A 57450-nucleotide genomic window follows, 5' to 3' on the forward strand; every position below is an offset into this window, starting at 1 on the left:
CAGATTATTTGCCCCACAGCTCTTGACGTTTGTTGAAGTTGTCCGTATAGATCTTTTCCAGCTTGGCCAGGCCAGCCGCCTCGATCTCGGCCATCATCTGGTTATAGGATTCCACCACTTGGTCCTCGGACGGCGACAGGGCCATCTTCAGGAAATATTTATTGATGGTGTCGTTCACCTTCGTTTCCATAATGGCTTCCGGCGTTCCGCCAGCCGGACCCAGGTTGTCGTACGGTGCCGTATCAAACGACGTGTCGGCCAGATTCTTGATCGCCAGATCCGTGACCGGATCGGTCTGGTAACGGCCCATCAGGTCATACGGGGTTCCGTCCTCGCCGGGACCATTCTTGATCATCCAGGTCCACTTGCGAATGCCCGTCGTACGGGAAGCTTCGTCCCAATTCTTCTTGAAAGCGTCCAGCACTTCTTGCCTTGGCACATGCTTGCCGTCCTTCATGTCCCAATGCTCGCCCTCTACTCCCCACATCAGCAGATACTGGCCTTCCTCGCTGGCCAGAAAATCCAGCAGCTTCATCGTCCGGACCGGATCCTTGTTGGAGCGGCTGATCGCGACGCCGTCCCAACCAAGAGAGCTCTTCGGTCCGTAAGTGGCCTCTTCCGGCTTCACGCCCGGCGCCAGCACTTTATATTGGTAGAACTGACGCTCTTCCTCTGTAGCCTTATCGGCTGCTTCGGTTTTGAGCAGCGCATTCGCATTGCCTACATTCCAGAGCGCTTCCGCCGTGGCAAATACGTTGCCGTTGCCGAGCTTCTGCTCGAACTGCTTAGTCTTCATCGTCGCCCATTCCTTATCGAGCAGGCCTTTGCGGTACAGGGAGTTCAGGAATTTAACCATTTCGAGATAATGCGGATCGCGGACGTCCTTCTTCAGCTCTCCGTTCGTTTCATAATACGGCATCATGCCGTACATGCCCTTGAAGCTGCCGGTCACCGCTCCGACATTCTCGCCGTTGAGCGTCATCGGAATGCTTTCTTTGCCGTCGATGGTCGGATATTTCTCCTTGAACTTGACGAGCAGCTGCTCAAATTCCTCCGCGGTAAACGGCTCGCCGTTGTTCACTTTATCGCCGACGCCCAGCTCCTTCATGATGTCCATGCGCATCATGAATCCGAACACCGGGTACTGCTCCAAGCCGTACCAGTTGGAGAAATAATAATTGTTGCCGTCCTCGCTTCGGGTTTTGGCAAGCGTGTCGCCGTACATTTTTTTGATATTCGGTCCGTGCTCTTCGATCAGATCATTCAGCGGAATCACCGCGCCGGAGGTAATATACTTGTTCATGATATCGCTTCCACGACTCATCAAAATAACGTCCGGAAGATCGCCGCTGGCCAGCATCAGATTCAGCTTCTCGACCGGATTGCCCGTAGGCTGCTGGATCTCGACGGTGACGCCCGTCTTTTCCGTTATCACTTTAGCGACCGGATTCGTAAAGGCATCCCCCGTGTTTTGGTCAAACCAGGTTAACGTGATCGGCGCATTGCTGTCCGTCTCCGTGCCGCTGTCTCCGCCCGATGCCGCCTTCTGGTTGCCGCCGCAAGCCGAAAGCGTTGTCATAACGAGCGCTGCTGCCAGAATCAATTTTAGTTTCTTCATTCCCTGAACCCCTTTCTAAGGTCGTCATATTCATGTGCTCGAATATATCTATCATTGTAAAAATCGGGAGTTCATTGATCTATAACGCAATCTTACAATCCATGATGCAAAATGTCTTTCATTCAGGGTAACGCCTGCTGCGGGTCCCGTTCGTTTGCAGGATGCCTATCGGAGATTACAGGTATCCGAATGGTCACCGCGGTTCCGATGCCGAGCCGGCTGAAGATGCTGACGCCATATTCTTCCCCGTAGGTGAGTTTGATCCGGTCATCCACGTTTTTCACGCCGTAGCCCGACAGATTATCCGATTTGTTCAACGCATGATCGAGTTGTTCCGGCGTCATCCCGATGCCGTCGTCGATGACCCGGAGCAAGATGTCGTCCCCCTCCTGCCTCAGCTTCACGTTAATGTTGATTCCCGATTCGTCCCCAATGGCATGATTGATGCAGTTCTCGATGAAGGGCTGCAGAATCAGCTTGATCGTCGTGTTCCCGAACAGCTGCTCATCCAGGTCGTAATGCATATGAAGCTTGTCCCGGAACCGGATCTTCTGGATCGCGACATAATTCTTCACCAGGTTGATTTCCTGCTCCAGCAGAATGATGCGTTTCCCTTTATTCAGCGACACCCGGTAATACTTGGCCAAATAATTGACCATTTGATACACCTGCATAGCCCCTTCCTTAATCGCCAGGGAAGAGATGGATGACAAGGTGTTGTACAGAAAATGGGGGTTGATCTGGGCCTGGAGCGTATTCAGCTCCGACTCCTTCCTTGCAATCTCCTTCACGTACACGTCATGGATCAGGGATTGGATGGTTGATGCCATCTTATTGAACGCAAAGGACACCTGGCCGATCTCGTCATGCCCCATCGGCTTAATCGACAGCCGGAAATCCCCGCGCTCCACCTTCCGGATCTGCTGCAGCAGCACCTCGATCCGCTTGGTCATGACCTTGGTCGTAAAATAAAGCAGCAGGATGGCCATGCCAATCGCCAGTACGGAGAACCAGATGACATTCTTGGTCGCCTGATTCGCATTGGCCAGCAGCTCGTCGTAGGGCACGGTGATGACGGTGGACCAGCCGTTACTGAGCTTTTTATACGTAAAAAAACGCTCCTGCCCGTTAATCCTAATATCGAATGAACCCGCATCCTGGGTCATCCGCTCCTGAATCGGAAACACGTCGAACAGCTGGTTCGATTGGAGGTTCTGATCCCCCGTGCTGATCACGCCGCCAGACTCGTCGATAATATAGACGCTTTTGTTGTCGTTCTCCATTTTGATCAAAGAATAGAATTCGTTTGCGTTAATGTCCATAGTCAAAATCCCGTACGGATGCTGCAGGCTGAAATAGCTTAACGAACGGGCTATGGTGATATGTGCATCATTGGCCCTGAAATCCTCGGAATGAAAGTACACCGTACTGCCGGCGGCATCCAGCACCTGTTCCTCCATCGCCGAAGGCATCTCTTCCGTATATTTGACGTATTGGCCGTCGGAATAAAGCGTATGGTTCCCCGTATAAATCGTGATACCCAGAATGTTGGCATTCAGGGTCATCAGAGACGGCAGCGTCCGGTTGATATATTGGAAAGCATCCAAATAATAATACGCCTGCTCATAGTCGGTAGACAGATAATTGCGGAGCTGCGCATCCATGTAAAGGATGTTCGACAGCTGATTATAATACTCCAGCCGTTTCTCCACGTTGGTGTTAATCTGTGCCAGCGATCCGCCCAAGGCCGTATAGGTATGCTCCGTAATCGTGCTGCGCGTCGAAGAATACGAATAATAGATCAGCAGCGAGAACGGCAGGATGATGACGATCAGAAAGATGAAAAAGAACTTGTGCCGGAGCCGCCAGTTGGTGTATGCGCGTAAGTGCGCGAACGGGAAAGCCCCTGCCAGACGGCTCCACGGGCCGGACGGGCTAGATGTTTTTGCGGTATTCATTCGGCGTAACTCCTTGGCTTTTTAAGAATAAGGAAATGAAGTAGGATGTGCTCTCATAACCGACCCTTTGGGCGATGTCCTGCACTTTGAGCGAATCGTCGGCGAGCAGCTCCTTGGCTTTGTTCAGCCGGATTTTGGTTAGGTAATCATGGATCGTCATGCCGGTTTTCTCCTTAAAGATGGAACGCAGGTAGTTGGGAGACAGATATACCTGATCGGACAAGCTGTTGATCGTGATGGCCTGGTGATAGGTCTGGTCGATCGTCGTGCGCACCTGGTGCACCAGCCTGGCATTTTTGTCCATGAACCGGTGTTCCAGCGTCCGAATCGCATGCCCGGCGTAATCCATGATGATCGCTTCGATTTCAATCATGGTTCGGCACTGATAGATGGATTGGTAAAGCTCCGCCCGCTTGTGGCTCTCCGTGATCGGCTCGTGGATCCCCTCCAGCAGACGCTCCACCAGTCCGATGGCAAAATCGCACACTTCGGTTTTTCGGATCCGCAGCATCACCAGCCGGTTGAAATAATCCCGCAGCTTCTGCGCGGCCTGCTCGGATGCCAGCTGATGAATGTCCTCGAAATAGGCCGTCTCTTGGAAAGGAGGAATTTGCCGGCTCTCCAGCTGCCGCAACACGTCCTTGGCATAGATGACTCTCCCGTTCCCGACGTAAAACATCTCCTCCAGCATCAGCCGCGTCTCCCGGTATAAATCCTGAATGCGGGACAGCTCTTCCGGCTCCTCGTTCACGGCCGCGGTCATCGTAAAGCCCAGCGCATCCTGCATCTGCTTCAGCAAATCCTCCCACGTAAAGCGGCTCAGATGACTGGCAGCATCCATGAAGATGCCCAGCTCGCCTTCCCGGCAAATGACCAGATCCGCCTCCAGCTTCTTGTCCGCAAGCCACTCCTCCATATGTGTCTGCAGGCGCGCCATGCCATCTTCGAGAGACAGCCCCGGCTGTGCAGCGTGCGGAGCATCGAGGCCGAGCAGTGTAAGGGTATACGTTCTCGGCTCCGTATGGCGGGACAGCTTATGGTAGCTGGCAGCGAGGTTTCGGAATCGCTCCTCGTTCTGCTCGAACATCATCTCTCGTACGATATTGGATTTGGTCACGCGAATGGAGCGGTTCTTCATCCGCACTTCCTCGCAGCGCCGCTTGACTTTATCGATAACGCTTACAATTTCGCTCAGATCCAGCGGCTTCAATAAATAGCCGACGGCTCCCACGTTTAAGGCTGATTTCACATAATTGAATTCATCATGTCCAGTCAGGAAGACGAACTGAATCCAGTCGAATAACTCACTCACCCGCTTCGCCATATCGAGCCCGTTCATGACGGGCATCTGGACGTCCGTCAATACGATATCGGGCTGAATCACCTCGATCTTCTCAAGGGCATCCCTACCGTTCAGGGCTGTTCCGGCCACGTATATCCCCATCTCTTCCCAACGAATATAATCTCGGATCATCTCTAGCTCTAGCTCTTCGTCATCTACGAGAAAAATGCTATACATGCTCATACCCCCTGTGTCGGCTTTATCCCTTAATATTATAGCGATTTCGTTATTTTAACTATGGGAACAAGCAATGTAAGTTATTTTCAAGCATCTTTCGTTACATTGTCATATCGACACTCATTTTTTCGGAGTCTTATAATTTGAGTTAACTTGAGATGCGAGGTGCCCCATATGAAACCTGCTACAACCTTACAGACGCGGAGTGACTTGAACTTAAGTCCTCATCGAAAAAGCCGCTGGGCGATGCTGAAGCAGCAGAAGTATTTATTCCTGATGATGCTGCCCGGACTGATCTGGGCCATTGTGTTTGCGTATACGCCCATGGTTGGTCTATACATGTCCTTCGTCAATTACCAGCCGACGCTCGGCGGCTTCTGGTCGACCCTGTTTTCGAGCGAGTTCGTCGGCCTGGAGTGGTTCCGTTACTTCTTCAACAACGGCGACTTCTGGATTGTCATGCGAAATACGCTGGCCTCCACGCTGATCACGCTTCTCTTCTCTTTCCCGATGCCAATCCTGATCGCCATCGCGATTAATGAGATCAAAAATGTGAAATTCAAAAAGACGGTGCAAACCGCCTCCTATCTTCCCTATTTCATATCCTGGGTTATCGCGGCCAACATCATCGTGACCTTGCTCTCCTCGGATGGTGCCATTAACGGCATGTTGAAATTCCTCCATATTACCGATGAAAGCGTTTTATTCCTGCAGAACGGCAAGTACTTCTGGTGGATCGTCGCGCTCGGCAATACGTGGAAGGATATGGGCTACAGCTCGATCATGTATTTGGCGGCCATTTCGTCGATCAACCAGGAGCTCTATGAAGCGGCCAAGGTCGACGGCGCCAACCGTTTTAAGCAGATCCGTTACATCACTCTGCCTCACCTGAAGCCAACCATTGTCATTCTGCTGATTCTGGCGCTTGGCGGCATCCTGAACGCGGGCTTCGACCAGCACTTCCTGCTCGGCAATGACCTGACGCGGGATTACTCCGACGTCCTGTCCACCTATTCGTTCCGCTATGGTATCCAGAACGGCATGTTCTCCTATGCGGCAGCCGTCGGCATGTTCAGCTCCGTGGTGGCGTTCATCATCGTGGTCATCGTCAACTATACGGCGAAGAAGCTGAACGGGCAGTCCCTATTCTAAACCATAAGGAGGTACATCCATGTTAAGCAAAAAAACCGTGCCCGAGCGTATCTTCGATGCCTCTTTATACCTGTTCCTGACCGGCATCTTCCTCGTGACCTTCTATCCGTTCTGGAACATCCTGGTCATCTCCTTGAACGATGCGACCGATACGATGCGGGGCAATCTGTACTTCTGGCCGCGCGTGCCAACGATCGAGAGTTACCTGACCATCTTCCGGAATCCGGAAATCTGGAGCGCCATTAAGATTACCGTGCTGCGTACCATCGTCGGGACCGCAGTATCCATCTTCTTCATCACGCTGCTCGCCTATCCGCTCAGCAAGCGCAATCTCCTTGGATGGAAATACTTCTCCTTCTTCTTTGTGTTCACGATGTATTTCGGCGGCGGACTGATCCCGACGTATATGATCATCAAATCCCTGGGATTGATCGACTCCTTCTGGGTCTACATCTTCCCTGGCTTAATCGGCGTGTTCCTGATGATTCTGGTGCGCACCTTCATGGAGCAGATCCCCGGCGAAATTGAGGAATCCTCCAAAATCGACGGCGCGAACGACCTGCAGACGTTCTTCCGCATCATCATGCCGCTGTGCGTGCCGGTGCTTGCCACGATCGGCCTGTTCCTGGCTATCGGCCACTGGAACTCCTGGTATGACTCCTATGTGTATACCTACAAGCCGGAGCTCAAGACCCTGCAGGCCGTCCTGGTCAAAATCCTCAACCAGTTCCAAACCGCCGGCATGATGTCCGACGCCCAGCAGCTGGCGCAGGGCTCCAAACGGATCCCGGTCTCCAGCGAAAGCATCCGGATGGCGGTGACCATGGTCGCCACGCTGCCGATCATTATGGTATATCCGTTTGTGCAAAGGTATTTTGTGAAGGGGATTATGATGGGGGCTATAAAGAGTTAGAGTTTTGGTTGAAAAAAAGGAATTCCTTACCCGGGAGTGAAGTGCACCCCTTAGAATAGACATTGGAAAAACACTTGGTTATTCCGATGAAATTCTAGGGGTGTGTAATTATATGGTACAAAAGTTTAAGGCATATTCTATCGCACTGAAAAAAGAGGTGATTCGCCTTCACGTCGAAGAGAAATTGACGTATCGCCGAATCATGGAGCACTTGGAGATTCAGGACGCAGATCGTGTGAAAAAGTGGATGAGGAAATATAGGGAGCAAGGAGACGAGAAATTCACCAACCACTTTAAATTCATTGCTTGCCATTGTTACGGCGCTGGATATGCAGACTGCTGAGTTGGTAGGAGTGGTTGAGGAGCAATTAAACAAATAAACAAAACGGAGAGTCCTTAGAATAAGGCTCTCCGTTTTGTTTAACCGTATTTGTTATATAACGTTTGGGTATGCAATAGTATTCTACCTTCTAAGACTCAAAGGGATCTACAATTATTAGGGTCAACTTAAAGGATAAAAAAAGTTGATTCTACATACATGTCCATAACCTCTACAGGACAGAGAGCGATTGATAGTAAGATTATTCTGTTAGCTGATTTCCCCGTTTTTTGTGCCCCCACCTGCTAAATCACTCTTTCCTCTAGCAAGCAAATCTATATACATATTACTTAAACTTTCTTTCATTGAATTTATATTCCAATTGAATGTAAAAAACATATTGTATTGATCTGCTTGAGATTTCCACCAAGATAAATCAGATTCCCATGTGGTATTATTAATAATTTTCTTAAGTTGCATAGTTGATTCATTGAAAAATCGTATTGCAATATAATAATCTGATTTGTGAAAGAAGGATCCCCAATCATGTAGTAAATCATACTTTGGGGTCCCGTCTTCATTAGTCAATATATAATTATCCGGATGATAATCTTTACCCGTGAATAATTTCAATAATGTAGGAATAATATAATGAGCTGATTTATTTCTTAATTTACTTGCTATTTGTATCCACCAATCCATATCTTGAGTATCTGGAATAATTGAGTTAATGTTTGGAGCCTTCAATAGATCTGAGATTGATTGATATTTATTGAGTTGCGAATTCGATAACTTTCTTTGTAATCCATTATTATTCGGATCCAGAATTGCTAATCTAAGGGTATGTTCTAATAACGTACTGCAACAAATAATTGAAGCATAATAATTCCCAAATATTAGCGATGATGCTGAATTTAGATACAGCATGTTAATTGAAGGTTCAATCCATGGTAATGGTTCCGGCAGCTCTTTAAAAGTGAGACTAGCAATTTCAGCAGTAATATTAAAATAATCCTGATTGGTTCTTATCATAAAACCCAAATTTGACTCCACCTTTTCTTATGAAATACATCAATTTCAGTAGTATCCTTGTATTCACAACGTCGATTTCCTTCTTAGGGAGACTGATGTATCTGGTTGAAAAAAGGCTTGATAATATTCAACTTGAGCATAATTTTCCAGCTCTACATTTAATCCATTAACTATTTTTAATATTGTTTCAATATTTTCTTTTAATTTCTAATAACATAGTTTCCGAGGGATATATTCGTTTATCAGGAAAATCATTCAGCCTAGTGTTCCACTGGTAGGCGTAAAATTTCGGAGACTGTTTAATAAATTCCATGAAAATACGATCCATTTTGGGATTGCTAGAGTTTTGAATATGCATAACATACTTATCAAATATTTGTAATAGAGCAATTCCATGCTGTCTTGCATACTCTGTTGCTCCACTTTGAAAACCAGATGTAGAAATTAATATCCCTTTGTGTGCACCTAAGCTTCGTACCTTGTCAGCTAAAACCACAATTTTTTCACGTTCAACTGGTCGTGTGTAGCGCTTGCACTCAACAAGAACTTTAAAACCTACAGATAGTGCCAAAAATTCAGCGAGAATATCAATTTGGTACTCTCCATCATTGGTTTGAACTTTTTGATTATGAAGTATAGAGAAGTCTTTAAGTGCTTCGGCTTCAGCGTACGCATTCAATATTTCTAAACAATACTTTTCAAATTCTGTAGCAGAAATACTTGCGATAAACTCACGATATGGATTGATTGTTTCCACCCCACGTTTGATTGCCTCGAACCTAAAAATATGATTCTACTGTATCATATTTTTAGGAATTTCACATAACGTTCCAGTATTCACGTCCCACCCTTAATAGGGTGCGGATGTGTCCGTTGAAATGCTTACCTGCCAATTGCATTTTGTGAACCGAGGAGCCGTCAGGATCCGATGCGTAAATATGATGTTAGACGATATAATGCCTTCTTGAATTACTTATCGTCATTTTAAATTTCTAAAGCCATTAGGTTGATATCATTTAATCGAATATAAGGTTTATCTTTCTTATTAAATAATAATGTTCCTATGAAAATACAATAAATACCTTTATCCCATGGTATCTTTTTCAACTTTGAATTATTAGAAACACTGTCACTTAACAAAATAGAAAATTCACACCCGTTCCCATCCCATACACCACAATTCAAAAATTTTTTATTAGATGAGATTGACTTAACTTCACCCCAAAACATTTTTTTCTTTCCTCTGAGTGAATGATCTGCACTTCTGAAATTCACAATTAAATCAAAAGGATCTTTATATGTTTTGCCTTCAAAAATGATCGGGATATCGATATCATCTAGAAGATTATTAATCGCATATCTTAATAGTTTTTTCAATGTGATTTTGCAAGATTTGTTTCTTGAAGGATCGATTACATATGATCGGGAATTCTTTGGTTGTTCAACTTCAGTTGAAATTGAACCTTTATTACTTTTTTCATGCAGCTCACTATTTTGTACTAAACTTAGTATCAATTCATTATATGTGACATTAATTTTGTTAACTTCTTCTTTAGTAGAATTATCGATATTGCTAGTATTACTCATTCCCTGGCCACAACCACCTATATGTCTTGCAAAGAAACAAGCTTGCTTACCATCTCTAGTTTTTCTTCTATAAAATGCCTGAACCCCGCATTCTACACATTTTAAATTTCTCTTCGCAGTTTCTTTTTCTATACTTGAGAGACTTTCAAATTTTAAAATAGTTAATTTTTCTTTGTTAACTGAATTTATTACTAATTCCATCTTATATCACCTTGACCTTTTACAATACTTTCGTTTAAATCTGATACATCGATTCTTCGAGTAATAGGCATAGTAAACACCTTAATAAATCCTTGACTAGTCAGTCGGCTTCAGCTTATCTTCATTTTCCTTAATAAGCTCCTCAAACCATTCATCAAATGTATTATAATTATCTGTACAGCACATATATTTAAACTACTTCCATATATAAATGCGCACTATACATCACTTATTCAGCCTCCGCAGCCGCTACCTTCGCATTTACAGTCTCTTGGTTTTTGGGTAACAAATCAAACGATTCTCTAAACACATCAGCTACTATTAATCTCCACATAGGAGCTACTGATTCCCACTCATTAGTCCAATTTGTGCTAATGTGAGCAAATGCTTTATAAGGCTTTTCACTAGATGGAGGAGTATAGCCAAGTACATCCTCTATACAATTCGAAAGCATTATTCTCCTATTTTCATCACCCACAACTTCAAGAATCGGATCGTTAAATACCTCTGCCCGTTCCTTTCCTTCATCTTTATCATGAATAACGATTGGATTGATCCCCATAGCCCTTAAGTACTTTACAAGAGCTATTATCGTCGCTTTTCCCCTTGCCTTAACAATTTGCCAATTACATTCTATATCCTTCCTTACTACCTCGGGCATTCGACTTAGAGTTTCTCTAAGAACGATATCCTCGGTATCTCCCTCAACCACCAACACATGCTTAGAGAAGAATACTCTGGATATATGATCATCTAGCTTCAACAGCATTTTGACGTATGTTTTATCGTTACTGTGAAGCCTCAAGAATTCCTCACTGGCATTAAACGCATTACATCTCAATCTCTCAATTTTAATCTGACGATTATCGCTCGTGTACTCGTCATTTTCTCTAGATAGAGTATTCAAAATCTGTAAAGGCTTTTTGCTCAAATCAATCATATAAGGAGAATGAGTCGTGCAAACAATTTGATTGTTATGAGTTCCTGCCAACTCGTATATTGTATCCCTCATCTGCTTCGCTGCATTGGGATGCAAATATATTTCAGGTTCTTCGAAACCTATGATTAAAGGTCTATGCTCTTGTCCAGCGGTTTTTCTATTATTCCGCAAATTCCGATACCTTAGTAGGGCAAAAACAGCGGATCGAATCATTCCTGTGCCTTGTAAATTTACAGGTGTATTGATGTTACTGAACATGGAAATAGTAAACTGTGGTTTTATTACTTTATCCGCATCTGCAAGATTAGTAAGCGCTTTTAACCCAGTATTAGGGAAAACTTCTTTCATAACACCATTTAATTCCGTCATCATTTGCCCAAACTCACTCTGGGCATTAGTGGGATCAAGCTCCTCCGCAAGCTGATTCAAAAATAACTGGGCTTGTTTATAATTATTCGATGAGTCTCTTACATCATTAAAAAGCTCAATTAGAGTTGAGACTAACGCACCTGAATTACCTGAAAGTTCTTCTGCCTTATCCTGAGCAGGAATCAATAAGAACTTAGGAAGCTTAGTTAACACGTTTGCAGGAATGCCTCCTGGATTCTTAAACCACTCTTCAACCTCTTCGTCATACTCGTACAACTCTTCAATTTCTTCAATAATGGACTTAACTTTTGCAGTCAATTTCTTGTCGCGATCTATTTCCGAGATTTTTGTTTCTACAGAAGTTAAGTTAAGCCCTGCATCTATGTACTGGCCAACTGTACTGCAATTTTCAAACTGCGTTTTTACTTTTTTCACCTGCTGACGCAATTCGACAGCGCAATCTGTACCGGGAGTAAATGTCTTCCTATAGATCACTCTTAGCCCGGTTTTTCCATCGTCTTTGTTATACCGTAACACCCTTCCTTTAAATCCGATCCATTGTTTGGCTTCTTCCGGCACATCCCTAAACTCGGCAGTCAATACTATCTTGTCTGAACCACGTCTAGTCAGTTCTCCATCCATATAAGAAAAAAACTCTTCATCAGAAACTCTTTTCACATCATTCAAAAGTATGTTAAGCGCTGCAAGTACTGAACTTTTACCTACATTATTTTCTCCGATGAGAAAAGTTGCATCTGAAAATAATACATTTGTATCCGTATGTCTCCTGAATCCCTCGATCTCCAACTTGTACAACTGCATGGGTTGTTCCTCCTCTTCGCCTTTATACAGCTATATTTCGCCAAGAAATCCCAAAACCCTCCTTAAGTAATAGGAAAATGGAACTAAAATAGGATTTGCATAGCTTCGTGCTACACAATAGTTCCAGTAAGCACTACTTAATACAAAAATTAAATGCCCAAGCGCTAATAATGCCTGAGCTTCGTCTGGTTGGTAAATATGGAGGAAATCGACAATTTTTACCAACAACTCACAGCTATCCACATGTGTAGATACGGTGGAAAGGAACTCCAAAAAAATATCGCTCTCACCAACAACAAACCTTCATCCCAAACCGATTCGCTTCCCGTTTATTCACAATTCGCTCACCAGCTTCTTCAAAGCACAATTCTTCCCTTCACTCTTTACTGCAGCGCTCCATAACTCCCTAAACTCACCTAACCATCCATATATATGCTTTACAGTCGGATAATCCTTTTTATTTAATACTCCCTCCGCATATCCTTCAATTCTTCCTCCAGCTTCTGTATCTACCTTGAAAGTACTTACATTCTCTCCCAAAACACCTGTTTCATTATCATGTCCTCTTCATACGATTCATGCAGCTTGTCCAACGTCCGTTTTCTGTTTTTTCAAATCTCGCTCTTTGACCTTGATGATCGCCTGTGTATCATTGTTAACGGCTCCCCTTATTAAGCATTTTTGATGACACATCATCGAAAATGACAACTGAAAAATTTCGGAGGATAAACCAATGAAAGAATGCGAATATGTAATCAAGGAAAAGTAATCAGCCATCCAACAAAGCGTTGCGCCAACTTCATGAGCATGTGGTGGAGAAATTGAGCCAAACTGTCCAAGGCGAGGCTTAGATAGACACACCTCTCCCCAAAATGCACCATTCTAAGCAAAACAGTCAGAAAACTTAACAAAATAATAACAAGCCGGAGCACATGACCTATCCATGCTCCGGCTTGTTCTGTTTTAGGTTATGTTGAATGAATTCTCGCTCCGACTTCTTCAAATACCTTAGTGAATTCTCGAAGGAATACAGGTAGATGGAGCGAAGCATTCTCAGCTTTTCGACTGAGCCATCCGCGATCACTTGCTTAATGGCCGGAATCATTTGACTGTTCGTTACTCCGAATTTTCCCGGCTTTACAATATCTTCAATGGCAAGTGGTCGCTCTTCTTTGACTTCATATAGTTCTTGCTTCAACTCTTGTGCTTTTGCTTTCTGCTGTGACGAATCTTCTTGCTGATGTTTGCTATCTCCTTGTTCACGAACGACTTCCTGCCCTTCTTGGATAATCGGCTTTTCATTTGAATTCTCATTAGCTGCCTCAGTTGGAGTTGATTCTTCCATAACCGAGACTTGCTTTTCTTGTTGAGTTTGTTCTCGCCCTGTCTCTTCATGAACTTGAACTTCTTCTGCCTGATACTCAATACTTATCTGCTCATTTTCACTTTGAGGCTGTTCTGGCATCGATTGTTCACCTTCCAGTCTAACCTGATTACTTCCAAGGCTGTTTATGCCTGAAAACCTATACTTATTTGCCATCGCTTCACCTCCCATAAAACGGTATTTTTCTTGAGTCGATCTTATCAACATGCTTGACCCTCATACACTATTTCTTCCGCTAAAACATTTAACTATTTTGCTATATATCTTCATTTATAAGTCAAAATAAAGCCCATAATGAATTTCTACACTACAAGCTCATGAAACAACTTGATTAAAATGAAATTATGCTGAATGCATTACGACAGTTTTCCCCAATCCCTACCGATTGCCCGAGGTTTCTTCCTTATCCAGGTTAGAGTCTGCTCCTGCATAAACTGTTCTGTAGTTATCTCTATCCGAATGATTTGTTCTGGATTCAAACTCAGTAGATGTTGTAAAATTTGATCTTTGCCCGTTCACTAGACGCCAAATCCAGCGGCACACATCGTTTGTTCCGTTCCTGCTCACTTCTGGTTATAAAAATGCAACTCTCATATTAACCTTTTTCGCTGAATGGCATCTACAAATAACGGGGACAATATACCTTAAATCAATTCTTGCAGTTGTACAAGGAATCCAGCTGTTCCTTTTATTCTCCACAATTCGGACAATTCTTCATTTCATTCGTTCTCCTCTTCGATTGGTATATGTTGCTACTTCCAGTCAGATCATATCACAAAAAAATAGATATTTATATCTTTTTGTAGAGTATACTCCGTGGAATTCCAATCACAAACACAATGATAATGATTACAAAAAGAGGTATTGCCTTGAACTCAGAAGCAATTTTTGGACAAGTATTAAAGAACATTCGCAAGGAGCAGAAGGTAAGCCAAGAAGAACTGGCGTTCCGCAGTAATCTTGATCGAACATACATATCTATGCTGGAACGAGGAATTCACCAACCAACTTTAAATTCATTGCTTGCCATTGCTGCGGCGCTGGATATGAAGGCTGCTGAGTTGGTAGGGCTAGTTGAAGATGAGATGGAAAGCTATCAAAATTAATAAAAACAAGCTGATACCCCTTTATACAAGGAAATCAGCTTGTTTCAGTTCAGTGTGTGTATTCAACAAACTTGAAGTCCATCTAAATGGGTGTAAAGTTTCGCCTTGTCTTCTCTTTCATCGCAGCGCTTTACAACTCTCTAAAACTAACCAGCTAACTCATACTACCTAAACACTTTATTTCCAGTTCTATGGGCTGCAATATAACCATTACCCCTGCCTAAAGCCCTACCTCCATCTCCCTCCCCCCATATAACACCTTCACACTCCCACTCTCATTCCCCTTCACCCTTGCCTCAACCAACTTCCCATGCTCCCAGCTCATGTCCACCTCGATATTCCCTTTCGCCTTCAGCCCTTTCACACTGCCAGTAGGCCACATGGCCGGCAGTGCGGGTAAGAGATGAATCTCGCCTTCGTGGCTCTGCAGCAGCATTTCCGCAATGGCGGCGGTGCCGCCGAAGTTGCCGTCGATGACAAAGATGTTGGCCTCGGCTCCGGCTACGCCGGGTTTGGAGTAGGTGAGCATGTTGTCGAAGCACAGCTCCCCGATCAGGTGGGCAATATGCTGCACGGCTTGGTCCCCGTCATGCAATCGGGCGTAGAAGAGTCCGAACAGGGCCGCGGTAAATTCGATATCCTCCAGGTCGGCCCGGCTGTTCCGGTTCTCCAATGTCACTCGGGCTGCCGCAGCAAGTTCCGGCGTATGATGCGGGGTGATTTGGCTGCCGGGATACAGGGCATATAGATGCGACAGATGGCGATGCTCCGGCTGCGCCTCCTCATAGTCCTCCAGCCATTCCTGCAGCTGCCCCTTCTTGCCAATGATCAGCGGAGGCAGTTGATCCAGCGCCGTCTGCCACTTCTGCTGAAGCTCCTCATCTACGCCCAGCGTCTGTGCAGCCTTCACGCAGAACGCCAGCAGATCCCGGACCAGGACCTGATCCATGGTCGGGCCCATGGACAGCTGCTGATGCCCATCCTCCGGTTTGCTTGTATAAAAGCTGTTTTCCGGCGAATTCGACGGACCTGTCACCAGCCAGCCATACTGCGGATGCACGGTCATGTAATCCATGAAAAAGGCCGCGGCCTCCTTCAGGACAGGATAAGCCAACTCCTCCAGAAAAGCCTGATCGCGGTTGTACGCGTAGTGCTCTATCAAATGCGTCGCTATCCATAATCCGCCCGTCACGTTCAGCCCCCAGGAAGTCCCCCACCCTGGTGACGCAAATCCCCAGGCATTGGAGAATACATGGGCCACCCAGCCTTCGGCATCATAATAATGGCGCGCCGCCGAGCATCCGGCCACCGATAGCTGCTGGATATACCGCATGAGCGGTTCATGGCTTTCGCTCAGGTTCGCGGCCTCCGTCGGAAAATAATTCATCTGGGTGTTCACATCCAGGTGATAATCGCAGCTCCAGGCCATCTTGTTAGCTTCGCCGTCATTCCATATGCCTTGCAAATGCATGGGCAGGATGGAGTCTTGTCGTGATCCGCTAATCGTCAAGTACCGGCCGTATTGATAAAACAACGCAAACAACGCCTGGTCATCTCGCTTGCCCTGCTTAAACCTGCCGATCCGCTCGTCTGTAGGCAGACTGGCATGCTCGGAGCTTCCCAGATCCAATCGTACGCGGGCATACAGCGGCTGATAATCCGCCAGATGCTTGGCTTTCAGCTCGTCATATCCCAGCAGCACAGCCTGTTCTAGCTGCAACGCGCTTTTCTCCCGCCAGCTCTCGCCTTCTTGACGGTAATCCGTGTTCACCGCAAAATAAATCGCCGCCTCATCTGCCCCGGACACGATTATCGTGTCATCCATGCAGCTCACCTGCCCGCCTTCCGTTACGACGCGCAGCAGACCTTGGCAAGACACCCCACACTCCCCATTGCTATGTATGCCTTCCCACGCCTGTCCCTGGAAATCGATCGTATCCTTCCCAGTAACGACAGCATGAAAAGGACCATTCTCCCCTCGAATCGAAATGCGGAATGACACGCCTGACGAGCCATGGCTGCTGCGGATCCGCGCAACAATGACCTGATCGGCATGGGAAGCAAAGACCTCTCGCGCCATCTCCGCTCCATCGATCTCGCACAAAGAACGCGCCACCGCCTCCTGCAGATCCAGTTCCCGATGGAACAGCGGCTCAGCTGCTGCATCTTGTCTCCCGCCCTCGGATGGCTTCACGTGATGGTCAAACTCCAGCACGACTTGGCATAGTCCCAGATTGGTGCCAAAATTCAATTTTTCCGGCTCCAGGTGCTTCTTGGCCAGCCGATCGCCTTCACGATAATCGCCTTGGAAGAAATGCTGCCGCATCCGCTCCAAATCCGCTTTGCTGTTGCTTCGCCCTTGAGCCGGCTCCGGCTGGCCGGACCAATAGGTGGTTTCGGTGATATTCCATATTTCTCTGTCAGGCGTGGATACCACCACATTCCCCATTCGGCCATTCCCGATCGGCAGCCCTTGCGACCAGCCCTGGGCCGGTTTCGTGTACCAAAGCTTCATATCTGACATGTTGTTTTCTCCTCTTCATTTGATTTTCCAATATCGAACAAGCGCTATCCCTTACAGCAAAAGCAAGAAATCGCGATTCCCGGATGGAGCCGGGAACCGCGATGAACTTGCAGATGTACATGATGAATCGATGATTACTTGTTATGGATTAGGGACGATTTTATAAAGCTTGGATTCGGCCGCTTTTAGCGTCACATCCAGCGAAGAGCCAGACACCCTCTGAGATTGGCCGCTCCATACTTCCGTCACCGTATAGGACGCCGCCCCTTCCGAAGCGATACCGGCACGAACGAGATCCACGGTATGCTGTGCCGCATGTTGCGTATAGTTAAATACGGCTACATAGTGGGTTCCCTGATCGTCCAGCACGAATACGTCCGCTGCCTGCGTGCCCGTGTTGCCTTCTACCGGCTGGAACGCCTTGCCCTTCATCGCCAGCCCGTTCACTTCCGGGTTGGTCAGCAGCGTTTCCATGTACTGCCGTGCCGTCGCATCCGTTACGTCATCCGAATTCAGGAAGACCGTGCCGGAGATCGCGGCCGCATTGACGCGAGACTGCGCGCCTTCGATCGATCCGCCTTTGGTCAAGTGCATATAGTCCGGATCGGTATAATGGTAGATCGTTCCGTTCTGCCACCAGCCGTACGTGAGATTGTTCAGCTGATATTCCGTGCTGCCGATGCTGCCGTCGATATCGCAGGAGATGCGGCGGCTGTGCGCATATTGGCTAGGGAACAGCGGCGCGATGGAAGCGCTGATGAACATGGAGCCGTCCAGCACTTCATTCACGTAAGCCATCCCTTGGTTATAGGCCTGGATGCCGGTTTGAACGCTAGGGTCATCATGCTTGCCTTCCATTGCCCCATGGCTCAGAAAATCGATTTTGATATATTCGAAGCCCTTGCTCTTGAACTTATTCATGTAATAATCGATCCGCTGCTTCACGCCTGGATGCGTCGGATCCACGGCATAAGCGCCGTCCAGCGTTGGCAGCACGTTGCCCTCCAAATCGCGCAGCACGATATCGCCGTATTTATATTTGCCGTTGGTCCCTTCGACCTCCTGCTCCATATTGTTGCCCCAGTACACGAACGGCGAATAATAGATGCCGGCCTTCTGTCCATTGCTATGAATGAGCTGAACCAGATCCGTCAGCTGCTGATCCGTCATGTTATCCCAATAGGAATCAAGATTGATGTAGATATCGCCTTCATTGTTGAAGGAATGGTTCTGAATATGGTCTTTAAAATAATTCGAGACGGAAACCGCCTTGTCAAAGCTCAAATCGCTGGCATAAGCTCCCCAACTGTTCCAGCCGACCGGAACGCCTTCAGGAATGTCCTCGCCAAAGGCTAACGGAGGCTGGATCGCTGCATTCACCTGGCCAAATTCCTCCAGCCCGGTCCGGTAATCCTCGAAAAAGCCGACCATGATTTTCGGCGAAACAATCTGCTTGCCCGTTACCTTTCCATGCGGAATCGTGTCCCACGTGGAGGTGGATGACGTAAATCCGCCATATACGCGCAGTTTGTTCAATTTGTCATTCGAGCCGCTCCAATAGATACCGGTTTTCCACGTGTCATGCGTCACCGATCCGATAACGAGGCCGTTCCGGCTCGTATTGTCATAGATGGCCGTCAGCTCCGAACTGACATACAGACCGTTGTTGAGGCCGGTATTCATCGACTTCGCCTGGTATCTGGACCAAGCATCATTGTCGAACGGAACGACGAGGACCCTGTTATCGTCATAGCTGCCGATGTCGATGCCGCCCCTCGCTTCCATCGCGATAGGTGCGATATTCCCCGTAGATATGGCGGAATTGTGGGTAGCGACTGTTTCCGTAAGAAAATATGGCCCGTCTTCATAGACGTAATAGATTTGGCTGAGCGATGGCATTCCCCCATCCTCATTCACGACCGTCACCTTGATGCCCTTGCCGGTATCATCCTGGAATGGGACCACTTGATTCTTATAGAATTTATGATGTTTATAATCCTTGCTTGCAACCATCCGGTCGAGCTGGATCTCACTGTATAACCCCTTGGCAACCGCTTTGCCGTTCCAATTGTATTGGGACAATCCGGTCGAGGTATTGTACAGCAGCTCATACGTCGGATTGGACACCTTGAAGCCGTTGGCATACTCGGTTAGGGTGATGGAGCCATAGCTCGTGGCTTTCTTTTGCTTGCCTAAATCGCCAATGCTTCCATCAGGGCCTGATCCGTCATCGCCGGCTGAATCAAAGGTCAGCTCAATCTTGTCAAAATCGGGCGAGTATCCGCCTGCATCATCGAACAGAATCGTGTTGCTACCCTGATTCAAATAAATTTGAATCTGATAAGTGCCGATCGTGTTCCAATCCGCTGTTTTCGGAAAACTGAAGTTCTCCTTCTCCGCTCCGTTTACGGAGATCGAAGCCGCGCGGGAATCCCCGGAGATGTAGAACATGTTCATATTGTAGATACCGGCCTTATCGGCCTGAATCCCGTTGAACGTCAGCGTGGAGCCGCCGTACAGATTGCCGGCTTTTTGCCCGGCTGAACAGAAGCCGCAATCGACCGCTCCTGCATTGCCGGTAAACGTGTTCTGAGATGCCTCGGCCTCGTAGGAAAGGATGCCTCCGGCCGTTAGACTCGGCGGCTGCGGTTCTGCCGAAGCAAAGGAGCTGCCTAGCATAGCCCCCGCTAACAGCATCGATAAGAATAGCATGAATGGCTTTTGGAAGAATTTGAACGGATAAATACGCACTGAACCTCTCCTCCTTCTATTCATTGATTTCGGCTTAATTTCAGGATTTTCGATTCGGCTGGCGCCAGCTCGACCGTAAGTGTGCCGTGCGCTTGACCTGCCGTACCTTCCCACACATCCAGGACCGTGTAGGTAGCGTGCGCCTCTAGGCCGCAGCGTTCCAAGGAAACCGTCTTCTGTACGGACTCGGCCCCGTCAAAGTTAAATACGGCCATATACGTTGTTCCCGGTTCGCTTGGATGTGTCAGTGCAAACGTATCCGCAGCCTGTTTCCCGAGATTACCCTCTACAGGCACAAAGGTTCTGCCCAGTCTCGCAATCTCGGTGATCGCTTCATTTCCCAACCAGGTCTTGGCGCGCCATGCCGCTTCCTCATGCCGGAAGTCATCGCCCAGCAGCAGCACCGTTCCCGAGATCACGGAAGCGGTCAGACGGCTTCGCCCTTCATGGCGGGTCGTCGAATCCTGATTGAAGCTTTTATAGATCACGGCATGGTCCGGATCGTTAAAGCGGTACAGCGTATCGTTCATCCACCACCCGTGCGTCAGCGAGTTCAGCAAATATTCCGTATCCTTCATCGTTCCGAACACATCGCAGGAAATTCTGCGGCTGTGCGCATAGGAATAAGGGAACAGCGGGGCAATCGACAGGTTTATGAAGAACGGTCTGCCGATTCGCTCCGGGGAGAGCTTTTCCGTCAGATACGAGAGGCCGTAGTTGTATGCAGCGATCCCCGTCGTAATATCCGGGTTATGATGCTTGCCCTCCAGAGCCCCGTGCGCCATGAAGTCCAGTTTAATATACTCAAATCCCTCGGAAACGAATTTATCCATGAACCAATCGATTCGCGCCAGGTTTCCGGGATGCGTAGGATCAATCGCAAGTCCGCCGTCAACATCCGGCAAAATCTCGCCATCCTGGTCGCGAAGCAGGATATCGCCATAGGTATACTTCCCATCGGTGCCCTCCACGGGGTTCCCGAACCCAGCCGGACTTCCCCAGAACGCAAACGGCGTCCAGTATGTACCGGGTTTGTGCCCGTTCTCGCGGACCCTTTTCAAGGCATCCTCCATCTCGGCAGGCGTCAGGCGATCCCAGAACGCATCGAAATTCACGTACAGGGTATTCTCGTTATGAAAGCCCTGCGGCTGAACCTCCCGCTTCAGAAAATCGCTCGTCGCAACATAGAGGTCGTAATCCAGCGTGCTCATGGCGGCCGACCAGCTGTTCCAGCCGATCGGCACGCCGCCTTCCCAGCTCAGAGCAGGCGCTATCTTCGTATTCGCTTCCCCATACGCTTCGAGTCCTGCCCGGTAATCGTCGTAATCCCCTACCATAACCAGCGGAGATTCGACGCGCGTTCCTCTTACGTAGCCATGCGGCTGGGAATCTCGGGTCATGATGTCGGCCGCGCCAGCGTACAGTTCCAATTCATCCAGCTTGCCTGCGGTTTCCCCTTTCACGCGAATGCCGGTCTTCCACACGTCATGACTGATCGATCCCAAGATCAATCCATAACGGCTATCCGGCTGGAACAAGGCCGTCACTTCGTAGCTTTCCGTCTCCAGCGGGGCCGTCTCCGTCAGATAGCGCACCCATTTGTCATTGTCATAAGGTACGCGGAGCACATGCAGCGCTTCTCCCGGAACCGTCTCGCTCCCGCTGGATACGCTATCGGTTTTCACCACCGCGATGCGGTTTACCTTCATTTCCTCTGCGCCGACAATGACGACACGTGTGATGAAAGATGAAGCCCCTTCATAGACGTAAAAATGCTGTTCCAGGCCTGGGAGCAGATCGGATTCATGCTTAATCACGGCATGGATTCCGGTTCCAAACCGATCTTGGATCTTCTCGGGCTGCCCTATCATATAGTGGCGGTCGTAATGTCCCGTATGGTATTCCCGGCCCTGCCATCGAAAGCCGCTTCGTACTTCTTGCAGAGCGAATCCCTTGCTGCCTGCGTAGGCGTAACCGCCTTTTTCCAAATCCACCTTAATGGCCACCAGGCCATTCGCCAAGCGAATGTGACTTTCGGCATTCACCCCCACGTTCACCGCCGTATCGCTGCTTCCTAACATCTGTGGATTTCCTCCTTCTGCGTGCATCTGTGCTGCATTCAGGCCGTTCAACTTTTTAGAGCCTTTTACAGCTTGCTATCATTATAGAAGCGCGGGTAAAGCGCTTTCTATACAACGATCTTCCGATCCATATCGGGATGTAACTCATCTGGAGCGACTCATTTGTTAAAATGCAATATGATCACTCTCCGCCGATCGCTGGCGATGGACCCACTCGAAAAAAAAGGCTATCGCAGAGCGCCTAAGTTCTCCGGATAGCCTGTTTTACATATGGATGATGAAGTACCACTGTTCTCACGCTAGATCTAATCATTAGACGGTTGGTATGGTGCCGCCGTCGATCACATATTCGCTTCCCGTTATGGATGACGCCCGGTCCGATACAAGAAATGCCACCAGCTCTGCTACCTCTTCCGGAAGCCCGGGACGTCCTAAAGGGATCCCACCGAGCGAATCCATCAATTCCTGAAGCGCACTTTCTCGGCTTCCTGATACCGACGCAATCCGGTCGATCATGGCATCTGCAGCCTCCGTCTGAATGAATCCGGGCGATACGGCGTTAATTCGAATGCCCCGCGGGGAAAACTCGTTGGATAACCCTTTACTGTAATTGGCAAGGGCAGCCTTCGCCGCGGCATAAGCCAGCGTGGTTTCATAGAGCGGCAAGCGTCTCTGTATCGAAGTAATATGAATGATGGCACCTGATCCCTGCTCTACCATGTACGGCAGCAGCCCCCTGTCCAAACGAACCGCTGCGAGAAGATTCCAATTCAAGGCTTGAACCCAATCCTCGTCGGTTAAGGCAAGCGCCCCTCCAGGGGGTGTAGTCGAACCGCCTACGCAGTGCACCACGATGTCAATTCCATGCAGGTGCTCCTGTACACCTTGAACCACCTTGTCGACGCCTGTAGACGTCGCAATATCGGCTTGAACGAACAAGCCGGAGCCGACCCGAACGCTAGGTTCGGAACGGGCGGTAGTCAGTACAGCCGCCCCACCGTCTGAAAGCCGCTTTACGATGGCCTGACCCATTCCTCTGGTTCCTCCAGTAACCAGCACTCTTTTGCCTTCAAACTCATTCCATGGTCCTTCATGTCTTTGTTTCATAATTGCCCTCCAGTATTCGTACCCTTAAATTTTGAATATGGTATTTTTTCTTACTTGGATTCAGATATCTGCAATTTTGAAATCTGACCGCTTTGCACCGTGAAACAAAATTCAAAATAGTAAGGGCCTGCCGGATAATCACCATTTACTTCGGTTGAAACGATGTACTGGTCTAGGCGATGATGAATGTTGGTCGCCCGGACATTTACCCGTGCGCCGATGAATTCGTCGTCGCTCCATTTCTGTATGGCTGCCTTGCCCCTGAACTCCCTGCTGTCATCGACGACTATAGCATCCTTGCCGAAGCATGAAAGCATCCGGTTTGTATCATGATCATTGCTTGCGGATATAAATGTGCGAATTATACTCGGCAGCTGCTTCTCGCTTATCTCGATCATAAACGCTTCACTCCTTATGATGTGATATTCCTCAGGCTTGACGCCGCTTATCCTCCCCCGGTCCGGTTGAAGACAAGGATATCTTACCTTGACGGTTTCATAACGTCCAATTTATAATAATCATAAAATTTATAAATAAAATTCATATAAAGTAGGTGCTTGAAGATTGGAGCTTACCCAGCTGGAGTATTTTTTGACGGTTTCCCGTCTTCAACATATGACGAAGGCTTCGAAAGCGCTCAGCATCACGCAGCCGGCATTAAGCCACGCTATCTCCAAGTTGGAGAGCGAGCTGGGCGTCCCTCTTTTTGAACGAAATGGCCGTAATGTGAAGCTTAACCGCTATGGCAGCATGTTTGCCAGATGGGTGGAGCAGGCACTCCAGGACATTCAAAACGGGATGCAGGAAATCGAAGAATCGTCCAATCCCGATACGGGGATCATTTCGGTTTCTTACCTGAATATTTTAGGGGTCGATCTCGTCCCTGCTCTTGTCAGGACCTATCAGCTGGCTCATCCCAAGGTTCGTTTTGAATTAAACCAGGGAAACCTCGGCGATATTGACGAACATTTGGAAAAAGGGCATTCGGACCTCATGATTACATCTAGGGAATCTACTATGGACCAACATAACTGGCTGGTCATGAGAACCATGCCTTTATATATCGTGGTTTCAAGCCGCCACCGCTTGGCGAAACGTCCCTCCCTAAGTCTGATGGATCTGTCCGGAGAGCCGTTCGTCGGGCTAAAGCATAATTGCGGCCTTCGAGCCACGATTCAATCGCGATTTCAGCATACCGGCTTTATTTTGTCTTCGACGTACGATGCAGAAGATTTGGCCACCGTAGCGGGTTTTATTAAAGAGGGACTTGGCGTCTCCGTTCTGCCGAAAACGGCCGGCCTTATGCTGGAAGGTCTCTCGTGGATTCCCATTACCGATGAAGGCTGGTTTTGGGAGATTGGCTTAAAATGGCGCGAAGACCGCTACCTCTCGCCTGCGGCAAGACGATTCATTGAATATGTGAAGCATCATTATCAAGTCAGCGGGAAGTAACCGGTTGGTACACAATAAAAGGCTATCCAGGTCAAAACGACGCTTGGATAGCCTTTACTGAATCATCGAAAGATCACGCCAAACACCTTCGCCACGACCACGCACTCCATGACGAAGATCAGTAAACAACAAAAATAGAAAACGGACAGCTTCAGCTCCCCGAACTGATCCTTCCAATAACGTCTGCGGAACAAGGAGATAATATCCGGAGTAAACGAATACTTCACCGACTGTTTCAGATCATCCACGTCATCGAATATCCGTCTAAAGATCCATTTATAGATCGGAATATTCAGGATGAACAACACGACATAAACTAGAAGCTCCACGAGGCCGCGTCACCTCCTAGTTAAACATGCTTCCACCAGACCCCAGCGCACTCCGGCACCGTTGACCATTGGTTCGCTATGATCTTGTCCGTTAACTCTTCACCGAAAAAGAAGCCTGTGTGTAGCAATGCCTCCTCTACCGTATCAAAAACATAATCGGTCCGAATCCACTGATGGCTAAATCCGTATTGCTGCTCCAATTGAGCGTAATAACCGGTTAGGAAATCGGGAGGATTCGGGGGCTCCGTTCCGGTTCCCATCGTTTCCAGTATCAAAATCGTCCCTCCGGGTCTCAAAACTCGATGCAGCTCCGACATCACAAGTTCAAGATTCTCACGCCATTCCTCGTGGCTGGAATCGGCCAGATAACTAATGCTCCAGCCCGATACAATCAGATCTACACTCGATGAAGCAACCGGGAGATTGCGATGATCAGCAACCATTGTGGTCCAATTGTGAGAATCTAAAGCTTCAGAGCATTTATCGTCCAAAATATCGAGCATGGGTTGCGATATGTCGGTACAGATCAATGATCTAGCATCGGCGGCAAGCAGCATGGATAATCGGCCTGAGCCTGCCCCCAAATCAAGGACATCCAGTCCTTCGTACGGTTTGACCCTATGGATAAGTTCAGTTAAATCAGGCTGTCTGCTAACCATGGCCTCATAGGCTTGAGCCTGCTTGTCGTAAATTTCATCAATAGACACGATTGTTCCCCCTATCCAGCCCGCTTACGGAATTAATTCTCCGCGGATGGTCCTTGTCTTCTGTTCATGATGTGCTGTATCAGTTTGTACATGAAGCACAGCAGCAGCGAGAAGGCAATCATCATGAAATACGTGTTCCAATTGAAAAATTGATTGTTCATATGTATCGAAAGGAGTCCGCCGGACGTTATCGATTCGATGTGATCCCAGTCCGCTTGGCCCCACCTCAATTGAAAAGCCTCCGCTAGGATTTCTCTATAGATTTCGAGTCGATGAAGCTGATATGCATAACCCGCTAGGATATAGCCAGCCAGAGCTAAGATCACAAGGCTTAACCAGCTGAAAGGCATCTTCAGGTCTTTAAAAATACGAATCCATTGATAGACCAACATAAGAAAAAGAATGCCTAAAGGGATGAGCAGCAGGATGGCAGGATTGCCGTTTCCGGAGCTGCTGCCGGGCCGAGGCGTCATCATATTGCCGAATAGAACCACGCCTAGCACGGCAAGCGCAATGATGATTAAAGCGGCAAAACGTCTCATTTTCATATCGGCACACCTCGCTCAAGCTTCCTTGCAAAAGCCTATAATCTCTTCATGAACGAGCTCCGGCATCTCATGGTTAATGGCGTGACCCGCCCCGTTAACGATGCAGTAGCGCATCCCGTTCGTCTCCAATCTGGCAACCGCCTGCGGATAATGACTAAGCAAATCCCGCTCGCCAATGACGAACAAGGACTTGCTGCGAATAGCCTGAATGTCGGCAGGCGAATGGATCGTAATCGCATGCTTCATCATGGAGCGATTGTTGAAGTACTTCAGCAAGTAGAACCAGTGCTGCATAAGCTCCGGGTTGTTCTCAAATGCATCTGCATGGGTACCGCACAGCTTACGAAGCAATGAACGCACATTCCGTTCCGAAGGGAATAAGGCTTCCGGCAGAAAAGCCCGCATCATTTTGCTCATCACTTCAAACTGGCTTCCGGCAATGCTCCCGGCCAAACATACGATCTTGCTCACCCGATCCGGTCTGACGATGGCGTAATGGTAGGCCAGATAAGCTCCGTAGGATACGCCCGCGATATAGACAGCGTCCACATTCATTGCCTCAAGGACCTCGTCCAACCATGTTGCCTGATTGAATTCGCGTGCATACTTGTCGTTCGGCTCGCTCTTCCCGGACCCTCCGATATTATCCACCGCGATGATATGAAAGTTACGGGATAGCTCCTCCACGTTATATATCCACATCATGGCGATGTTATCGCCCGTTCCATGCAGTAGTAGCAGCGGAGGAAGATCCGAAGAACCTACTGTTATAACGTGAGTCATACCGTAGGAAGTAGAAATATTATGCTGCTCATACGGTACCGTCCACGCTGACAGCAGGCGGTCGTAGGATGCATAGACGAGCTTTTGTCCATGATTGCTTTTGAATCGCTTCAATACCTGCACCTCCAACTACATAAAATTTATCTTATGCACTTGCCTTCATGGTGTTCGGCATATATAGGGATCAATTGTTCCAGCTTATGTATGGTCCTGTATGGCTTCACGTCCAAAGAGTCGTCCCATCTCCCGTCTCTTGTATACCAGATGGCTTTGATACCGCATTGAGCGGCCCCGATTATATCGTTATGCGGATGGTCTCCGACGTACCATGTCTCTGATGGCATTACGTGAAGTTGGTTCAAAGCTCTCGTAAAGATTGCCGGATCCGGCTTTTTGACGCCAGCCTCTTCGGAGATCACGATAGAATCGAAGTATTCGCGAATCCCCAGCTGATGGATCTTGCCCTCTTGGACTTGAACGGTTCCATTGGTGATGATGCCAAGCTTAAGTCCCCAAGTCTTCAACTCGCGCAGGACGGAAACCAGCTGATCCATCGGCTGGATACAACTGGCGATTTCCCCTCTGAAAAATGACAAGTATTCATCCGCCTTCGGGGGATTCACCCACGGAAGCTGCTCGACCAGCATCTCATATACTTCGCGCTTATCCCGATAGCCATGATGATCCGCTTCCTTGAATCGCTTGGCTATCATCATTTGAGCAGCTTCATCGGAGTCGGGAAAGTACCTGGCAATCAATCGCTTGATGAACGTGTTAATCGCTGCCCTTCTGTCCGTTAATGTCTCATCCAGATCGAAGATAATCGCTTTTAATGTCATAGGCGCCTGCTTTCTATTAAAAGTTAACTCGCTCTCCATTTCCCTTGATGAAAATAGGCTCCGGATATTTTAAAGCCGTCGGCGGCCGCTGATCCTCTGGATAAAACGCCAGCTCCGCAAACTCGTCATTCTCCGGGTCCAGCTCACCGCTCACAACGCTGCACTCAAACACAATCGTGAGATACTCCACTTGGTGCCCATTGCTGTACGTATATCGGCGTTCTTTTCCACCATACACCCCAATGATTCGTTCAGGCTTGATATCAAGCCCCGTCTCTTCCTTCGCCTCGCGAATCATCGCCTCCGCCGGCGACTCACCCAGCTCGATGGCACCTGCTACAAGGCCCCATAATTCTTCGTGATGCTTCCTTCCGAACAAAATATCATCCTGATCATTTCGGATAATGCCTGCAACGGACGGCATGAATATCAGCTGATCTCCGATCTTCTCCCTCAAATCTTTATAGTAATCCGACATTCCCATGGCTTTACGCTCCTTTGGTTTGGTTCTTCATGCTGACATGGAAGGCTTGGAATCTATCTTCTTCTGTCCTGGATCTCCAGCTCATATGGGCTCACTCCTTATGTAACTTCACAGCTTCGCGGTTAGCTATGGATCTAATCTGTGCGATATGGTGCTGGTTGTGCCATACGAATCGCTGCAAGGCGATGTCCAGGGTGATGCTGCCGAGCACTTGGGTTCTCATGGTTCTTTTGAAATCCTCGGGATGCAGATCCTTAAGCAGGATAAGAAAACGAAAATGAAGTGTTTCCAGAAGCGAAAGCGAGTTCTCCACGGGTACCTCCGTGTAATCGCTAAGCTCAGCCCATAAATCTTCCCGGTACGAGCTAGCCAGCGGCTCATCCTCGGTCAATGCCCGTTTAAAACGCAAGTAAGCATTCATGTCGTTATCGGCGAGGTGGTGCACGATTTGCTGAATGCTCCAGCCACCTTCACGGTATGGCATGTGCAGCTGGGATAGCGGACACTTCATGATGATTTGCCGAAGCGTCGGTACGATTGAAGGAATCTGCTGCATAAACTTCTGTCTGTCCTCCAAAGTTGGCTCCACCAATGGCTCAAAGGAGCCCAGGGGATAACGGATGCTGACCACCACTTCCTTACCTCCTCCATACATCATCGTACCCTTCATATATGGAACAAATGATCTTTTGTTTCGCTGCAGCACAAGAAATATCATGTCCCCATCCTATTAACAGTCCCTATCTATGGGTTGGATCTAGGATTGTAGTCACAAATAGACCTTATAAACAATATACCTGACAGCACGGAAAGCAGCATGTGTATTTCCGGTTTCCCAAACATCTCTATAACGAACAGCCTTCCAAGTCCAAACCACTCAATCCAATAAATGCCAGGAATAAAGATGATAACTGTAAGTATAGCAGCGGGCAATAACAGCCAGCTTAATCGAACTTGCCCCTTAATTAAACTACCCAGTACTCTCCACTCTATTAAAACTCCGAACAGGAATCCGTATAAACTCATCTTTAATAACGAGAATTGCTGGGGAGACAAATCTGTATAGGCCCTTTGAATTTCATTATGAGTTTCTGTCATCAGGTAGAGCAGCATGACCATACCGATCACAACAAATCCGCCAAAAGCCATTTTTTTAGGTTGGATCATCCCTCTTTCGCTCCTTTATTCGAAAAAATAATACGAAATATCCGCTAAGAATTATGATTATGCGACGCCCCCGAAGTTAGAAGCAGCAAAGGGATGAAACAGCGCAAGCGGGTGCTGTACGCCTTTTTCGAGGCTCTCCACCATCCGCCTCATGACTTCGGCATCCCGGAATATCATGCTGTCATCCGCGAAGATATCAGGCAGCGTGACCCAGCGGCAATCCTTGATCTCGTCAGCACCCAATTCAAGCGAGCCTCCCGTCACGATTCCGGTGAAATGAAACATGACGACATGGTAATTCAAACTGCTGAGGAATTGATAAACCCCTGTAGTGCCCGTCAGTTGGACTTCATACCCTGTTTCTTCCTTCACTTCTCTAATAGCCGCCTCAAATATCGTTTCTCCAGGCTCGATGCGCCCTCCCGGAAAGTTCCACGTATCCCGAACCGAAGGTTTATTTTCTTGAATGATGAGCACTTGATCCCCTTGTACGAGGGTAATGCTGACCACAAGCACGATCCCGTTTTCCGTCATATCCACAATCCTTTGCACATGATCTACATAAACAGAACCCACCTTTGGCGTTAACCACGAGGAGGGTTCTTGGATGAAATATCTGGTAACTCCCCTTATTCTACCGTTAACGCACATAACACGCAATCGGGACGACGTTGTTGAACCCTCAACTCGAATGCCTCTCCTTCTCAAGCATATGGCCCACCGCTGCTAGAAGTCTTTTTTTAAAGATAGAGTCACGCGTCGGGTCAAGCCGATAGGGCAGAGAGTATATTATTGAATACTAAAACGTTCCTGAACATCACCATGATGATGATTCGATAAATTGGAGGTTGAGCGATGTCCGGGTATGTAAATGTTGATGTCCCGATCGAACTGCTGTTCACGGATCTGGTTACGGAGGAAAGAAAAAAGGATATTCCCAACTACACCGATAGCTGGTACGAACATCACAAGCTTTCCGCTGATATGCCGATCATGCGTTTTGATTCGCACAAGAGCCTGTACCGATATTTCATGAACGAACAAGCCAGCCCGTCCGCGTACCTGGATTGGTATAAGAAGATCTTTCTCACCAGGGGAATCGACCCTCCTTTACAGGATGAAGAGGTCCTCGCCTTTAGGAAAAATCAGTATCGCATGATGAAGGTGGATCTGTCGTCCAACAGCGCTTTTTTTCTCCAAGACCCGCCTCTGGTGAAATTTAATCGCGCTGGAGGTTATTTTAACCTGAAGGACGGACATCACAGGTCGACTTTTTTGTATTTGCAAGGTAAAAGGAGCATGAAAGTCAAAATGTCCAGCGAAGATTATATGGACTGGATGAATATCGAAGGGCTGTCAGAGGTTGCCGATTCTTTTCAGAGACATCAACGGAGCCTTATTTATACCCCCATACTGCACCCTTCCTATCTTCATTTGAAGAGCGAGCGCGATCAAACCTATCCGACAAGACTTGATGTCATTATGGATTTCTTGGGTACGCGTTCTCTTCTCGGCACGAAAGTGATCGATATCGGGTGCAATATCGGATATTACGCGCGGCATTTCGCCCGCGAAGGTGCGCACGTAACCGGATTGGAACCGCTGGCTGAGCATTACGATCTGGCTTTGCGGCTGAATCGGCTGGAAAGGGTGAACTTTGACCTGCTTCCGGACCGCTTCGAATCATCATCAAGACTTCAGCAGTATGAGATCGGCCTCCTGTTAACCGTGTTTTATCATCATATGGGAGACCAAGATATCCGTAACGCTTTTTTGCGGAAAATCAATCAATGCATTACCGATATGCTCTTCTGGGAATCAGGCGGCGAACCGGAAACGGAAAAATCGCTGCTGCTGCAAAATACGCATTTCACCCGGTATGTAAAGCTGGCGGCCACATCGGGTACAGGGAAAGTAAGGGAGCTCGGCGTATTCTTAAAAACCTGAAATGGGTGGTTACAAAAGAACTAAAACTCGGGAGCCCGTGCTTCTTGAGACGTTATTTACGTTAACGACGGTATTGAGGTCAAACGGGACTTCAGGACAATGGTGTCTTCTTGGCCTCATTCTTGTACCGAACCACCGCGGAGCCGGGAACAACCGGATAGGCGGTGCTAGGTTTACATATTACGAACAGCCTGATGGACCTCATATCGCCATCATCTCTTCATATCAATATTCTCTTCTATCCCGAGTAGCATCCTCCAGCCATGAGATAAGCCCCATTTTGCTAACGTAGATCTCATGCTGCACCACGATATAAGGAAACAATGTACCAACCTCGGATCCATATTGCTCTCTTAAGGCATTTTCGGATGAGATTATATTCTTCACCTGATACTCGGTAAGGTTCAAGAACTCGGCCGTTTCTTCAAGCGTCATTAACGGACGTTCCGATTGCACCATATTGGCTTCTTCCGTACTAGCCGAAATCGCTTTTGATCCCTCCGTCCTCATCCTTTTCCTCCACGAATATCCAAAACAACAGCAAAAACCTAAAAAAATGTAAATACGCAGCCCGTTAAAAATACGATATGATATGGGCAAATCAGGAAGGGAGGACAAGGAACCTGCTTAGCATCCACTAAGAACATATTTTTTTGCACATGACAAAGGAGGAGTTTTAATGAGAATCCCCAAAATCACCAGCCTATTCATGATGCTTACATTTCTGACGACGGCATCGCTATCCGCTTCCGGCGAAATGGGAAGCACCGCGGAAGCCTCGTCGGGTCCTTTAAAGGTTATGAGCTTCAACCTGCGGTATGCCGCCAATGACGGTCAGCCCTGGGAGAACCGCCGCCCAGTCACCAGGAACCTCATCCTGGAGCATCAGCCGGACGTCATTGGAACTCAGGAAGGACTTCACCGGCAAATCGTGGATCTGGAGAATGATCTGCCGGGATATGATCGAATCGGAGTCGGACGCGAAGGCGGGAGCTTAGGGGAATATATGGCGATTTTTTATAATACGGAACGGCTGAAGCCACTGGAGCAGTCTCACTTTTGGCTGTCCGATACGCCCCAGACGATCAGCTCGGCCAGCTGGGGCAACCAAATTCCGCGGATGGCAACCTGGGTTCGCTTTCAGGATCTTCGAAACGGCAAAACCTTTTATATGGTCAACACGCATCTGGATCATCAATCCGAGGTTTCCCGGCAGAAGAGTGCGGCACTTATCGTTGATAAGATGAAGTCATTTGACCCGGAAATCCCCGTTGTAATCACCGGCGATTTCAACACGCTTCCGGCGAGCGATACGTACTCGATTTTTACAAACAACGGGTTGTCGGATGCGCATGTCACGGCTAAGAAGCGAACCAACGATGATCTGGGAACCTTCCATAACTACAAGGACCCTACGGGCGGCGGCAGCGGAAACCGGATCGACTGGATTCTGCACGGCCAAGGGTGGAATGTCCTGCACAGCGAGATTATCAACTACAAGGAAGACGACCAATACCCTAGCGATCATTATCCCGTCATGATGGAGGGCACCCTGCAACAATCCAACAAAACCACCGGAGAAACGGTGCCCAAACAGCCCTTGACCACGGCTCTTCATATCACCGAAGTGGTCGCCAACTCGAACGAGCAAGGGAATTACAATTATGTGGAGATTTATAACCCCACGAACCGGGAAATCGACCTGGAAGGGTATCAAATCTACTACTATTACGACCCTGCCCTTCCGTTCGACAAATCCAAGTCCAACCGCTGGACCATTACGAAGGATCACTACAGTACCAACTCCCTTATCGGTCCGAATGAAACCAAGGTGATCTGGATCAAGAAGCAGCCTTGCTGTTATGACCTGGGCTTTGAGCAGTTCCTTGCCAACTATCAAGTCAACGGAGATGAGCTCTCACCTTCTCAACTGCTCGCCGTCTTTACGCCGGGCAACAATCAGGGGCTGAACGGAACCTCCACCAGCGGACGTTCCTTAGGCATTGCATCGCCATCCGGCACCCATCTCGTGGGCATCCAGTTTAATAACGGGCAGCTGGATGCCGGGGTTAACGAGTCGATCACCTATCAGGAGCCTGCACCGCTGATGAGCATTATGCAGAAAAAAGACACGTTTCAGCTCCCTTCTCCTGGTCACCCGTAAGCTTCTTCCCAAAAAACAGATAGATCTTCCACATGCCATGGCTCAGGTTCATGGTGCGTGGAAGATTTTTTTTAGGTACTCACTCTCAGAAATCTAGTTCTATGTAATTAATTCCATCCTTATATGTAATATAACATTACATAAGTATTGATAAACCTAACCATTCCCATATATAATACGGCTAAATTGATCATACGCATAGAAAATGGGGGAGATAATATGCCATCAATAAGAAAGAGACTTCGCTTTCATTCAATCACAGCAGCTTTATGTACGATTTCGTTGTTAACCGCTGTACCCGCGCAAGCCGCTGCCTTCGATTCGTTTCCCATCCTGCAATCCACCAGCAAAGACCATGTCAAAGCCGATTATTATGTCCCCAGCACGGTAGAGAACATCAGTTGGGGGCATCTTCCGAATCGGGACAGCAAATCCATCATGACCGTCACCTCCGGCAGCACCATCATGTTTGATACGCTATCCCATGAAGGCATCCTAGAAGACCAGGGAAGGGATCCGGAGAAGTATTTTGCTTCCTTCGGTATCCGGCCGGATCAAGTGCTGGATGACGCTAAAGCGGTTGCTGCCTCTGAGCTGCAGCATGATTTTGACAACGATGGACCGCATGTCGTAACGGGACCGATTGAAATCCAGGGAGCAGAACCCGGAGATGTGTTGAAGGTCGAGGTTCTTTCTCTCACCCCCCGGGTGCCCTATGGCGTCATATCCAACCGGCATTACAAGGGTGCCCTTCCCGGCGAATATCCCGAGAATGACGGGCGCAAGGAAGGGGCAAGCGCAGCAAATCCCGAGTTATACCAAAATATATCCAAGTTCACGCCGGTAGAAGAAATCAACGGCAAACTCTATGGCGTGCTTCCCGTTGAGCAGGGTGGCCATGTCCGCTTCCCGCTCAAGCCTTTTATGGGGCTAATGGGCGTCGCACCGGATACCAGTGAAAAAGTTAGCAGCGTCCCTCCGATCGAAACCGGAGGCAACATCGATATCAACGAGCTTGGCGTCGGATCTACGCTGTATCTTCCGATTCAGGTGAAAGGCGGACTCTTCTATACCGGCGATCCTCACTTTGCACAGGGAGATGGCGAGGTTGCCCTGACCGCAATGGAGGCCTCCCTTCGCGGCACCTTCCGGTTGACGGTGCTGAAGGCTGGCGATCCTTCCTTGCCGCGTGCAGAGCTCAAGCAGCCTTTTGCCGAAACGGAGGATTACTGGATTCCCGTCGGTCTCGACCCCGATCTGGATGAGGCCATGAAGGAAGCGGTGCGCGAAGCCCTTGGGTTCTTGAATGAGAAGCTGGGCATGGATCGCGCAACGGCTTACGCTTACATGAGCGCGGCTACGGATTACGAGGTCTCCCAGGTGGTGGACAAAACCAAAGGCATCCATGCGCTGATTCATAAGCGGCATTTTATCGACAATCTTAAGCTGTCGATCGCCATCAACGGCTCGGCACTAGGCTCCTCCATCATCGGGGATGAGTTCTATGTTCCCCTCCGTCCGCTCGCTGAAGGCTTGGGCTATGAAGTGGAGTGGGACCCTATACGGCATTCGGCCTTAGCAACCGCCCCGGGCAAAAACTTAACCGTCCCGATCGGACAGTCAATCTATGAAATGGATGGCAAGGCGGTGTACAACAGCGACGCGGCCATTATGAAGAATGGCATAACCATGATTCCCGTCAAGACGATCCCTGCTCTGTTCGGAGCCCATGTGAACTGGACCACCAGCGGGAATGTGCTGAAAGCCAGCGTAACGCCTTCCCTGGATTGATCTTGTACACAGTCTCTATATGATTCTACCGATACAAAGTCCCCCTTAGCTGGTAACGCCAACTAAGGGGGACTCGTTTATTAGATCGATGTGGTTTTATATTGAACCGTCAAACACTGCTTGGCGATATAAAAAATTTGACCCATATGCTCCGAATAATGCGTGGCGCACTGATGCAGGATGTCGAGATTGCTCCGTTCTTTTCCCCGGACCAGTTGAACCTGTTCAAAGTCCTCACTCGACATGGATTTTACCGTATCGATCAGGAACTGGAACCGATTCTTCACAATCTGGATCAGATCATCCCGGCTGACAAATACCTGGGTCAACTCCTGCTCCCGGTTTCGCGGGGCAACGTCTTGTTGCAATATCCCTTTCATGACCCGTTCTTGAATGTTGCCTTCGATGTGCCTGATCAACGTAGATATGCTCAGACTGGAATGATTGGGCCGCCAATTCACTTGCTCATCGTTTAACTGCACCAACGCTTTCAAGATACGGCTGCGGATGTTTTCAAATTTGTCCTCCAGCCACTTCCGGTTGAACTCATGATCCATATCGCACACTCCTTATTCGGTATGATAAAAGATCCTTATTTCACGCCTTCATCGCTTTCCAGATATATTTGTGCTCGCGGACTCCAAGCTGGCCGTCGATCTGGTTCTCCCGTATCCTGGCCTCGAGCTCACCCTTCATTTCCGGTAAAGTATAATCGGGATTGCCTGGCGTATCCGACAGGTTTAATGCAAATTCGTGGGCATTCGGGAAGTAAATAATCGCTTCATTATACTCCTCAATCTCGACATTCATGTAGCCATTCTCCGACAATCGCCTTCGAACGTGAGTCACATCGGTATGTATCCCGAAGACGGTGCCGCCTGAAGCTAATATCCTGGGATGTTCCAGGATTGAGGTAGGTCCTCTGCGGTCATAGATAAGGTCGAATTGCCCGTCTTGAAAAGGCATCTGTGTCTTCGTTGTGGCAAACACGAATTCCACATTCCGGGTTTCGCTGCTTTCGAGCAAGGATTGGGAGATTCGAATCATCTCCGCGGAATTGTCAAAGCCAATGATCTTCTCAGCATGTCTGGACATCCGAAGCGTAAACTCGCCATGCCCGCAGCCTGCGTCCAGCACGGATTGATACTGCGGCAGCATCTCCACCAGCCGCTCCTCAAACACATCTTCCGCCGACCTTCCGACTACGGTACACACCGCTCTTCCTCTATAGCCGCCATTCCTGCGCGCGATCATGTCATACCAGTCGATTCCCATGCGTTCCCCCCTCCGTGATAGACTGTACTGCATTCACAAGCCAAGATGGCACAACCCTGTCGTTACATGATCTTGTGCATGCCAACAGGTACCGAATCAACCGCTATTGCTAATGTCTTAAAATATTACCATTTTGTTCCGTAATGTCAACGGTTACATTTAAATTTCCCGTCGAAAATCATCCACTTTCATTCGATTTCCCCGGCATTCGTCTTCGCTTCCAATACGTTTCGGATCAAGAACAATGCAAACCGACTCTTTTTTTCAATAGGTAAGGAGGACTAAAAAAACATTGCTCTTGTCATAATTTGTCGTCTACAATGGAGGAATATTAATCCAATCTATCGATACATACAGGAGGATTTCATGTTTTTAAAAAGGTGGCGTCAATTATTATCTTTAACCCTTATTTTATCGTTTTGCATGACATCCGTGGCAAGTGCGGCGGAATCTGGTCAAGCCAAGTATGCATGGGCCAATGAGTCCATTGACTTTCTTCGATCCCATGGGGTTTTTGAGAACATGGAATATCGGACAAAAACGCTAGGCAGGATGGTGACCAAAGCCGATCTGACCCTTATGGTTCACCGGCTGTTTACCGATTTCCGGGTCGATGCTGATAAGAAGTTCAACATTCCCGGCGTCCCTAACGGGCACCCATCCTACCAGATTTTTAAGGATGTTTACGGCAGCATACCTTCAGCGCCGAACGGATTAATCGGAGCCGCAGACAGAATCAATTATGGCGATGAAACCTTCAAGTATATACCGGAGAAAGTGTTAACACGCTGGGACTTGTTGATTACGCTGAATACGCTGTTCGATGATATTGGTTATTCCTTGGAGTTATACGACGGTGAGGATATCGCGAGATTGCGGGCGATTAAAGACCTACCCAAAAGAAATTTCAATTCCTACAAGCAATATGATAAGTGGAAGTATGCCTATCAGCCATTAGCGCCCGAAATCGGGTTGATGCAAGACAAAAGATGGGGGCTTTCCTTAGCCTCCGATCTCGATCACGTCAAAGCCTATGCACTGCTCGGCTTTGCCGAGGCCGGCATCATGAAACCCGATACGAAAGGGTATTTTCGCCCGAATCAAAAGGTAACGTTAGCAGAAACCGCAGTTGTCCTGCATCGAATTTACGACTATTTTGATGGCGGCAGCTATGTTCGAGAACCATCGCCGGATGATCTCATTCCGAATGGCACAAGAAACTTTATCTATGCGGGTTCCCCGTCAGGACACGGACAAAGTCCGGTTTATGACTTCGCTTTGGTGAATTCCGATGCCCTGCCGGAGTTCTATCTGGCCTTGAAGGCTACGGAGACAATCGACTTGCAGATCAACGTGAACGGGGAGCCATCCTATTATACTTACGAGCAGTTGAGCAACCCTAAGCAGCCTGTTCGAATCCCTTTGAATGGCGCATACTACGCGGAATTCATCCCCATTATCCGAAGCAAGGGTCAAAAAGCAACCGGCGACAATAACAACATTGAAGTTATGTATTATTACGCTGATACGTTCCAGGACTTTACCCAAGCCACATGGTATGAACCCAATCTCCAATTAAAATGACACAAGGGAGTGCATAACTGTTGCATACAGTATGCACTCCCTTTTTTGTCATACAGTGCTTTTCACGCCTTTTTGAACACCACTAAGTTGATATCTCATAGCCCCAGCTTCGCTACGGATTCTCCCCCCGACCAGGGCATAACGCCGATTTCCTCAAAACCCGCTTTGATGTACAGCTGTCTGGCCCGTTCGTTCTTCGGATCAAAACTTAGCATAAGGACATCTGTCCGGTCATGCTTGTTACGGATTTGTTCAACGATGTATCGCAAAGCCTCTTTCCCGTAGCCCTCCCCTTGGAAATTCCCGTCGATCATGAAACGGTAAATCCAATAATTGCCGTCATCGGCGTCCAAGCCATATAACGCGAACCCGACCATCGTCTGATCATCATAAATGGCCATCGCTTCAAAATGTTCAAGAAATTGATACTGGGCAATCGAATACAGATTGGAGGCAATGAAGCCTTCTTGCTCCGGTTTCGCTTTCAGTTTAATGCATTCGGTCCAATTATCCTTATCTATGGGCTGCAGTCTAATCATTTCAAGCTCCTTCGAATCGTTGTTGATGTTCACACGGGTTTACGCCAAATATTTAACAAAATAATAGTGCTGATGTCCCCTTGGGGCATCTTCAATGCGAGTTATCTCTTGAAATCCATGTTTACGGTAGAATGCCGGCGCTTGAAAGCTGAAGGTATTGAGCTTGATGAAGGTGCACTGCTTTTCTCTTGCGATCGTCTCAATCTCTTGTAGTAATCTTGAGCCATATCCCCGCCCTCGATATCGATCATCGATCCACAGAATATCGACCTCAATCCAATTCCAGCAAAATACACTGTTGATGCCGCCTGCGATCTCTCCAAACTCATCTTTTATATGTAAGTTGATCTCCTCGTAATTCTGCTGCAAATCTTCTGCGATAAACCGAGCATTGAATTGTATCAGGTTCGTCCGTACCGCAAGCGCTTCTTCCGGGCTGCTTCGATTGATGTTGATCTGCGACAATGGGTCGCTCCCCCTTCTCTTAACCTCTTGATTGGATTGAACATTCAGCTTCATAACTTCCTCATCGCCGAACCAGTTCCCCGTTTCCACAAAACCTAGATTGCTGTACAAATTTTTCGCTATCAGGTTATCCTTATGCACGGTCAGGCGTATTTCCTCGCATGGCGGAAATTGGCTTTGGATCCATGTAATCATCTGGAGTAAAGCTGCTTTGCCATATCCCTTACCCTGTTCTCCCGCATCTATTAAAAAGCCGTTAATCCAATACATATCGGATGAATTCATCTCATAGGCATGCATGATAAATCCAACCATTCGGTTCCCGACGTATATCGCAAAGGGAAGGTATTCGACTTCATCACCGTCCGGTTTGATGTAGATCTTGGCGAGAGATACGGCTACCGCCGGTACAAACCCCTGCTGTTGGACCGAAACCTGCATTGCCAATGCTTCTTCCCAGTTCTTTCGGTTAACCGGCTTCAACTCCATGTCCATATCATGGCCCCCCCAAGCGAGCATACATTAACCCAAATAATACCATATAAAGGAACCTTAATTCCGGGATAAAACGACTTTAGCTAAACAATTCCAAAATCCTTCTAACTAATCAGCTATAATCCTCAATCACTGCGATCTTATCGTTTTTAAACGCGAATACGGACTTTCCCTTCATCTGAATCTTCTCTCCAGCCTTTATCCCGTTAGGCAAATCCTTAGCGAGGATACCCTCGTAGTCAAGCTCAATCTGAAGCTTGTCATCTTCAAACGAATAACCAACGATAGTCTGACAACGGTGGGAGAATAACGACTTGGACTGTTCGGCTATTCCCCAAAATTCCTCGATGCCTTTTGTCTCCACATCCACCGATCCGTTAGAGAAATTTCTGAATTCAATCTCCTCATGCAGAAGAGCAATCATCCCCTCGATATCAAACGAATTATAGGCTATTACATACTTCTCAACCATGTCCCTCATTTTCATAGGATTCATACGTTTTTCCCCTTCCATCCCTTGTTGGTCGTCAACCCTGTTTTTGAAAAACTCCGCCTTATGCTTTGCACATTTCTCATCAACTTGTCATTTAATATACGGACTCTACTATAGTATAAGAGGTGATTTGAATGGGTCGTGTCACTGCTGTTCCTCAACCGGATTTAGTATTAATCAGCTGGTCAAGAAATCCTCTTGTCGCGGGTTCCCCGCGTAGAATCGTGGCTGCACGCGTCATTGGCAATGCTTCACCTTGCCGGGCTGATTTGACGCCGAATGCCTTGCTTAGAACCGCCTTGGCCTGCTTGCAGGATCATGATGTAGGTTTCAAAATCGTATTTCGTCAAAGAACATCCAACATTAGCGGTTACCTGTTATTGCAGCGCAACTAATGAAACGATGGGAGGAGCAGCGTCTTGCTGCTTCTTTTTTATCTGCGAGTTTCAATATAAGTAACCACCCCTTCCCCTCACCCATATATTTACAGTATAAATCCGCCTGAGCATTCCATGATATCCCATGTATTACCAGAATAGATTGCCCAGGAAATATCACTTCAAGGACCCCTTCTAAATATGAAAAAAAGCTCGCAGGGAATTCCGTTCACCCTGCAAGCTTCCTCGTAAGAACCGCTATTTCCTTTTTCATATCTGAAATATATCTCTATCACCTTAGAATTCTCTCTATTTATTTCAATTGGGCAACGCTGACTGCGACCTTCTCCAGCTGCGCTTTGCTTAAGGAATGATCCGGGGAGCTGATTGTCACGAAACGGTCATTGATCTGAAATCCCAGCATGTCCGTGTCATCCGGTGTATACCATTTTGCTTTGGTTCCGTTGGACAACGTTACCGGTTTGCTGTCATATCCATGAGAGTAGTCTCTTGGGGATATATATACCGTCATGTGTTTGAATAACATGTTAACGCCATCTTCCGATGCACCCGTTTTTTGATAGACATCGCCTTTTACCATCTGACTTGGAGCATACGGCGTTTGGAAACCATCAAATTTGGCGAATGCGCTCTTGATCTCTTTCCGCTCGGCATCGCTATATTTCACGTTGGTCAGCTCGATCGTCTGACCGTTTCCTCCAATCAGCACCTGGTTATTCTTCGCATCGTATCGCACAGGAACTTCAAGCACATCCGCAATCGCGCGAACCGGCAGGTACGTTGTGTTCTTGTACGTAATCGGAGTCAATGTTTTGCCGGTGTTATAAACGGTACCATCCACTTGGATACCGATGCTGTGGTTCAGGTAAGCCGAGATTTTCTCCAGGTTGGCGCCAGCATAGACGCCAGCCGCTCCCGTTAACGTCATTCCCAGCACGGCAACCGCCGCGATAGATTTTTTCAACTGTTTCATTTCATCCATTCCCTTCGTAGTCTCATCAACCTTCCAAGTCGATGAGTCATAGTATGAATCGCGATAACTTTATTGAAAATCAATGACATGCGTCGCTATTAAAGCATCTTTATCGTCAATTGTAATTCCCAGTCTTTTTCCAGATGGACTCCAGGTCAGCGGGTAGACCGGATGGGCCGCAGGATGCACCGCTGAATAATAGGGCGCCATCCAGCTTACTTTCCCGGAAGCCGTATCAAACACATACACGCCGTTCATCCCGCTTTCGTTCTCCGAGTACACATCAAAGGCTAATCTGGCAGAATCCGGCGACCAGGACGGGTAAGAAATCAGATTGCCTTTACCGATAAGCGATCCTTGCAAGCTGCCTGCGGCGTCATAGATCAGTAAATTGCTGCCCGAGTTCCCTTCCGTGTTGGTTGCTGTGGAGACGGCAATGTACTCTCCATCCGGCGAGATGGTGAAGCTCCATACATTTTCAATGAGATGTACCGGCTTCGACTGCCCTGGTTCAACCACCTTAAGCACCTGATTCACGTCGATATAATAGATCCGGCCTTTACTCGCTCCGAATTGGTTGTAAACTTCAACGTCCTCATCCTCAATGGCGGTGGTGGTGTAAGTACCGTCCGTAGATATGAGACGAATCTCCCCCTTGCCGCTCATGGAGCCTGCCGCAAGTACATAGGTGTCCGCATCGAGCCAACCGCCAATCTCCATGTAGTTGTCCCCTTTTACCGGTATGCTCTTGCCGGTACTAAGATCCTTCATGAAATTGTCTGCCGTGTACTTATCCCTCCATTTCTGTATAAAGCTATATTTACCGTCCGGCGAGACCTCTTCCTTGACCAGATGTTGGTCTGGATGCGACGCTTCATGATTCGTGAGCTCACGACGCTCGCCTGTGCTTACGTTCACCTCTTCGGTGGCGTACGCATATTTCGGTTCTTCCGTAGCGGTTGCTTCCTTTACCATTTTGGTTGTAGTGACCCTGACCTTATCCTCCGAAATCCACGTCTCGATGTTGGACGAGGCAATCCGGTGCGTCTGATTCACGACCACTTCCCGTCCGGCCTGCCCGCTCGCTCCGTCAACGACCGTGAGCTTGCGTTCTCCCGGTGTCTTGCCTCCGGCATTCGATACAGGCGGCTGGCTGGTTTGACTGTTCCCCGGTTCCACGATCGTCAACCGATCCTGGGACTGGCAGGCCGCAAGGACTGCAACCACAGCAGCGATAGACATCAACTTGATCCCATGCTTCCCAAATCTATGTTTCATAACAGGTTTCCTCCTATGCTTCTCCCCCAAGGAGCTTCGGCAGCTGCAACTCATGTGACTTGTCATGCCGCCTCTTTCCCTGTTGAACTCAGTATAGAATGCGAATATCTCGATACGATATCGAGCTTGTAACGAACTTGTAAACAAAGATGTACATTTTAAAAAGAGCCCAGACCTATTCCAAGTCTGAGCTTTCTTCCACGGAATGAACCTCCTGGGATTGCGGCCGTTCCATCGGCAAGGTGACCACAAACGTAGAACCGTTGGGGCTGGATTCCGCAACTTCGACGGAACCGTGCTGCTTCTCCGCCAAATTGCGGACCAGGGATAACCCTAAGCCGGTACCGCCATGTACCCGGGAGCGGTCGCTGCTCACCGTATAAAACGGATCAAAGATGCGTTTCCGGGCATCATCCGGAATTCCGATTCCGGTATCGCTTACCTTAATGACCATACGATCATTGCCTTGTTGGTCTCGGTCCGCTTCATTCGATAGCGTAACGGTCCCACCGGGCCTGTTATATTTAATGGCGTTATCCAGCAGATTCAAAATCATATGCATCAGATTTTCCGGATCGGCCCATACCTTGCCTTCGGATAAAGAGGATTGCAGCGTTATGCCCGATTGCTCTGCTTTGGCCTCCAGCCGGGCTGCCGCTTCTTGCAGAATCGGCATGAGGTCTATGTGTTCTGCATGGGTTTCGAATTCATAAATATCCATGGACGATAACTGAAGCGCCTTCTCTACCAGGCGGTATAGACGTTGTGCTTCCTTGCTGATCTGTCCTCTGGCTTCCTCGAGCAGCGCGGGATCGTCGCGATACATCTCAAGCAGGTCTGCGTAGGCCAGTATGGAGGTCAGCGGCGTTTTCAACTCATGGCTGATATTTCCGATAAACTGCTTCTGCTGCTGCTCCAGCTCCCGCAGCCGATCAATGGCATCCAGCAGCTTCTGTTTCTCTTCCGTTAGCTGGTTCACCGACAAGGAAATTCGCCCGCTCATTTCATATATCCCTTGCGCCAGCTCGCCGAGCTCATCGTTTCGCTTCACCGTCGGCTCTCGAAGATAGACGCCTTCGCCGATCCTCTGCGCAGCCTGGTTCAGTCTGCTGATGACATGCACCTGCCGCCACACGTACAGAAAACCGATCAGGAAGCCGGCGGCCAGCACCGCAAGACCCGTCACGATAAACAGGTTCTGGATCCGGTCATAGAACGCGTGCTGCTCGGCCAGGGAAGCGTGGAATTGAATCGTTCCGATCGGCTGCTCCATATTCCGAAGCGGGGCAAGATATAACAGCTGGTCGCCCTCGGTAATATAGGCGGAACGCCCTTGTGCCGTGTAAGCAAGCGCATCCTGTACATCCATCTTCGGCTGGAACGGAAGGGAAGTCCCCGTGAATGTACCATCTATCTTATACAGGGTCACCGGCATGCCGCTCTGGGTTCCGAGATCGACGGCCAGCCGTTGGCCGACATTTTCCATGAAATCATCGGGCTGCGTTTGAGGATTCGTCAGCAATTCCTGATGAATCCTGAGATTGGCTGCTTCTGCTTCTTGGGCGAAGGTTTGCTCCAGGCGTACCCGCTGATCCTCCCGTATTCCGGCAAGAACCAACGTGCTTAGAACAACCACAACGGCGATCAGCAGCAAAGCGAGAAGCAGTGCGACCTTCCACTTCAAGCCGAAACGCACTTTTCCTTTGTTCATGATGGAATCTCCGTGCTTTTATATCCGATGCCATACACGGTCTGGATCACTTCATGCTGGTTTCCCAGCTTCTTGCGCAATCGCTGGACGTGAATATCTACCGTACGCGTGCCGCCGGCAAAATCCATGTCCCATACCTGTTCAAGCAAGGCCTCTCGCGAATATACCCGCTCCGGATTCCGGGCCAGGAGAGCCATAAGGTCAAACTCCTTCGGCGTCAGTTCAAGGGGCTTGCCTTCGGCATGAATGGTGCGATTTAACAGGTTAATGGTAAGTCCCGCTATCCGGATCACATGCTGTTCGGGGGCTTGCTTCCCGGCTGCCTCGGGAGTACGGCTTCTTCGGGACAATGCCTTTACCCTGGCGATGATCTCCCGCATGTCAAAGGGCTTTGTCATATAATCATCGGCACCAAGCTCCAGCCCGAGCACCTTGTCCACAATATCGTCCTTCACCGTCAACAGCAGAATGGCAGGGCGCTGCCGATCCTCGAGCTTGCGACAAACATCGTACCCGCTAAGCCTCGGCATCATGACATCGAGCACCATCACGTCGGGATCAAACGATTCCACGCGCTCCAGCGCTTCCTGCCCGTCCCCTGCGGTCTCTACCGTATATCCTTCCCTTCGCAGCGCGTAAGCGACTGCGCTTGAGATACTGATCTCATCATCTACAACAAGTACCTTGGTCATCGCAGATACGACTCCTTTACTGGCCGATTACACATTTGCTAATTCCATGATGGTAACGTATCCGGCATCATATTTCAACATACCGCCCCCTGCCGATTTCATTACAATTGTAACTATGAACGCTTTCGTCCGGTTGCCATAATAAAGCTAAGCACTCAAGCAGAGGAGGATTCGGATGACAATCGCTACCATGAACCATATCATTAAGCGCTATGGACATCAGCTTGTCCTGGACCATGTCCATTTAGAAATCAGGCAAGGCGAAATACTCGGTCTTCTCGGGCCGAATGGTGCAGGCAAAACCACATTGATCCATGCGTTATCCGGCTTAATTGGCATCGATTCCGGAAGCATCGAGCTGTTTGGTGAACGGCCAAGCGGCCCTATGCTGGAAGTCAAACGAAAAATTGGACTGGTTACGCAGGATATCACCGTTTTTGAGGATTTAACCGCTCACGAGAATCTCGCCTTTTTTGGCGGAATCTATGGGTTAAGAGGCACGGAATTGAAAAGACAAATCACGGAAACGCTTCAGTTCGTCGGACTAACGGATCAAGCCCATAAACGTCCTTCCAAATTTTCCGGAGGAATGAAGCGGAGACTGAATATCGCCTGCTCTATTATTCACAGACCCAGGCTCCTGATCATGGACGAACCTACGGTTGGAATCGACCCCCAATCCAGAAATCACATCCTGGAATCGGTCCGCGAGCTGCAAAAAAGGGGGACGACCATTCTCTATACTACCCATTACATGGAAGAAGTGCAGTCCCTCGCATCCCGCGTCGTGATTATGGATCAAGGCCACGTCATCGCGCAGGGGACGATCGATGAGTTGGTAAAGAACATCCACCATGAAGAGAAGATCAAGCTGGAAGTCGTGGAGCTGACGAAAGATCTGATCGATAACATCAAACAGCTGGATGGAGTCAAGCACGTGGTTTTGAATGGAACGCAAATTCAGATCATATCACGGGCAGGAGCAGGAAATCTGGATCGCATCCTGTCGTTGGCCAAAAGCGCGGGCGGCGTCCTATCCATCCATGCGGAGAAACCTACGCTTGAAGACGTATTCCTTACGCTTACCGGCAAGCAACTACGTGACACGGAGGGAACTTAACATGCTTGTGTTCAGAATGACGTACTTCTCCTTGCTGCGCCTGATACGCGAACCCATCGGGCAGCTGCTTCTGCTGGGTCTGCCACTGGTCGTCATTACCGTGCTGGGTGTCGTTATTGGACCCTATGAAGGCATGAAGGGGGTTCCTCCGCTGGACTTGATGGCCGTTACGACCATTATGGGCGTTCAGTTTTTTGGCGGCACGTATTTGATGAGTTATTTGGATATCGATTTACTTAAAACCCGGAAATGGAGAATCTATTCGCTCCCTATTAACGTAGCGGTTTATTCAAGCTCTCTCATTCTTGCCTGCACGCTCTTCAGCACTTTGCAAGGGTTGGTCTTGGTGCTATTCACAACCTGGGTGTTCGGGATCGCGTGGGGATCGCTCGGCTGGGTCTTGCTGGTATTTATTATTTATTCCTTCTTTGCGCAGTCCGTACATCTGCTGCTGACATTATCCATCCATAACATAAAATTGGCCGAAAGGGTATCTGAAGTCCTCGGAATCGGCTTCATCATCTTAACCGGATTAATGTTTCCTCTCCCGGATCATCGTTTCTTTGAGTTCATGTCGTCTTATGGGAATCCGGTATCCCTCGGAAAGATGGCCGTCCTGGAGATGCTTGTCGATGGCGGGCAAGGTAAAGCGTACCTAAGCATACTATTGCTGTTAGCCTTAACCATGATATGCATGATGATCAGCGCATGGCTTGGGAGGAGGAAGCTCGCTTGACGATATTTAACTTCGCGCTCATCCGGAGCGTACGCAGCTTGCCCAATCTTATCTTGCTGTTGGGCCTTCCCGCAGCCGTCGTTGTCCTCCCTGTGGGCGGTTGGCACGGCTTACCGCTGGGGTATCACTTCTATGGAATCCTGCTGTTATTCACAGCCTCCAAACTCGTTCATATGATCATGGAGGATCGAAAGAATAAAATTATGACCCGGATCGGCGTTGCACCTGTGACCCACTTCAAGTATTTATCGCAGAATCTGCTTGCTTTTGCTCTGCTGCTCGTAGGACAAAGCGCCGTTGTCACGTGCAGCGCCTGGTTGCTGCATACCGATGTTTTTGGCAGTCTGATTCAACTCTTCAGCATGTTCAGCGTGTTCTCGGTCACCGCGATTAGCTTCTCTCTCGCTTGGTGCTCCATGTTCCGCCAGCCTGAATCTTCTACAGCCGTTATGCTGGGAATCATCTTGATCATGGCGGTGCTCGGAGGAACCTTATTTCCCATTCAGGCTATGCCTGCATCCCTGCAGAAAATCGCTATGTTATCCCCTACCTATTGGTTTCATGAGGGAATCATGCTTGCTAAGAACGGAGGCTTGTTTGCGGAGCAACTCACACCGCTCGGGATCCTGCTGTTGTTTGCGATCGCTTTTATGCTGATTGGCAGCCGAAGGAAACTGGCTTGAAAAATATGTTACGATATGGGGAAAAGAGAACGTATGCCATGGGAGGTTTTCATGAAAAGCTATACCGATTCGTGGTCCCCAAGCATAGCGGTCGTGATTTGGAGAATGTCTGCCCTGCTGCTTCTGGCCGCTCTTTGGTTTATGGGAGATGCCGGGACCGAAGGGTTCATCCTAATCTTCGCTTTAGCGATCCTGGCATTAGCCCGGTGGCGGTTTTCCCTTCCTTCATGGACAACACTGGTCGACCAGATTCTATGCATGTCCATCATACCATTCTGGCCGGAGGCCGGCTTCGGACTGGCTCTACCGCTATTTGAAACCATGCTTGCCGGTAAACCGCTGTTTTCCCTGCCCATTCTGGCAGCACTTGTCATCGGGTATGTCGATCCGGACCTCCGGCTTCTTTTCATGCTCGCTCAAGCTGCATTTGCGGGATGGATCGTTTTATGTTGGTCCAAGCAAATCCATCAGTATCGATTGGAGGCTGATCAGGAGCGTCGCGATCGCTACGAACTGGAATTATTGAAGGGTGAGCTGCTCATGGCCAATGTGCAAACGGCTCAGCTTGCAGAGCTGAGAGAGCGTCATCGAATCTCCCAGAAGCTGCACGATGAGGTCGGCCATGAATTAACAGCCGCGATGTTAGCCTTTCAAGCTTTTGAAACATTATGGAGGGAGAATGACCCGCAAGCGGAAGACATGTTTGCTCAAGCCCAGATGCGTTTGTCGAGCAGCGCCCTGGAGCTGCGGGAAACGGTCCATAATATGCAGCCTGTTCAAGCGACCGGCATTCGGAGCCTGGAGGAGATCTGCCGCAATTTCAAAGCGATGCCTGTACAGCTGCAAATTTATGGAGATACATCCCGTATAGCTGCCCATCTGTGGGTCATCCTGAATGCTTGTCTCAAGGAAGCCTTAACCAATGCGGTACGTCATTCCAAAGCCAAACACGTTGAAGTATCGTTGGACGTCAGTGAACATATCGTGCGGTTAAGCGTTCAAAATGACGGCGTTTTGGATTCCTCCTCGCTGCCTGGAACCGGACTCCGCAACCTAAGGCAAAGAGCCCAGGCGGCAGGCGGGAGCATCTCCACCAATACATCCAGCGGATTTCAATTGGTCTGCGTATTACCTATGGGAAAGGAGGGCATTCGATGAACATTCTCATTGTGGACGATGATCCATTGGTATGTCAGAGTCTCCGGCTGCTTCTATCCAGAGAAGCGGATATGGAAGTAACGGCGACTGCGAATGACGGCGTTGCAGCCATTCAATGCTGCGAAGAGGTCCTGCCGGACATCGTCCTCATGGATATTCGGATGCCTGGCATGGACGGAATCCAAGCGGCAAGGCACATCAAGCAAAAATGGCCCCAAGTGCAGATTATGATGCTGACCACGTTCCAAGATGAGCATAGTATCCGCCTGGCGCTGCTAGCCGGAGCCGAAGGGTATATGCTGAAATCGACGCAGGTCTCCAGTATGGCACAACAGCTGCGTGCATTGGCTTCCGGCAGTTCCGTTGTGGATGCCAATGTGCTGAAGACCTTGATGCTGCCCGAAAAAGAGAATCGTGCCGACCTTACCCCGCGGGAAAACGATATTCTCGGGCTGGTTGCCTTAGGCTGCTCGAATCGGGAAATTGCCGAGCAATTGTTTATCAGCGAAGGCACCGTGCGCAATACCCTCTCGATCATTCTGGATAAGCTGGAGCTCCGGGACAGAACCCAATTGGCGATCTATTATTGGAGGCAGTCGTTGTGATGCCTTACCCGGTCCATTTTCATAGGGCTCCTTACGTACGTTTATTCTCGGCTAACCGTGCCAAAAGAAATCTTCATATTCGGCGCGTAAGTCAACCACGAATCGCTATCAAACTTCTGGAACAGCTTGAGTTCAGCGGCATATTGGGCTTGTGCTTCCTCCACTGTTAGACCTCTCTGTACCAGCTGCTCCATTGTCATTGAAGGTTCATCGGGCTCTTGGCCGATCCCCTCTTCTCTTAGGGATTGATATAGCCGTTCTTTGCTGGCTGCATCCATACTCTGATTCAAAAAATTCACTTTATCGCTTACTCGGCATTCTACATTCCGTAATCCCATCTGACTTAGAAGAATAGGCAGCTTCATGCCGATGTTACCGTCTTTGCCGCTGCGGCTGGCGTCCACCTCATACAGCTTCTGCAATACGCCTAGACGGACCACTTCGGAATGCAACAATCCATCATCGAAGCCAAAATTCGCCGCATTGGCGATCCAATGGGGCTCAAAACAAATGACCCGGCCGCCGTTCCGCACACTGTCGATCATTTTCTGAAGGATATCTCGGGGATGCTTCATATGTAATAGAAACGCGTGACAGAGCGCAATGTCATACTGACGATGCACCTGGATTTCTTCGATATCTCCTTGAATCAATTCAACGGAATATGGCAGCTTGTCAAAGATTTCCCTTGCTTCCTTGATCAAATCTTCACCTTTGTCTATACCTGTGTAGGTAGACCCATCGGGTAAAAGCGGGAGAAGCTTTAATGCTAGATACCCATAACCACAACCGTAATCCACCATGTTAATGGGCGTATTCATTTTCCAGACGTTCTTAACCAAAAACTCCAGGTAGTCGTCATTGTAATATAACCATCTGGTATTCCTCAGGTATTCGATTTTGGAATCCCAGTAATATTCGGACATCCTCTTTACGTCCTCTCTGCGTCAGGATTCTAACTCTGTTCCAGCCTTGCCTTACGGATCACTTCACGAATGAAATCAGCCTTGCCGTTCGTATAGGCTACGCGGTCGTGCTTATATTGATTTTCGAGTGCTTTTTTCAAAGCATAATATCGATCCTTTATTTCCGGATGTTTCTTTAAATACTCTCTAAATAAAATCTGGTCATTCCACTGTTGGCCCTGGTACCTGTAAATATGCAGATGATGCGTCCCTGCCCGCCATTGCCCTCTTCGAAAGAACAGCCGCTCCGGAAACTCCGGTTTAACAACATATTCGTAGCCGATCCCAGCCAGATTCTCAATGTAATACTCATCGACTTCCTCTAGACTAAGAACGCCAGCCATCATATCGATGGTCGGTTTGGACCCTAAACCCAAAACGGACGTGCTCCCGATATGTTCAATGTGAACGTCGAGGCCTTTCAGTGCCGACTCAATTTTCGTTTTTTCCCGGTTGTACTCCTCTTTCCAGTCCGGGTTGTATGGTGTGACAATCACTTCTTCCATGGGACATTTCCTTTCGCTAACAGAATTATAAAATAAATACTTGTTATATTATTTGACCTCAATCTGACATTTTTAAATGCTCTGTACCTGCTTTTATCACAGTAAAATCATTCATTTTAACGCCGCCTTTTCTTCGACTATGCCTCTGATCTAGCATTCCTCATCCGAATCATGGAAAAATTCACCGATGAAGCTGGAATTCGTTCTTTTAACGGCATCAGAGAGGGGGTGATTCTTAATTCAATGCCTTCCTGCAGGATCGACGCGACCAGATCATCCATTCGTTCTATACGGACCGGGACAACGGTTTTCGTAGCAATGTAATATCCCGCATTCGCATCAAAAAGCTCAAAATCAGTCGGATCAAAACTATACCGGTAGACGCATCCTGTTCTCACCCGCTCATACCACGCCGCTTCGATCGCAATCATCCTACGCGCGTACGACATGCCAAAGAAAGTTTCCATATCCGCTTTAGTTGTACTCTCCGCAGCTTCCACGCAAACTCTCGGACACTCTCTTGGAAAATAATAATGCGGTGCATGATGCGCATCGATGGCCCATACCTTAGCCGGTTCATTATTCTGATTGTATAGGATCCTCGGTTCAAATATTGGAATGTCCGGTTCCTCGCTAAAATGATACAACACGCTCAGATTGCCTCCCGTATATGGACTGAGCTATACTCCCAATGGCCAGCTCGAATGCCTATATATTCCGTCTCAGCTTAATTTCAAACTCCGGTTTCGTGATATATTCCATATAGACGATGGCTCGGTTAAAATCCAAATAAGCCTGGAAACGCGTACGAATGGCCGGGGCCGTAATGTATTGGAGCACTTCATCCTTATGGATCCAACGGCAGTCCGTCGTTTCTTCCGAAGTCCTCAGCTCGCCGCCCGTAGGCTTGCACACATAATCCATCATCACTTTTGTTGGAACCACAGCAACTCCGCTATGTCCCGGATAGGTTGATGTATTGGAATAGACACCGATCAGATGAGATATAATGGTCTCGATCCCGCTCTCTTCTTTGATCTCCCTAATCAGCGCATCCATGAGATTCTCCCCGGCCTCCACCTGTCCTCCCGGAAACACCCATCCGTTACGATCCTTCACCAATAAAATTTCTCCATGTTCATTCTCAACCACGCCGCCTACGGCAACAATATGCGTTGGCATCATCATGACAACAGCCTCCGATAGATAAGATATACCACAAACTATGACAAGTCCCGTTAGAATTCGTTAGCGTATCCTAGAAAGATCGCTTCATTAATATATTCTTCTACTTCTTCACCACAGGCATGAGCTTTACCTTTATCTTCCTCCAAATGGAAAAGGCCTATTTTCCCCTGAACGGAAATCAGACCGTTGTTATCCGAAATTCATGAACAGCAGGAATAGATCGCAATCGGTAAGAAATCATGATCCGAGTGATTTGATACAATGACATTACATTCTATTATCTGTGATGAAGGAGTTGGGACGATGAAGAATAGAGTCCAAAAGATATCCCCTAACTTGTGGTTTGATCACCAAGCCGAAGAAGCAGCGCAGCATTACGTTTCGATTTTCAAAAACTCGCGGATCGAACGATTTACGCGATACGGCGCAGAACGAAACGACAGCTCTCCATTCGCCGAGGGTGCAATCATGACGGTGGAATTGCAATTAGAGGGGCAACATTTTGTTGCACTCAACGGCGGTCCGCATTTCAAATTCAACGAAGCTATTTCGTTTATTGTGCATTGCGAGTCGCAAGAAGAAATGGACTACTATTGGGAGAAACTAGCCGAAGGCGGTGACGAAAAAGCGCAAGTATGTGGTTGGCTGAAGGACAAGTTCGGCGTATCTTGGCAGATCGTCCCGGCTAACTTAAACGAAATGATAACCGATCCCGATCCGGCAAAATCGGAACGCGTCATGAAGGCTTTACTCCAGACGAAATCTAAAATCGATATGCAAACGCTACAGCGAGCCTATGAGGGATAGGGAAGGCTGCCTTCATGGCAGCCTTTTTTATGCTCGAATGTTCTATCCATTTGAGGCGGGGCATCCATGATTACATCATAGCACAAGTTCATGCGTGACCAATCCACCATCTGCAATTTGCCGAAAACCTAGTTTCTTATAAAATGCAGACGCCTTGGGATTGTCTGTTTTTAATACGAGTTTAGTATAATGGCTGCTCGCCTTACGAATTACAGCTTCAACCAGCCTTCTCCCGACTCCTTGATTCCGGAATTCCTTTAGTACATATAATCTGCGGATCCTGCCTATGCTTCCGTTCGCGTACGGATCCCGATTTAACCCGCAAATGCCGATGACTCTATGGCCAACTCGACATTCAAACAAGGCTTCATTCTCATGATGAAAGGTATTGATACCCTTATGATACTCATGCACTAATCTATGGATATTCCTAAACCCTTCTTCCTGGCTTTCAGTCAAAGGTTCGGTAAGGTCTACTGCACCCAGATCGGTAACTTCATGAATGATCATGTTGTTCAATCCCCCTCATCTCTGAAACTCTACTAGTCATCAACTCGTCACTTCAATCCATCTAGCAATAACGGCTTTTAACTGTTCCTTCTTTTGCTCCAAATCGTGTATATCAACTATTTTTACGATGGCCCGATCATACGACGCCCATTCCAATAAACCCGCCGTATCCTCAGTCAGCGTTCCCTTTATATCATGGTCCTTTACCTTGGCTCCACAATGAAAAATCAAGCGAACGAAACCCTTCCCCTGCAAATTCAAAGTGATCCGGTCTTCACCCTGAACGCAAAAGCTGGGTGCATTCCATTTGATATGCTCCGTGATTCGATCATCAACACTCAAGATGAAACTTCGGACCTCCTCGATTTCTTTTTTCAAAGGATGCTCAAGTTGATGAAGATACTCCTCGACTTGTTCTTGACCCCGTAATTGTGCCATCCTTAACTCCTCCTTTTATACTGGATTAACTCATCCTGCCTTATTGGTCTATGTCTAAACTCCTGGCTTCCTTGCTGTAACGATCGGCTGATAAAAGCCCGAATCTGAAGGCATGTGCCACTGGATATCGATGAATCCCGCTTCCGCCAGCAAACTGCTTAATTCTGATCGCATCAATGCTCTATAGGATGTGCTGTTGACTTGGGTATGCCATGCTCCATCGATTTCTTGCATAATGAATTGGTTCGTCACATAGTGATATCCACCTGCTGCCCAGTCCCAAACTTGAAAAACCATACGTTTTCCTTCATCCAAGATTCGTGGAGCCGTTGCACGCTGGCGGTTCTGAATAATAGCGTCATAGTCCCGAATGGACACGACAAGCAGACCCTCGTTACGGAGTTTGGCATACAGATTTCGGCATGCCTGTCTCAGCTCCTCATCAGACAATAAATGAGGGATCGCATTGTCAGCAGACAATACGACATCGAATTGCCCAGCGATATCTTGCTCTAGAGACCGAAAATCGGCGATTCCAAAATCAATGGGAATCCCCAGCTTCTCGGCTTCCTTTTTGGCCCGCTCCACCGACTTGGGACTCAAATCCGTAGCCGTTACGACAAAATCATGCCGTGCCAATCCCAAAGCCTGCGTCCCTATTCCGCATGATGCGTCCAGGAGATGGAACCGAGCCTCAGGGTTCTCGTCATATAACGAACGAATAAACCGATTGAAGAATTCCCCCTGCCATCTTACCGCTTCATGCCAATCCTCAAAAATCAAATGATACGTATCCGCAAGATTTTCGTAAAAATCAAAGCTGGAATCCTTCAACCGTTATCCCTCCGATGACGTGTTTTTAGTTCACTACTTCCATATGCTCCTCGTACAATTGGATAACTTCCACATCTGGAAACCTCTCCTGCAGCTTTTGGGCGAGCGATCGAACGCCGAAAATTTCGGTAAACGTATGACTGCCCACGATGAGATTCAATCCGACGAACCTGGCATATTGAACCGTATAGAGCGTTTTTTCCCCGGTAATGTAAACATCGCAGCCATGGTCCAAGGCCTCTTTCAATTGATTCGTGCCGTTACCTGCTCCGGTTATCATGCCGATCCTTTGAATGGGTTTATTGCTATTCTGCTGATAAAACACGTGTTCACCCAAAGCGGAGGACATGGTTTCTACAAGCTCTTCCATCGAGACCGGAGACTCCAGTTCTCCGATACCTATCGAGCTATTCCCATCCATATGCCGGGATGATTGGACAATATGTTCCGCCCCCAACTCACGCAGCAACGAATTGCAGGTTCCGAACTCGGCATAATCCAAGGGAAGATGGATATAGAAATGAGCGATGTCATGCTCCTGCAGCAACTCTAAACACCGCTCCTTCATCCCGTACACGAAGCTCCATGCATCATGATGCGTGATAATCAGATCGACCTTTTCGACAGCCGCTTGTTGGACAACCTCCGGCATCAAATTGGTGGCGTAGCCTATCCGTTGATAGCGATTCGATGAAAAAAGATGATAGCCATACTCGTCGTCTTCCTCAAAATCATTCAATAACGAGCCGAAAAGCTCATGGATATAGGATTTGAATTGTATCGCATCCATCTTTTATTCCTCCCTCGGTAAGCTGGATTCACCTGGTAAACCTCAATCTAATGTTGTCCCCCCCTTTAAAAAGTCAGCCATCAAAGTATTGGATACGCGCAATCCCTCCTCTCTGCTGCTAGCCGGTCCGGCAATCATCATCCCACGTGTGGCCTCCCACGACTTTGTATTTGTTTCTCCATTCTCGGTTACATATTTGGCTATAGCTACGCTGCTAAAATCCTTATCGATAAAAATCAATCCATATGAATTCAGTTTAGGAACTCCATTGGCTGTTTCATCATAGACCAGGACTCCTCCCCCACTTAGATTAAATACGATTTGGGTATAACTTTTCTCGTCTGTAAGTCGTTTGTCATCGCTAAATAATTGGATTGAGCCGTCAAAATGCTTCGCTCCAGTGATGGACCGTATCAGATGACCATCGATTTCGATACGAACCGGCATGATCGTCTGCTCCGCGTTCTTTCCTAAATGAAACTCTACTGCTTCTATGTTCTGAACAATTTGTCTGGGATGTGTATACCACTTATAAGACAAAATCAAAAAAATCGAGAAAACAATAATAGTTGGAACGATCCATTTTTTCAAACCATTCAGCACCTTCAACATTTTTTCATTCTTCCAGTGTATGTACAATGATGCTCTCGTTAGCCTGCGTACGCCTGTCCATGCCTAAAGCTTGAACAGCGATATGATCGTGGAATTGCCGATCACCAAACTCCCAGGATAGTGACCACCCATCACTTGCGTCGATGTCATAACCGATAAGCTCCCTTTCCTTCCAAGTTTCGGTCCCCGTAGGCGCTACCCAGAACAGGACCGACTCTATATTTTCTGCCTCAACATGGATGGTCATCGTATTGGTATCCCTTGATACAACCCACCAATTCGAATCATATGGCAAATCTGTTGATACTTTTAATATCTTAGCCTGAAGGTCTTCAGCGTCCGCTTGTTCGTTTGTGGGTGTTGGAGCTTTAGCCGAGACGGATTCTTCGACCGAAGAGCATGCAACCAGAAGCAGTAAAACGAGTAAAAACATATGTTTAATTCGCATGATTCCTCCCGCATATAACAACAAAACCCGCCTAAGATCATTCCAATCTGAGTCGGGTCATGTGGTGTGGTAGATTTTATGCCAGGTTAATACCTAACCTGTTCTTCTAGATATTTCTTAAATAATTCGCCTCTTATCTCCTCGTTCGTTTCAACCATAGAACTTATCTCAACCGATGTGTGCTGCAGCAATTTACCGTTCTTATACGTACAATGATGTTCATAACAATTCGGATCATTCAATATCAGCTCGAGCGACTTAGGGATATTGGCTGCGATTCCGGCATTTCCTGCTGTCAGAATCCATTGCGTGGATTTCCAATCCAAAATACCCTCTTCCGTCTTCATCGGGGTCTCATAAATGTAGTCCTCAGGCACTTCTGCAAGATAAAGGTACATTCCTCCCAGATTCTTGCCTTCCGATGTCCAAGTGACAAGGCCTTTGAAGGTTAATCGGCAATCCTTATCCCGAATGTTCGTCTCCTCATACAGCTCACGTATCATGGAGTCTCTGGGCGCCTCGTTACATTCAAGCTTGCCCCCCACTCCATTCC

59 protein-coding genes and 1 pseudogene (1 of these 60 cut by a window edge) are annotated in these 57450 nt (G+C 48.1%); 16 read left to right on the plus strand and 44 right to left on the minus strand.

Annotated features, from left to right (window positions below; genetic code table 11):
- Positions 1-4: 4 nt before the first annotated feature.
- The 3 genes from HMPREF9412_RS03300 to HMPREF9412_RS03310 form a co-directional block, all read right to left on the minus strand.
- Complete coding sequence (locus tag HMPREF9412_RS03300) at positions 5-1618, minus strand: ABC transporter substrate-binding protein (RefSeq protein ID WP_009590024.1); 1614 nt, start codon at positions 1616-1618, stop codon at positions 5-7.
- 122 nt (positions 1619-1740) lie between these two features.
- Positions 1741-3576: a sensor histidine kinase gene (locus tag HMPREF9412_RS03305; protein WP_009589792.1), complete on the minus strand. Its 1836-nt coding sequence runs from the start codon at positions 3574-3576 to the stop codon at positions 1741-1743.
- Positions 3554-5095 carry a response regulator transcription factor gene (locus tag HMPREF9412_RS03310; protein WP_009589857.1) on the minus strand — a complete coding sequence of 514 codons (1542 nt, stop codon included), beginning with the start codon at positions 5093-5095 and terminating at the stop codon, positions 3554-3556. Before HMPREF9412_RS03310 ends, HMPREF9412_RS03305 begins: the two co-directional genes overlap by 23 nt.
- Positions 5096-5269: 174 nt before the next feature.
- On the opposite strand from HMPREF9412_RS03310, the gene HMPREF9412_RS03315 reads away from it, so the two are divergent.
- From HMPREF9412_RS03315 to HMPREF9412_RS03325, 3 genes are all read left to right on the plus strand, one after another.
- On the plus strand, positions 5270-6247 hold the full coding sequence (locus HMPREF9412_RS03315; RefSeq protein ID WP_050802780.1) for an ABC transporter permease: 978 nt from the start codon (positions 5270-5272) through the stop codon (positions 6245-6247).
- 19 nt (positions 6248-6266) lie between these two features.
- Positions 6267-7160, plus strand: coding sequence for a carbohydrate ABC transporter permease (locus HMPREF9412_RS03320; RefSeq protein ID WP_009590032.1), 894 nt, complete (start codon positions 6267-6269; stop codon positions 7158-7160).
- Positions 7161-7272: 112 nt separating this feature from the next.
- Positions 7273-7503 carry a helix-turn-helix domain-containing protein gene (locus HMPREF9412_RS03325; RefSeq protein WP_009589853.1) on the plus strand — a complete coding sequence of 77 codons (231 nt, stop codon included), beginning with the start codon at positions 7273-7275 and terminating at the stop codon, positions 7501-7503.
- Between the two features lie 246 nt (positions 7504-7749).
- On the opposite strand, the gene HMPREF9412_RS03330 is transcribed toward HMPREF9412_RS03325, so the two are convergent.
- From HMPREF9412_RS03330 to HMPREF9412_RS03355, 5 genes are all read right to left on the minus strand, one after another.
- Entirely contained in the window at positions 7750-8520 is a 771-nt protein-coding gene (locus HMPREF9412_RS03330; RefSeq protein WP_009589831.1) for a hypothetical protein, read from the minus strand.
- A gap of 178 nt (positions 8521-8698) precedes the next feature.
- A complete protein-coding gene (locus HMPREF9412_RS03335) occupies positions 8699-9268 on the minus strand; it encodes a restriction endonuclease (RefSeq protein WP_050802781.1) in 570 nt (189 codons plus the stop codon).
- A 227-nt stretch (positions 9269-9495) separates the two neighbouring features.
- Positions 9496-10299 (minus strand): hypothetical protein, encoded by an 804-nt coding sequence (locus HMPREF9412_RS03340; RefSeq protein ID WP_009589974.1) that lies wholly within the window; start codon positions 10297-10299, stop codon positions 9496-9498.
- A 229-nt stretch (positions 10300-10528) separates the two neighbouring features.
- Complete coding sequence (locus HMPREF9412_RS03345) at positions 10529-12430, minus strand: ATP-dependent nuclease (protein WP_009589885.1); 1902 nt, start codon at positions 12428-12430, stop codon at positions 10529-10531.
- 937 nt (positions 12431-13367) lie between these two features.
- Complete coding sequence (locus HMPREF9412_RS03355; RefSeq protein ID WP_036671109.1) at positions 13368-14021, minus strand: hypothetical protein; 654 nt, start codon at positions 14019-14021, stop codon at positions 13368-13370.
- A 662-nt stretch (positions 14022-14683) separates the two neighbouring features.
- On the opposite strand from HMPREF9412_RS03355, the gene HMPREF9412_RS03360 reads away from it, so the two are divergent.
- On the plus strand, positions 14684-14920 hold the full coding sequence (locus tag HMPREF9412_RS03360) for a helix-turn-helix domain-containing protein (RefSeq protein ID WP_006211562.1): 237 nt from the start codon (positions 14684-14686) through the stop codon (positions 14918-14920).
- A 220-nt stretch (positions 14921-15140) separates the two neighbouring features.
- Here the strand turns inward: HMPREF9412_RS03360 and HMPREF9412_RS03365 are convergent, their stop codons facing one another.
- From HMPREF9412_RS03365 to HMPREF9412_RS03385, 5 genes are all read right to left on the minus strand, one after another.
- Positions 15141-17444 (minus strand): glycoside hydrolase family 95 protein, encoded by a 2304-nt coding sequence (locus tag HMPREF9412_RS03365; RefSeq protein WP_009589992.1) that lies wholly within the window; start codon positions 17442-17444, stop codon positions 15141-15143.
- A 141-nt stretch (positions 17445-17585) separates the two neighbouring features.
- A complete protein-coding gene (locus HMPREF9412_RS03370) occupies positions 17586-20195 on the minus strand; it encodes a carbohydrate-binding protein (protein ID WP_009589925.1) in 2610 nt (869 codons plus the stop codon).
- 20 nt (positions 20196-20215) lie between these two features.
- The gene (locus tag HMPREF9412_RS03375) at positions 20216-22276 is read right to left on the minus strand and encodes an alpha-galactosidase (protein WP_009590025.1); all 2061 of its coding nucleotides are present in this window, start codon (positions 22274-22276) and stop codon (positions 20216-20218) included.
- 312 nt (positions 22277-22588) lie between these two features.
- Positions 22589-23383, minus strand: a complete 795-nt coding sequence (locus HMPREF9412_RS03380; protein WP_009589915.1) for an SDR family oxidoreductase — start codon at positions 23381-23383, stop codon at positions 22589-22591.
- Positions 23384-23433: 50 nt separating this feature from the next.
- A complete protein-coding gene (locus HMPREF9412_RS03385) occupies positions 23434-23781 on the minus strand; it encodes a nuclear transport factor 2 family protein (protein WP_009589884.1) in 348 nt (115 codons plus the stop codon).
- Positions 23782-23947: 166 nt separating this feature from the next.
- On the opposite strand from HMPREF9412_RS03385, the gene HMPREF9412_RS03390 reads away from it, so the two are divergent.
- The gene (locus tag HMPREF9412_RS03390) at positions 23948-24835 is read left to right on the plus strand and encodes a LysR family transcriptional regulator (RefSeq protein WP_009590033.1); all 888 of its coding nucleotides are present in this window, start codon (positions 23948-23950) and stop codon (positions 24833-24835) included.
- A 62-nt stretch (positions 24836-24897) separates the two neighbouring features.
- Here HMPREF9412_RS03390 and HMPREF9412_RS03395 read toward each other — a convergent pair whose 3' ends face one another.
- The 9 genes from HMPREF9412_RS03395 to HMPREF9412_RS03435 form a co-directional block, all read right to left on the minus strand.
- Positions 24898-25164, minus strand: coding sequence for a hypothetical protein (locus HMPREF9412_RS03395; RefSeq protein ID WP_009589968.1), 267 nt, complete (start codon positions 25162-25164; stop codon positions 24898-24900).
- A gap of 20 nt (positions 25165-25184) precedes the next feature.
- Positions 25185-25871: a class I SAM-dependent methyltransferase gene (locus HMPREF9412_RS03400; protein ID WP_009589920.1), complete on the minus strand. Its 687-nt coding sequence runs from the start codon at positions 25869-25871 to the stop codon at positions 25185-25187.
- 32 nt (positions 25872-25903) lie between these two features.
- Positions 25904-26419 carry a hypothetical protein gene (locus HMPREF9412_RS03405; protein ID WP_009590056.1) on the minus strand — a complete coding sequence of 172 codons (516 nt, stop codon included), beginning with the start codon at positions 26417-26419 and terminating at the stop codon, positions 25904-25906.
- Between the two features lie 15 nt (positions 26420-26434).
- On the minus strand, positions 26435-27316 hold the full coding sequence (locus HMPREF9412_RS03410; protein ID WP_009589966.1) for an alpha/beta fold hydrolase: 882 nt from the start codon (positions 27314-27316) through the stop codon (positions 26435-26437).
- Between the two features lie 26 nt (positions 27317-27342).
- Positions 27343-28041 (minus strand): HAD family hydrolase, encoded by a 699-nt coding sequence (locus tag HMPREF9412_RS03415; protein WP_009589898.1) that lies wholly within the window; start codon positions 28039-28041, stop codon positions 27343-27345.
- 16 nt (positions 28042-28057) lie between these two features.
- The gene (locus HMPREF9412_RS03420; protein ID WP_009589980.1) at positions 28058-28525 is read right to left on the minus strand and encodes an NUDIX domain-containing protein; all 468 of its coding nucleotides are present in this window, start codon (positions 28523-28525) and stop codon (positions 28058-28060) included.
- A 91-nt stretch (positions 28526-28616) separates the two neighbouring features.
- The gene (locus tag HMPREF9412_RS03425) at positions 28617-29243 is read right to left on the minus strand and encodes a YfiT family bacillithiol transferase (protein ID WP_009590021.1); all 627 of its coding nucleotides are present in this window, start codon (positions 29241-29243) and stop codon (positions 28617-28619) included.
- A 26-nt stretch (positions 29244-29269) separates the two neighbouring features.
- A complete protein-coding gene (locus HMPREF9412_RS03430; RefSeq protein ID WP_036671110.1) occupies positions 29270-29692 on the minus strand; it encodes a hypothetical protein in 423 nt (140 codons plus the stop codon).
- Between the two features lie 57 nt (positions 29693-29749).
- The gene (locus tag HMPREF9412_RS03435; RefSeq protein WP_009589990.1) at positions 29750-30226 is read right to left on the minus strand and encodes an NUDIX hydrolase; all 477 of its coding nucleotides are present in this window, start codon (positions 30224-30226) and stop codon (positions 29750-29752) included.
- 321 nt (positions 30227-30547) lie between these two features.
- On the opposite strand from HMPREF9412_RS03435, the gene HMPREF9412_RS03440 reads away from it, so the two are divergent.
- Entirely contained in the window at positions 30548-31639 is a 1092-nt protein-coding gene (locus tag HMPREF9412_RS03440; RefSeq protein WP_009589950.1) for a class I SAM-dependent methyltransferase, read from the plus strand.
- Positions 31640-31864: 225 nt separating this feature from the next.
- Here the strand turns inward: HMPREF9412_RS03440 and HMPREF9412_RS03445 are convergent, their stop codons facing one another.
- Positions 31865-32149: a hypothetical protein gene (locus HMPREF9412_RS03445; protein ID WP_009590009.1), complete on the minus strand. Its 285-nt coding sequence runs from the start codon at positions 32147-32149 to the stop codon at positions 31865-31867.
- Positions 32150-32318: 169 nt separating this feature from the next.
- On the opposite strand from HMPREF9412_RS03445, the gene HMPREF9412_RS03450 reads away from it, so the two are divergent.
- Together HMPREF9412_RS03450 and HMPREF9412_RS03455 are read left to right on the plus strand one after the other, a co-directional pair.
- Positions 32319-33803, plus strand: a complete 1485-nt coding sequence (locus HMPREF9412_RS03450; protein ID WP_009589927.1) for an endonuclease/exonuclease/phosphatase family protein — start codon at positions 32319-32321, stop codon at positions 33801-33803.
- A 219-nt stretch (positions 33804-34022) separates the two neighbouring features.
- Complete coding sequence (locus HMPREF9412_RS03455; RefSeq protein WP_009590010.1) at positions 34023-35594, plus strand: acetamidase/formamidase family protein; 1572 nt, start codon at positions 34023-34025, stop codon at positions 35592-35594.
- Between the two features lie 80 nt (positions 35595-35674).
- On the opposite strand, the gene HMPREF9412_RS03460 is transcribed toward HMPREF9412_RS03455, so the two are convergent.
- Positions 35675-36151: a DinB family protein gene (locus HMPREF9412_RS03460; RefSeq protein WP_009590057.1), complete on the minus strand. Its 477-nt coding sequence runs from the start codon at positions 36149-36151 to the stop codon at positions 35675-35677.
- A gap of 40 nt (positions 36152-36191) precedes the next feature.
- Positions 36192-36869 carry a class I SAM-dependent methyltransferase gene (locus tag HMPREF9412_RS03465; RefSeq protein ID WP_009589933.1) on the minus strand — a complete coding sequence of 226 codons (678 nt, stop codon included), beginning with the start codon at positions 36867-36869 and terminating at the stop codon, positions 36192-36194.
- 522 nt (positions 36870-37391) lie between these two features.
- On the opposite strand from HMPREF9412_RS03465, the gene HMPREF9412_RS03470 reads away from it, so the two are divergent.
- Complete coding sequence (locus HMPREF9412_RS03470; RefSeq protein ID WP_254663989.1) at positions 37392-38453, plus strand: S-layer homology domain-containing protein; 1062 nt, start codon at positions 37392-37394, stop codon at positions 38451-38453.
- A gap of 95 nt (positions 38454-38548) precedes the next feature.
- On the opposite strand, the gene HMPREF9412_RS03475 is transcribed toward HMPREF9412_RS03470, so the two are convergent.
- From HMPREF9412_RS03475 to HMPREF9412_RS03490, 4 genes and pseudogenes are all read right to left on the minus strand, one after another.
- Complete coding sequence (locus HMPREF9412_RS03475; protein ID WP_036671140.1) at positions 38549-38992, minus strand: GNAT family N-acetyltransferase; 444 nt, start codon at positions 38990-38992, stop codon at positions 38549-38551.
- 39 nt (positions 38993-39031) lie between these two features.
- Entirely contained in the window at positions 39032-39457 is a 426-nt protein-coding gene (locus HMPREF9412_RS32385) for a GNAT family N-acetyltransferase (RefSeq protein WP_085981255.1), read from the minus strand.
- A gap of 45 nt (positions 39458-39502) precedes the next feature.
- Positions 39503-39952, minus strand: a pseudogene (locus tag HMPREF9412_RS32390) (GNAT family N-acetyltransferase); the annotation flags it as partial.
- Between the two features lie 112 nt (positions 39953-40064).
- The gene (locus HMPREF9412_RS03490) at positions 40065-40448 is read right to left on the minus strand and encodes a nuclear transport factor 2 family protein (protein WP_009589993.1); all 384 of its coding nucleotides are present in this window, start codon (positions 40446-40448) and stop codon (positions 40065-40067) included.
- 131 nt (positions 40449-40579) lie between these two features.
- Here HMPREF9412_RS03490 and HMPREF9412_RS31925 point away from each other — a divergent pair, with 131 nt between their 5' ends.
- A complete protein-coding gene (locus tag HMPREF9412_RS31925; RefSeq protein WP_083829903.1) occupies positions 40580-40840 on the plus strand; it encodes a hypothetical protein in 261 nt (86 codons plus the stop codon).
- Between the two features lie 295 nt (positions 40841-41135).
- Here the strand turns inward: HMPREF9412_RS31925 and HMPREF9412_RS03495 are convergent, their stop codons facing one another.
- The 4 genes from HMPREF9412_RS03495 to HMPREF9412_RS03510 form a co-directional block, all read right to left on the minus strand.
- Entirely contained in the window at positions 41136-41816 is a 681-nt protein-coding gene (locus HMPREF9412_RS03495; RefSeq protein ID WP_036671147.1) for a stalk domain-containing protein, read from the minus strand.
- Between the two features lie 69 nt (positions 41817-41885).
- Complete coding sequence (locus HMPREF9412_RS03500; protein WP_009590046.1) at positions 41886-43094, minus strand: hypothetical protein; 1209 nt, start codon at positions 43092-43094, stop codon at positions 41886-41888.
- Positions 43095-43269: 175 nt separating this feature from the next.
- A complete protein-coding gene (locus tag HMPREF9412_RS03505) occupies positions 43270-44805 on the minus strand; it encodes a sensor histidine kinase (protein ID WP_009589868.1) in 1536 nt (511 codons plus the stop codon).
- The gene (locus HMPREF9412_RS03510; protein ID WP_009589817.1) at positions 44802-45497 is read right to left on the minus strand and encodes a response regulator transcription factor; all 696 of its coding nucleotides are present in this window, start codon (positions 45495-45497) and stop codon (positions 44802-44804) included. Before HMPREF9412_RS03510 ends, HMPREF9412_RS03505 begins: the two co-directional genes overlap by 4 nt.
- Positions 45498-45672: 175 nt before the next feature.
- Here HMPREF9412_RS03510 and HMPREF9412_RS03515 point away from each other — a divergent pair, with 175 nt between their 5' ends.
- The 5 genes from HMPREF9412_RS03515 to HMPREF9412_RS03535 are packed head-to-tail and all read left to right on the plus strand — an operon-like array spanning position 45673 to position 49799.
- Positions 45673-46617 (plus strand): ABC transporter ATP-binding protein, encoded by a 945-nt coding sequence (locus HMPREF9412_RS03515; RefSeq protein ID WP_009590030.1) that lies wholly within the window; start codon positions 45673-45675, stop codon positions 46615-46617.
- A 1-nt stretch (position 46618) separates the two neighbouring features.
- Positions 46619-47353 carry an ABC transporter permease gene (locus HMPREF9412_RS03520; RefSeq protein ID WP_009589867.1) on the plus strand — a complete coding sequence of 245 codons (735 nt, stop codon included), beginning with the start codon at positions 46619-46621 and terminating at the stop codon, positions 47351-47353.
- Entirely contained in the window at positions 47350-48036 is a 687-nt protein-coding gene (locus HMPREF9412_RS03525) for an ABC transporter permease (RefSeq protein WP_009589809.1), read from the plus strand. The genes HMPREF9412_RS03520 and HMPREF9412_RS03525 overlap by 4 nt, the downstream gene beginning before the upstream one ends.
- A gap of 51 nt (positions 48037-48087) precedes the next feature.
- The gene (locus tag HMPREF9412_RS03530) at positions 48088-49194 is read left to right on the plus strand and encodes a sensor histidine kinase (protein WP_009589837.1); all 1107 of its coding nucleotides are present in this window, start codon (positions 48088-48090) and stop codon (positions 49192-49194) included.
- Positions 49191-49799, plus strand: coding sequence for a response regulator transcription factor (locus HMPREF9412_RS03535; RefSeq protein WP_009589949.1), 609 nt, complete (start codon positions 49191-49193; stop codon positions 49797-49799). Before HMPREF9412_RS03530 ends, HMPREF9412_RS03535 begins: the two co-directional genes overlap by 4 nt.
- A 41-nt stretch (positions 49800-49840) precedes the next feature.
- On the opposite strand, the gene HMPREF9412_RS03540 is transcribed toward HMPREF9412_RS03535, so the two are convergent.
- The 4 genes from HMPREF9412_RS03540 to HMPREF9412_RS03555 form a co-directional block, all read right to left on the minus strand.
- Positions 49841-50725 carry a class I SAM-dependent methyltransferase gene (locus HMPREF9412_RS03540; RefSeq protein ID WP_009590035.1) on the minus strand — a complete coding sequence of 295 codons (885 nt, stop codon included), beginning with the start codon at positions 50723-50725 and terminating at the stop codon, positions 49841-49843.
- A gap of 29 nt (positions 50726-50754) precedes the next feature.
- Positions 50755-51270, minus strand: coding sequence for a GrpB family protein (locus HMPREF9412_RS03545; RefSeq protein ID WP_009589768.1), 516 nt, complete (start codon positions 51268-51270; stop codon positions 50755-50757).
- Positions 51271-51407: 137 nt separating this feature from the next.
- Entirely contained in the window at positions 51408-51920 is a 513-nt protein-coding gene (locus HMPREF9412_RS03550) for a DUF6886 family protein (RefSeq protein WP_009589887.1), read from the minus strand.
- A 58-nt stretch (positions 51921-51978) separates the two neighbouring features.
- Positions 51979-52458, minus strand: a complete 480-nt coding sequence (locus HMPREF9412_RS03555) for an NUDIX hydrolase (protein WP_009589987.1) — start codon at positions 52456-52458, stop codon at positions 51979-51981.
- Between the two features lie 303 nt (positions 52459-52761).
- On the opposite strand from HMPREF9412_RS03555, the gene HMPREF9412_RS03560 reads away from it, so the two are divergent.
- Complete coding sequence (locus HMPREF9412_RS03560; protein WP_009589777.1) at positions 52762-53265, plus strand: VOC family protein; 504 nt, start codon at positions 52762-52764, stop codon at positions 53263-53265.
- Positions 53266-53340: 75 nt separating this feature from the next.
- Here the strand turns inward: HMPREF9412_RS03560 and HMPREF9412_RS03565 are convergent, their stop codons facing one another.
- The 7 genes from HMPREF9412_RS03565 to HMPREF9412_RS03595 all read right to left on the minus strand — a co-directional run.
- Complete coding sequence (locus HMPREF9412_RS03565) at positions 53341-53775, minus strand: GNAT family N-acetyltransferase (protein ID WP_009589767.1); 435 nt, start codon at positions 53773-53775, stop codon at positions 53341-53343.
- A gap of 39 nt (positions 53776-53814) precedes the next feature.
- A complete protein-coding gene (locus HMPREF9412_RS03570; RefSeq protein WP_009590011.1) occupies positions 53815-54213 on the minus strand; it encodes a DUF1801 domain-containing protein in 399 nt (132 codons plus the stop codon).
- 54 nt (positions 54214-54267) lie between these two features.
- Entirely contained in the window at positions 54268-55047 is a 780-nt protein-coding gene (locus tag HMPREF9412_RS03575) for a class I SAM-dependent methyltransferase (RefSeq protein ID WP_009589807.1), read from the minus strand.
- 25 nt (positions 55048-55072) lie between these two features.
- The gene (locus HMPREF9412_RS03580; protein WP_009589976.1) at positions 55073-55837 is read right to left on the minus strand and encodes a Nif3-like dinuclear metal center hexameric protein; all 765 of its coding nucleotides are present in this window, start codon (positions 55835-55837) and stop codon (positions 55073-55075) included.
- Between the two features lie 42 nt (positions 55838-55879).
- A complete protein-coding gene (locus tag HMPREF9412_RS03585; RefSeq protein WP_009590026.1) occupies positions 55880-56449 on the minus strand; it encodes a hypothetical protein in 570 nt (189 codons plus the stop codon).
- Positions 56450-56453: 4 nt separating this feature from the next.
- Complete coding sequence (locus HMPREF9412_RS03590) at positions 56454-56897, minus strand: hypothetical protein (RefSeq protein ID WP_009589788.1); 444 nt, start codon at positions 56895-56897, stop codon at positions 56454-56456.
- Between the two features lie 86 nt (positions 56898-56983).
- A protein-coding gene (locus HMPREF9412_RS03595; protein ID WP_036671111.1) for an NUDIX hydrolase crosses the window boundary here: on the minus strand, positions 56984-57450 show its 3' portion. Its footprint extends 85 nt past the window's final position; 467 of the gene's 552 nt are visible here — the last part of the coding sequence; the start codon falls outside the window, past its right edge; it ends in the stop codon at positions 56984-56986.

Source organism: Paenibacillus sp. HGF5 (genome assembly GCF_000204455.1).
Taxonomy (GTDB): Bacteria; Bacillota; Bacilli; order Paenibacillales; family Paenibacillaceae; genus Paenibacillus_AQ; species Paenibacillus_AQ lautus_A.

Coding starts and splice junctions, on each gene's coding strand:
- HMPREF9412_RS03510 (WP_009589817.1), bottom strand. CDS start 45,497: ATGACCAAGGTACTTGTTGTAGATGATGAGATCAGTATCTCAAGCGCA.
- HMPREF9412_RS03445 (WP_009590009.1), bottom strand. CDS start 32,149: ATGAGGACGGAGGGATCAAAAGCGATTTCGGCTAGTACGGAAGAAGCC.
- HMPREF9412_RS03340 (WP_009589974.1), bottom strand. CDS start 10,299: ATGGAATTAGTAATAAATTCAGTTAACAAAGAAAAATTAACTATTTTA.
- HMPREF9412_RS03590 (WP_009589788.1), bottom strand. CDS start 56,897: ATGCGAATTAAACATATGTTTTTACTCGTTTTACTGCTTCTGGTTGCA.
- HMPREF9412_RS03520 (WP_009589867.1), top strand. CDS start 46,619: ATGCTTGTGTTCAGAATGACGTACTTCTCCTTGCTGCGCCTGATACGC.
- HMPREF9412_RS03375 (WP_009590025.1), bottom strand. CDS start 22,276: ATGTTAGGAAGCAGCGATACGGCGGTGAACGTGGGGGTGAATGCCGAA.
- HMPREF9412_RS03345 (WP_009589885.1), bottom strand. CDS start 12,430: ATGCAGTTGTACAAGTTGGAGATCGAGGGATTCAGGAGACATACGGAT.
- HMPREF9412_RS03450 (WP_009589927.1), top strand. CDS start 32,319: ATGAGAATCCCCAAAATCACCAGCCTATTCATGATGCTTACATTTCTG.
- HMPREF9412_RS03570 (WP_009590011.1), bottom strand. CDS start 54,213: ATGGCACAATTACGGGGTCAAGAACAAGTCGAGGAGTATCTTCATCAA.
- HMPREF9412_RS03300 (WP_009590024.1), bottom strand. CDS start 1,618: ATGAAGAAACTAAAATTGATTCTGGCAGCAGCGCTCGTTATGACAACG.
- HMPREF9412_RS03415 (WP_009589898.1), bottom strand. CDS start 28,041: ATGACATTAAAAGCGATTATCTTCGATCTGGATGAGACATTAACGGAC.
- HMPREF9412_RS03580 (WP_009589976.1), bottom strand. CDS start 55,837: ATGGATGCGATACAATTCAAATCCTATATCCATGAGCTTTTCGGCTCG.
- HMPREF9412_RS03355 (WP_036671109.1), bottom strand. CDS start 14,021: ATGTTGATAAGATCGACTCAAGAAAAATACCGTTTTATGGGAGGTGAA.
- HMPREF9412_RS03470 (WP_254663989.1), top strand. CDS start 37,392: ATGGAATATCGGACAAAAACGCTAGGCAGGATGGTGACCAAAGCCGAT.
- HMPREF9412_RS03495 (WP_036671147.1), bottom strand. CDS start 41,816: ATGAAACAGTTGAAAAAATCTATCGCGGCGGTTGCCGTGCTGGGAATG.
- HMPREF9412_RS03440 (WP_009589950.1), top strand. CDS start 30,548: ATGTCCGGGTATGTAAATGTTGATGTCCCGATCGAACTGCTGTTCACG.
- HMPREF9412_RS03365 (WP_009589992.1), bottom strand. CDS start 17,444: ATGTCAGATATGAAGCTTTGGTACACGAAACCGGCCCAGGGCTGGTCG.
- HMPREF9412_RS03320 (WP_009590032.1), top strand. CDS start 6,267: ATGTTAAGCAAAAAAACCGTGCCCGAGCGTATCTTCGATGCCTCTTTA.
- HMPREF9412_RS03455 (WP_009590010.1), top strand. CDS start 34,023: ATGCCATCAATAAGAAAGAGACTTCGCTTTCATTCAATCACAGCAGCT.
- HMPREF9412_RS03435 (WP_009589990.1), bottom strand. CDS start 30,226: ATGACGGAAAACGGGATCGTGCTTGTGGTCAGCATTACCCTCGTACAA.
- HMPREF9412_RS03500 (WP_009590046.1), bottom strand. CDS start 43,094: ATGAAACATAGATTTGGGAAGCATGGGATCAAGTTGATGTCTATCGCT.
- HMPREF9412_RS03535 (WP_009589949.1), top strand. CDS start 49,191: ATGAACATTCTCATTGTGGACGATGATCCATTGGTATGTCAGAGTCTC.
- HMPREF9412_RS03530 (WP_009589837.1), top strand. CDS start 48,088: ATGAAAAGCTATACCGATTCGTGGTCCCCAAGCATAGCGGTCGTGATT.
- HMPREF9412_RS03540 (WP_009590035.1), bottom strand. CDS start 50,725: ATGTCCGAATATTACTGGGATTCCAAAATCGAATACCTGAGGAATACC.
- HMPREF9412_RS03310 (WP_009589857.1), bottom strand. CDS start 5,095: ATGTATAGCATTTTTCTCGTAGATGACGAAGAGCTAGAGCTAGAGATG.
- HMPREF9412_RS03325 (WP_009589853.1), top strand. CDS start 7,273: ATGGTACAAAAGTTTAAGGCATATTCTATCGCACTGAAAAAAGAGGTG.
- HMPREF9412_RS03420 (WP_009589980.1), bottom strand. CDS start 28,525: ATGGGAATGTCGGATTACTATAAAGATTTGAGGGAGAAGATCGGAGAT.
- HMPREF9412_RS03385 (WP_009589884.1), bottom strand. CDS start 23,781: ATGATCGAGATAAGCGAGAAGCAGCTGCCGAGTATAATTCGCACATTT.
- HMPREF9412_RS03560 (WP_009589777.1), top strand. CDS start 52,762: ATGAAGAATAGAGTCCAAAAGATATCCCCTAACTTGTGGTTTGATCAC.
- HMPREF9412_RS03315 (WP_050802780.1), top strand. CDS start 5,270: ATGAAACCTGCTACAACCTTACAGACGCGGAGTGACTTGAACTTAAGT.
- HMPREF9412_RS03305 (WP_009589792.1), bottom strand. CDS start 3,576: ATGAATACCGCAAAAACATCTAGCCCGTCCGGCCCGTGGAGCCGTCTG.
- HMPREF9412_RS03565 (WP_009589767.1), bottom strand. CDS start 53,775: ATGATCATTCATGAAGTTACCGATCTGGGTGCAGTAGACCTTACCGAA.
- HMPREF9412_RS03505 (WP_009589868.1), bottom strand. CDS start 44,805: ATGAACAAAGGAAAAGTGCGTTTCGGCTTGAAGTGGAAGGTCGCACTG.
- HMPREF9412_RS03430 (WP_036671110.1), bottom strand. CDS start 29,692: ATGATCCAACCTAAAAAAATGGCTTTTGGCGGATTTGTTGTGATCGGT.
- HMPREF9412_RS03555 (WP_009589987.1), bottom strand. CDS start 52,458: ATGATGATGCCAACGCATATTGTTGCCGTAGGCGGCGTGGTTGAGAAT.
- HMPREF9412_RS03490 (WP_009589993.1), bottom strand. CDS start 40,448: ATGAATCCTATGAAAATGAGGGACATGGTTGAGAAGTATGTAATAGCC.
- HMPREF9412_RS03405 (WP_009590056.1), bottom strand. CDS start 26,419: ATGAAAATGAGACGTTTTGCCGCTTTAATCATCATTGCGCTTGCCGTG.
- HMPREF9412_RS03475 (WP_036671140.1), bottom strand. CDS start 38,992: ATGATTAGACTGCAGCCCATAGATAAGGATAATTGGACCGAATGCATT.
- HMPREF9412_RS03425 (WP_009590021.1), bottom strand. CDS start 29,243: ATGATATTTCTTGTGCTGCAGCGAAACAAAAGATCATTTGTTCCATAT.
- HMPREF9412_RS03545 (WP_009589768.1), bottom strand. CDS start 51,270: ATGGAAGAAGTGATTGTCACACCATACAACCCGGACTGGAAAGAGGAG.
- HMPREF9412_RS03380 (WP_009589915.1), bottom strand. CDS start 23,383: ATGAAACAAAGACATGAAGGACCATGGAATGAGTTTGAAGGCAAAAGA.
- HMPREF9412_RS03465 (WP_009589933.1), bottom strand. CDS start 36,869: ATGGGAATCGACTGGTATGACATGATCGCGCGCAGGAATGGCGGCTAT.
- HMPREF9412_RS03460 (WP_009590057.1), bottom strand. CDS start 36,151: ATGGATCATGAGTTCAACCGGAAGTGGCTGGAGGACAAATTTGAAAAC.
- HMPREF9412_RS03515 (WP_009590030.1), top strand. CDS start 45,673: ATGACAATCGCTACCATGAACCATATCATTAAGCGCTATGGACATCAG.
- HMPREF9412_RS31925 (WP_083829903.1), top strand. CDS start 40,580: ATGGGTCGTGTCACTGCTGTTCCTCAACCGGATTTAGTATTAATCAGC.
- HMPREF9412_RS03585 (WP_009590026.1), bottom strand. CDS start 56,449: ATGTTGAAGGTGCTGAATGGTTTGAAAAAATGGATCGTTCCAACTATT.